This is a genomic window from Rothia nasimurium (assembly GCF_928382285.1).
Taxonomy (GTDB): domain Bacteria; phylum Actinomycetota; class Actinomycetes; order Actinomycetales; family Micrococcaceae; genus Rothia; species Rothia nasimurium_E.
On sequence record NZ_CAKMSS010000002.1, the window covers coordinates 115,343 to 172,160 of the forward strand.

A 56,818-nucleotide genomic window follows, 5' to 3' on the forward strand; every position below is an offset into this window, starting at 1 on the left:
GGTGATACCTAGAAGGTAGCTGCGGCGGTCAATAGTGTTACGGGTGCGGAAAACATGCCCGTGCGCTTCGAGTCGCGCAAGGGTCTTGCCCATGGTCTGGGCCTGCACACCCACAAGGGAGGCAACTTTCACCTGTGAAATCATGCCTTCGCGGGCAATGACGCCAAGAGCTGTTACGCCAGCATGGGTAAGCCCAAGTGACTTCAGCTGATCATTCCAGCTGTATTCCAGCATGCGCGCTGCAGTTGAGAGGAGTCGATTAATCGACCAATTACGAATTTCTGGCATAGCACCATTATAAGCATACTCAGCACTTATATGCCTAGACATGACAGGTGCTTGACATAATCAACTGTACACTGAGTAATTGTTGAACAACCCTGTTTTTCCGCTAAAAATCAGGGTTCCTTGCCCCTGATAAGCTGGTAGCAAGGCCGCAGCCCGGTAGGCTGCACCCCTTTTCTGTTCACCATGTGAAAGGACGCCCGTGGAACGACTTACTCCGGGAACCCCCGCACCCCAGTTCACCCTGCCCGCTGCAGGAGGTGGCACCGTCTCCCTGGCCGACTACGCAGGGCAGAAGGTCATCGTCTACTTCTACCCCAAGGCATCTACCCCCGGCTGCACCGCACAGGCCTGCGATTTTAGAGACAACCTGGCCTCGCTTACCTCGCACGGCTACGCCGTCCTGGGTATCTCGCCCGACAGCGTCAAGGCCCTCGATACTTTCACCGAGAACCAGGAGCTTACCTTCCCCCTGCTCTCCGATGAAGACCACGCGGTTGCGGAAGCCTACGGGGCATGGGGCGAAAAGAAAAACTACGGCAAGACCTATGTGGGCCTGATCCGCTCCACCCTCGTCATCGACGAGAAGGGAATGATTGAGGTCGCCCAGTACAACGTCCGGGCCAAGGGGCATGTTGCAAAGCTGCGCCGAGATCTAGGCATCGACGCCTAACCGCGACGGCCGTATTTAGCAAAACCTCTCAAGGTGTTGTAGCATAGACACTGTTGTGCTGACAGCACCGCATGCGCGAGTGGTGAAATTGGCAGACACGCAGGATTTAGGTTCCTGTGCCTTACGGCGTGAGGGTTCAAGTCCCTCCTCGCGCACACTGACGAAACACCCGTTCAGCCCGGTTTATCCACGGTTGGACGGGTTTTTTGATAACCAGAACCTGGCGGCCACAGCCTAGGCCAACGAGCCTCAGAACGAAGGGGATTCTCTTATGGCAGCACCAGCCCTCACCCGTCGCACCCTGCTTCACTACGGTTCCCTGCTGACCGCCGGCCTAGCCCTTTCCGCCTGTTCAACCTCCACCGAGGCCATCCCCGCGGCGTCCGCCTCCGCCACCGAGAGCGCAGGCCCCACCTTCCGTTTTGCCCAGGGCGCCCAGGTACTCACCCTTGACCCGGCAGCTACCTACCGGGTAGAAAGCCACCGCATCAGCGCCCAGATTCTAGAACCCCTGGTGCGGGCCGACGTCAACACCGGCGAGCCTGCCCCCTCTCTTGCCAAGAGCTGGGAGATTAGCGAGGATGGCCTCACCTACACCTTCACTCTGGTTGAGAACGCTACCTTTAGCGACGGCAGCCAGCTGACAGCGGATAGCGTCCTTGCCAACATCGAGCGCTGGTCTCGCCTGGGGAAGGCTCCGCTGACCCGAATGACCCAGCCCTTCCACCAGCTCTTTGGAACAGCCCAGGCAACCGATGGCAGCCAGCTAGGCTCCCTGGTCAGCAGCTGGTCAGCCCCCAGCGATACAAGCATTACCATTGTGCTAACCCGTCCCTCCCGCAGCTTCCTCAAGGCACTCACCCAGCCGGCCTACGGGCTGGTCTTACCCAGCACTATCGGGGCGGACGGCTACCTCACCGGCTCCCCCGTAGGCACCGGTGCCTTTACGCTGAGCTCCTGGGATGGCAGCACTGCCGTCCTCACCCGCAATAGCTCCTACCGGGGCCAGGCCCCCGACCTTGGCATCATCGAATTCCTCACTATCCCCGATGCCGAAAAGCGCTACTACAACCTGCTCGAAGGCAGCATCGATGCCTACGACCAGGTGGCCCTCAAGGACTACGTCCCCCTGGCCCTGGACGGGTATGCGGTGCAGTCCCGCGACCCCTACGCAATTGCCTATATCGGTATTAACCTCTCCCACCCGGCCTTCGACGACGCCCGGGTGCGCCAGGCCCTGGCCCGCGCCATCGACAGGGCCGCTATCGTCGAGGCCTACTACCCCCAGGGCACCAATACCGCGCCCGACTTCGTCCCCGCCCTCTTCCAGATGAAGAAAGAGGACATGGCGCAGGTCTATACCTATAACCTCACCCGCGCCCAGGAACTCCTGCGCGCCAGCACCTACGCCAACCAGGCCATTGATTTCTACTACCCGGTCAATCTCTCCCTGCCTTCCCTACCCTCGCCCGAAGGTATCTACTCGCTGATTTCGGCAAACCTGGTTGAGGCAGGCTTCAACATCGTGCCCAAACCCTACCGCTGGTCAGACGCCGGTACCGAGGACGTACCTACCGCCCACCCCGACTACGGGCTAGAACTGACCGGCTTTATCGGGGCCTTCCGCGACCCCACCGCCTTTCTGGGGCATGTGCTCACCCCGGCGGCGTCCGCCCCCACCACCATCAGCCAAGCCAGCCCGAGCGCCAGTGCCAGCGCCAGCCCCTCCCCCACCTCCACGGCAGCAGCCAACGAACCGACCAAGGCTACTGCCAACTACGCCAGTATCCGCCAGGCTATCGACGAGGCTGATACCCGCACCGATATCGCCGAATGGCGGGAAGCCTACAAGGACATTAATAACCAGGTAGCCAACCTGCTATCTGCAATTCCTCTGGCCTACCCTGTCTCGGGCGTTACCCAGGGCCAGAGGGTACGCACCTACACGGTGAGCGCCACCTGCATCGATGATTTCTCCACCGTGCACATCGACGACTAGCCCACCGCGGGCGTCCGCAAAAGTGCGTCAAAGAACCGTACGTGTTAGGTACGTCGCCCTATCTGTACTACGCTAAAGATGAGAACGGGGCCGAGCGGCTCCACCCCAGCCGGTGTCCAGCGTCGGGCACCACAGTCTTAGAGTGACGGAGTGTCAATCACGTGGCAAACGAAGTACAGACCGATGTCGTCCTAGTGGGCGGCGGTATTATGAGCGCAACCCTGGGCGTCCTACTCAAGGAAGTAGAGCCCACCTGGAATATCACCCTGCTGGAGCGTCTGGATCAGGTAGGCCAGGAGTCATCTAACCCCTGGAACAACGCTGGTACCGGCCACTCAGCGCTCTGCGAACTCAACTACGCCCCGGCAGGCCCCGACGGCACCGTAGACCCGGCCAAGGCACTGGGTATCAACGAGCAGTTCCAGGTTTCCCGCCAGCTCTGGGCCTCCCTGGTTGAAGAGGGCAAGATCAAGGACGCCAGCTTCATCAACCCCGTGCCCCACATGTCCCTGGTCTTCGGTGAAGACCACGTGCGCTACCTGGGCAAGCGTTTTGAGGCCTTCGAGAACCAGAAGCTCTTTGAGCGCATGAAGTTCTCGACCGACTTTGACCAGATTCGCCAGTGGGCCCCCCTGGCCGTTGAGGGCCGCGACCCCAACCAGAAGATTGCCGCCACCTGGTCACCCGAGGGTACCGACGTAGACTTCGGCAACCTCACCCAGCAGATGGTGGACTACCTGGTAGAGCAGGGCGTCACCGTCCAGTACGGCCAGCAGGTCACCAACCTCGAGCAGCAGAGCGACGGCAGCTGGCTGGTCAAGGTCAAGAATCGCCTCAACTCCGAGCACAGCCTGACCATTCGCGCTAAATTCGTCTTCCTGGGTGCCGGTGGCGGTGCCCTCAACCTGCTGCAGAAGTCAGGTATTAAGGAAGGCAAGGGCTTTGGTGGCTTCCCCGTCTCGGGCCTCTTCTTCCGCAACACCAACGAAGAAACCGCTCTCAAGCACAATGCCAAGGTCTACGGCCAGGCTTCGGTGGGTGCCCCGCCCATGTCTGTGCCCCACCTCGATACCCGCTACGTGAACGGCAAGCGTTCCCTGCTCTTTGGCCCCTACGCTGGTTTTAAGACCAACTTCCTCAAGCAGGGCTCCCTGCTCGATATGCCCCTCTCCCTGCGCCCGGACAACCTGCTCCCCATGATTCGTGCGGGCCTAGACAACGTGGATCTCACCAAGTACCTCATCGGTGAACTCCTCAAGAACCGCGACGAGCGCGTAGCCTCACTGCGCGAGTACTACCCCACCGCGGTAGCAGATGAGTGGGAGCTCATCACCGCCGGTCAGCGCGTACAGGTTATTAAGAAGGACGCCAAGAAGGGCGGCGTGCTGCAGTTCGGCACCGAACTCATTGCATCGGGCGACGGCTCCATCGCGGCCCTGCTCGGTGCCTCCCCCGGCGCCTCAACCGCCGCCCCCATCATGCTGACCCTGCTGGCCCGTTGCTTCCCCTCCAAGATGAACCAGTGGGAGCCCCGCATCAAGGAACTGGTACCCGGCTACGGCGTCAAGCTCAACGACAACCACGACCTGGCTGACGAGCTCTTTGCCCACACCGCCAAGGTGCTGGGTATCGATAACTAGCCCACCGGCGTCCGCCCACTACCGTGTGGGCTACCCTGTCTCATAGCTGCCCCGGCATCATGCGCCGGGGCAGCTACTGTTTTATCACGAAGCAGACGATCAGCCAGCTCAAAGGTTTATCATGCTACTGATAAGATGTTTACTGATTAAATCACCGCATGCCCAAAGGACGACACTATGGCTCTCAAAGAACAAACCATTAGCCGGGCGGTTACAGAGGAGGCCCACAAAGAGGCTCCCAAGCCCGCCAAGCTCTCAGATATGAGCGGCTCTAGCTGGAAGTACATCTTCAAGCGCGCCCTGAGCGAATTCACCAACGACGGCTGCACCGATCTGGCCGCCGCCCTGACCTACTTCACGGTGCTCTCTATCTTCCCAGGCCTACTGGCTGTGGTCTCCCTGCTGGGTGTCTTTGGGCAGGGCCAGCAGACCACCAACGCGATTCTCAACTTCCTTGAAGACTACGCCCCGGCTGAAATGCTGACCCTGCTGGAAGAGCCCATCACCCAGCTCACCAGCTCAAACGCCGCAGGTCTGGCCCTGGTCACCGGTGTGGTCGGCGCCCTCTGGACTGCCTCAGGCTATATCGGCGCCTTTGGCCGTGCCATGAACAAGATCTATGGTGTAGTAGAGGGTCGCCCCATCTGGAAGCTGCGCCCCTTCAACCTGCTGGTCACCGCCGCCATGGTACTGATTGTTGTTGCCATGATGCTGGTACTGCTTTCCTCTGAAGACGTGCTGACCACCCTGCAGAACGCCGTGCCCGCTATCGAACTCGGAGGCTTCATCGGCGTATGGATGTGGCTGCGCTACCCCATCATGCTGGTTCTGGCCGTTGTGCTCATTAGCCTGCTCTACTTCGCCACCCCCAACGTCAAGCAGCCCAAGTTCCGCTTCCTCACCCCCGGCGCCGCTATTGCCCTGGTCGTGATGGCTATTGCAGGTCTAGTCTTCACCTTCTACGTCTCAAACTTCGGCTCCTACAATGCCACCTACGGCCTGATCGGTGGCGTTATCGTGATGCTGCTGTTCATCTGGATCATGAACAATGTGCTGCTGCTCGGCGCCCAGATTGACGCTGAGATTCAGCGCGGCCGCGAGCTTCAGGCAGGCATCAAGGCCGAGGACGAGCTTCAGCTGCCCCCTCGCGATGACACCATGGCGATCAAGCAGCAGGAGAAGAAGGAAAACCTCATCGAAGAGGGCCGCAAGATTCGCCTGGCCCATAACGGTGTTGATTTCCAGCAGATGGCCGAGAAGCAGGAGAAGAAGGACTCCGAGTAGGCCCTATGTGCGAGCCCTGTCTTTCGGTCGAGATTTACTGTGCCCCCGTTGCTGGGGCGGACGCTCCGCCCCGGCTTCTTGAGGGCCAGCAGGTGGTGGCGGTGCACGGTTTTGCTTCCACCCCCGAGGTGACCTGGGAACGGACCGGTTGGGTTCGGCAGTTCCAGCGAGCAGGGGCAGATGTCCATCTGGTCACCCTGCCCTACCACCGGCTCGAAGAAGCAGGGCACGAAGGGGCAGGAAAGTCTAGCGGGCAGATAGCCGTCACCTGGCAGCAAGAAGGGCTAGTGGCCTCCCTGGGCACGGCCCTTGGCCAGGCTCTGGCAGATATAGATACACCGGTCCATCTGCTGGGCTATTCCCTGGGCGCCCGCATCTGCTGGCAGGTAGCGCTCAGCTCCCCGCACCTGGTACAGAGCCTGACGCTCGGAGGCCTGCCCCTAGCAACCCACCTCGATGAGGTGCAGTCCTATCTATCGGCGCCTTCCTCCGCCCCCCGCGCCTGCCTGCCAGAGGGACTCCAGGCTGTCCTCGACGCCAGCCCCCTGCCCCGCGCTGCGCTGACCGCTTTTACAGCCCAGCCGGTTGAGCCTTTCACACCGAACAAACTACCTACCTGCCCCACCCTCCTCTTTGCAGGCAGCGACGACACCCTAGCCACCGGGCTCCCTGCCCTTGCCGCGGCCCTGCCGCACCCGGCGTCCGCCTATCTGGAGCTAGCTGGCCGCGACCATATTAGTGCCCTGACCAGCGGGCAAGCCCGCCGGGCGTCCGCTGACTTCATGACCCGTCATGCGGTCTCACGAGCTGGCAGCGAGCCGGACCACACGGTAGCGTAGAGGGTAGCAGCAGGTAGCTACCTGCCGATATTTTTCCCCTCCCGCTATCGAAGGAGCCCCATGCACAAGGTCAAGGCCGTCGTCTCTCTGGCCAAGGATCAGCCCGTTGAAGTTGTTACCATCAATGTGCCCAACCCCATCAAGGGCGAGGCCCTAGTGAAGGTGCTCACCTGCGGTGTCTGCCAGACCGACCATCACTACGTCCAGGGCGGGGTCGGCAACGACTACCCCTACCTGCTGGGTCACGAGTCAGCCGGCATCGTCGAGGCGGTGGGCGAGGGCGTCACCAACGTTGCCCCCGGCGACCTGGTCATTCTCAACTGGCGGGCTGTCTGCGGCGAGTGCCGAGCCTGTAAGAAGGGCAAGCCCCAGTACTGCTTCGCCACCCATAACGCCACCCAGAAGATGACCCTGGAAGATGGCACCGAGCTCTCCCCCGCTCTGGGTATCGGCTCCTTTGCCGAGAAGACCCTGGTAGCAGCCGGCCAGTGCACCAAGATTGATGCTGACCTGACCGAAGACCAGTACGCCGCTATCGGTCTGCTGGGCTGCGGCGTCACCGCCGGTCTGGGCGCTGTGCTCAACACCGGCGAGGTAGCCCGCGGCGAGTCAGTTGCCGTCATCGGCTGTGGCGGCGTAGGTACCGCCGCTGTTGCCGGCGCAAAGCTGGGCGGGGCAACCACCATCATCGCCGTTGATATCGACGATGAGAAGCTAGCCCGAGCCAAGGAGCACGGCGCCACCCACGTCATCAACTCTAAAAATCAGGACCCGGTAGCCGCTATCAAGGAGCTCACCGACGGCTTCGGTGCCGACCTGGTCATTGACGCTGTGGGCGTTGAAGCAACCTTCAAGCAGGCCTTTGAGGCCCGCGACCTGGCCGGACGCGTCGTGCTGGTGGGCGTGCCCGCCCCCGGCACCACCTGGCAGGCTCCCCTCGATGAGGTCTTCGGGCGCGGCGGCTCCATCAAGTCAGCCTGGTACGGCGACACCCTGCCCTCCCGCGACTTCCCCATGTTCGTGCAGCACTACCAGCTGGGCAACCTCGACCTGGACGGCTTCGTCTCAGAACGCATCAGCCTTGACCAGGTCAACGAGGCTTTCGAAACCATGAAGACCGGTAAGGTGCTTCGCTCGGTCGTTGAGCTCTAGGAGTTATCACCATGACAGAACGCATTGAACGAGTTGTCACTTCCGGCACCTTCTCCCTGGACGGGGGAACCTGGGACGTCGATAACAACGTCTGGATTATCGGCAACGACACTTCCGTGGTCATCATTGACCCCGCCCACGACGTCGATAAGATTTCAGCCAAGGTTGCAGGGCGCACCGTTGAGAAAATCCTGCTGACCCACGCCCACGACGACCACATCCGCTCAGCCAAGGAAGCCGCCGACCGCTTCGATGCCCCGGTCTACCTCAACCCGGCAGACCGTCCGCTCTGGGAGATGGTCTACCCCTCCTGGGACTTCGACGAAGACCTGGCAGAGGGCGATACCATTACCGTCGGCTCCACCGAGCTGAACGTCCTGGCAACCCCGGGCCACTCCCCCGGCTCCGTCTGTTTCTACGCCCCCACCCTCTCCTGGGAGAACTCAGAGGGCGTGCTCTTCTCGGGCGATACCCTGTTCAACGGAGGGCCCGGTGCCACCGGCCGCTCTTTCTCCAGCTTCGAGACCATCATCGAGTCAATCTCAACCAAGCTCTTGACCCTGCCCGAATCCACCGCTGTGCTCACCGGCCACGGGGACTCCACCGGCATCGGCCTAGAAGCCCCCGAACTCGAAAACTGGATCAAGCGCGGCCACTAGCCGCGAGGGCGTCCGCTCTCTCAACCTATACCAAGGGGCCCTACCGTCAGCTGACGGTAGGGCCCCTTGTGCTTGGAGTGATGAGAGGACGCACTAGGGCAGCAGGGCTAGGCGCTCCTCGTAGGTGCGACGCCACAAGAACCCGTAGAGATGCCCCAGGCAGAAGTAGATCGCAGCGGCGATGAGAGGAATAATCAGGGCCACCTGGTAGCTGTAGGAGCCACTCAAATCGGCTGCCCACACGAACCCCACCGCAATACCGCCCAGGGAACAGGCCTGCAGGGTAGAAAGAGCCAGGTCCAGGTTTTTACGCACCGAGAGGCTGGTGGCCACCGAGTCCATGGTGACCAGGCAAATACCGTAGGCAAGACCCACGCTGATCAGAGGAATCACCATACCCATAGCAGAGGTGGGCAGAGACAGGGTCATGGCAGTGAGGGTCAGGCCCACCCCGCTCACCAGCCAGGCCCCCCACCCGAACATGGGCAGGCGCTCAAAGAGCACAAACAGGGCAGAGATAACCGCGCACAGACCGAGTAGGGCAATGAGGAAGCCGGTGACGCCTATCTGGTCGGTTGAAATGGCGTAGGCCACGATAGCTGCCTGGGTAGCGCCCAGGGATAGGCCCAAGCAGATGGTGCCTAGCTGGGGTATCCAGAGCAGGGAGCGGCTTACACCGCGCAGGGGCTTGCGGCGGTTGCCCCCGCTGACATCTCGGGTCTCAACCGGCAGGTTTTCCGGGCGCCACAGTAGCATGAGCAGGCCCAGCACATCGAGCACAATCACCGCGAAGAGGGCCGACTGGGCCGTCAAAAAGACCGTGGTCATACCGGCAATAACGGCACCGGCCGGTAGGGCGATGACGTCGAACATGGTTTCAAGCGAAATGGACGCGTTGAGCTTACGGCGGTCCTTGGTGGTGAGGTACTCGGCGCTCCAGTAGCTTCGCATCACTGCCCCCAGCGGCACGGTGGTCACTCCCGTCACCGCGCAGGCTGCGAGGAACCGGCCAATAGACCCGCTACTGGTCTCAGCAAAGTGCAGGGACTCCAGCATCAGCCACATCAGGGCCAGAATATTGAGCACTGTAACGGCAAAGAATATTCTTCGCTGGCCCCAGCGCTCAGAAATCGACCGATAGACCGGCACCATGAGAGCCGCACTCAGTCCCACCGTACCGGCGGCGTACCCGCCGAGGGTGGCCTCATTATTCTGCACGGCCAGCATCATCATCACCGCCAGCATCACCATAGCCGCGGGCAGGCGCATGAGCAGGGAGAAGAAGAGGAAGCGCCGGCCGTGGGCCAGCAGCAGGTCGCGAATACGGGTGCGGGCATACTCGGTTGAAATGCGCAGGCGGGCGACACTTTCGCTCACGTTATTCCGCAGGTCGGAGCCACTGGGCCACTGGCGGTCGCGCCGGTAGCCCAGCCCCGTGCGGGGAGAAGAGCTACGATTCTTGGGGTTACGGTGGGGGCTCACGCTGCTCCTGCATCTGCGACCAGGGATGAGCCCTGGGGCGAGCTTGTAAGGACGATGTGCTTGTTAATGCGGTTCTTCATCTCGGCTACATGCGAGATAAGGCCGATGACTCTCCCCCGCTCGCGCAGGGAGTCGATGGTGGTCATGACCTCTTCGAGGGTTTCATCGTCAAGAGAGCCGAAGCCTTCGTCAACGAAGAGGGTATCGATATCGATACCGCCGTTAGCCTGCTGCACGACGTCGGCAAGGCCCAGCGCCAGGGCCAGGGATGCCATGAAGGTTTCACCGCCCGAGAGGCTTTCGGGGCGGCGGCTGGCGTTGTGCCAGGCATCAAAGATATCGATGGCCAGGCCGGATTTCTTGTTGCGTCCCTCTGCCCGGTCGGTGTGTTCCAGACGGTAGCGGCCGTGGGTCATTTTTTCGAGGTGCTCGCTGGCTGCCTCGGCGACCTCGGCGAGCTGGTAGGCCAGCACGTAGGACGTCAGCGTCATGTGCAGGCGGTTATCGCTGCCGGGGGCCGCTGTGGCGGTCGCTGCGAGTTCATGTTTGAGGTGGGCGTCTTCGAGTAGCAGGCGGCTCTTTTCTAGGGTTGCTTCGAGTAGGCTCAGCACCTCGTGCAGCTCCTCGCGGGCACCTGTCAGGCGGGTGGTATGGCTAATGAAGCTATCGCGCTGGGCGCTGAGCTGGGCGATAGCTGCCTTGAGCTGGGCTAGCTGTTCGGGGGCAGGGGGTTGGCCGCCGTCCGCCTGGAGCTGGGCGATGGCTGCCAGGGCGGGGCTAGTGAGCTGGGCTGTGACTGCCAGGGTACGGTCGCGGTGGGTGGTGATCTGCTGCTCTAGCTGGCCGACCTGGGCCTTGGTGAGTAGCTGGGCTTTTACCTGCTGGGCGTCCTTGAGCTGGGCCTCTTGTAGGGCTTTGTTTAGTTCTTCCTGGGCGGACGCCTGGGCTTGGGCCTGCCGCTCCCGATCGGCGTAGGCGGCGAGCAAGGTGGGCAGCTGCCTGGTCAGCCGGTTGAGGGTGGCGATACGGCCGGCGAAGCCGGGGCCCTGTCGGTGGGGGGCCAGCTCGGCTTCAAGACTTTCTCGCTGGCCGGTGAGCTGCTGCAGTTTGGCTTCTTCGCTCGTGTGCTGGCGTTCGGCTTCGGCCAGGTCTGCCCGGCTGGTCTCAAGAGTTTCTTCGGCGGTTGCGATGCGCTGGGCGAGGGCCTTGCGGTGGGCGACCTCAGCCTGGGCCTGGCTGAGGCTCTCCTGGGCAGAGGTCAGGGCTGCCCGGGCTTCTTCGGGTTCGGGGGTGCCCAACTCTACCAACTGGTCGAGGGTGCTCTGGGCTGCGCTCAGGGCGGCGAGCGCCTGCTGGGCTTTTGCTTCTGCCGCGTCGCGCTGGTGCTTGGCGCGGGTGAGGGCTTCTTCGGTGACGGGTGGGGTGTCCTGGTCGTAGCTGGCGGGGGCGGGGTGGTCTGTGGAGCCGCAGACGCTACAGGGTTGGCCGTCGGTGAGGGCTTCGGCCAAGATTTGGGCGGCTGAGTCAAAGCGCTGGCGCTGTAGGGTTTCGGCCTGGGCGGACGCCTTTCGTCGGCTTTCTTCGGCCCCTTGGGAGGCCCGCTGGGCGGCTTCTAGACTGGTGCGGGCCTGGGTCAGGCGGTCGGCGGCGGTGACCCGGTCACGGGCCTGGGCCAGCAGGGCGCGGGCGGCTTCTTCGCGGGCGGTAGCCTGCTCGGTTTTCTCGTAGTCCTGGCGCTGCTGGGCGAGGCTCTGCTGAGCTTCTTCCAGGGCCTGGGTGAGCTGGGTGCGGCGGACGATCAGGCCCTTGAGGTTGCTGGTGCTGGCCTGCGCCTGAGCGGCCAGGTTGGCGATGTCTTTTTCTGCCTGCTGGTAGCGGGTGAGCTGGTCGATGTGGGCGCTGGTGAGTTCGCTTAGCTGCTGGCTGGCATCGTCGGTGAGGGGGGTCTCAAGGGCGTCCTGGGCTTGGGTGAGCAGGTTGTATTCGAGGGCGGTTTCGGTGAGGTTTTCCCGGGCGGACGCCAGGAGCCTACGGGTGCTACCCAGGTGGGTTTCTGCCCGCTCTACTGCCTGCTGATAGGCGGTTGCTGCCTGTTCAGCCGCTGTTACCCGAGGCAGAATCTCGGCAGCTACCCGGTGTTCCTCAAGGCGGGTGCGGCTGGCAGCTATCTGGCTCTCCTCGTTTGCCAGGATTTCCTGTTCCTGGGTGAGCTTGAGGAAGGTCTCCCAGTCTTTTTGCAGCTGGGCGGTTTCGGTGTGCTCGTTTGCCAGTGTTTCGAGGTCATGGGCGGTTTTATCCCGCCGCTCTTCTAGACTCTGAATGAGGTCTGCTAGCTGGCTGAGTACCTGGCGCAGGTGGCCGGGCAGGTCCGCTACAGGGGCAGGTTCGGTGTCTTCTGGTGTGGAAGAGCTTTCGGTGCCTTCGTTCTCCTCTTGCCCCAGGGCCCGTTGTGCCTGGTCGGCCCGGGCGGCCTGCTCGGCACGTTCTGCCCGCTGCTCTAGCACCCGCAGATCCTGCTGGGCTGCCTCGGCTGCCGCGGCGGCGTCCTTGGCATATCTGTGGAGCAGGTCCTGTACCTTCTCGAAGTCCTCGGTGCCAAAGAGCTGCTTGAGCAGCTGCTCCCGTTCCCCAGAGGTAGCGACCAGGAAACGCTGGAACTGCCCCTGGGGCAGCAGCATGACCTGGTTAAACTGTTGGGCGTTAAGACCCAGCACAGAGAGCATGAAATCGCCGGCGTCCTTGTGGCGGGTGATGGCCGGGTCTGGTTCCCAGCTGCCGGTGGCGGCATCGAACTTCTCGATCAGGGTCTTGGCCGGCTCGGTAGTGATGCCCTCACCGCGTTTCTTGGGGCGCTCGTAGGCCGGGCTACGGTCGATCCGGTAGCGGTCGGTGCCGATGGTGCAATCCAGCAGCACCCGGGGCTGCACATGGGGGTCAGCAAAACGGGATTTCAGGTCGGTGCGCCCCGATGAGGTGGAGCCGTAAAGGGCGTAGCAGATGGCATCGAGAATAGATGACTTACCCGAGCCAGTAGGGCCGTTGAGCAGGAAGATGCCCTCTCGGTTGAGGTCGTCAAAGTCGATGGTGACGGTTCCCGGGAAGGGGCCGTAGGCGGTCAGTTCTAGTCGGTGAATTCGCATTTAGTCGCTCGCTCCCCTGGTGCGGGCCTGGTCTAGGACGTCGGTGAGATAGGTGGCTTCAGCCTCGTTGAGGGCACGACCGCGCACATGCTCGTAGAAGGACTCGCAGATAGCCTGAACGCTCTGACTCTCGCGGGTGCGGCGGTAGCTGTGCTCTTGGCTTCTCTCAGCGCCTTCGGGGGCGAAGAAAAGTTCCTGGACATGCTCGTAGTGGGCTTTGAGCCTATCGAGGGCAGCGGCTGGGCGCTCAGCGTCGGTCAGGGTAATACTGACAAAAGCCCGGCCGTAGGCCGCCACGGTGCTTTCGGCAAGCACCTCGTCGAGAGTGCCTTTGAGGGTTTTGAGCACAAGGTGGGTCTGCCAGGTATGTTCGTTCACCTCAATAGCGCCGTCAGGGGCTACATCGATGATCCAGGCCCCCTTACGGTGGTTTTGCTCGCTGAAAGAATAGGCCAACAGAGAGCCGGAATACCTGACGGTATCGGCAACCTTCTGCCGCCCGTGCAGATGCCCCAGGGCTGTATAGCTGGCAGCGGCAAAAGTGCTCACCGGCACCTGCTGTACCCCGCCCACCGAGATATCGCGTTCTGACTCTGAAGACTCTGAACCCGTGGCAAAGCAGTGGGCAAGAACCACCGTGGCGGCAACCTGGCGGGTGGCGGCGTCCTCTTCTACCCTCCTCATAGCTTCAGCCAGCACGCTCGCGTGGCTGGCCTCGGTGCCCCAGCGGGCAGCAATCGGGCGCGGCTCTAGGTAGGGTATGCCGTAAAAGGCCACCTCAACGCCCCCGGCGGACAGCAGGACGGGCTGGCCCACCTGGGTTTGCGAGGTCACCAGGTGCACACCCGCAACACTCAGCAAAGAAGAGCCAAAGCCCAGGCGAATAGCCGAGTCATGATTACCACTAGTTGCTACCACCTGCGCCCCGGCCTGCACCAGGCGGGTCAGGGTACGGTCAAAAAGTTGCACGGTCTCGGTGCGGGGCTGGGCCTGATCATAGACGTCCCCGCTGATCAGCACCACGTCAATACCCTGTTCCTGAACCAGGTTCACCAGCTCATCGAGCAGCTGCTCGGCATAGGAGTGCAGGGAGGTACCGTGAAAGGTGCGGCCCAGGTGCCAGTCTGAGGTGTGCAAGATACGCATACCACCAGTTTAGTGGTCCCGCTCTTACCCCGCTTTAGAATAGGGAGCATGACTTCTGTTTTTCCTGCCCCCGATGCCCTCTCCCCCGCCTACCGGTCGGCCCTGCGTGGCTCCCTGCTGGGTACCGCCCTGGGGGATGCCCTGGGCTACCCCCTAGAGACCAGCACCGCAGACCAGATTACTGAGCGCTGGGGTGGGCGTACAGGAGCCGACCTTATCGCGGCTATCGCCCGGGAACCCCTGCTGGTTTCAGACGACACCCAGCTCACCCTGGCAACCCTCGACGGGCTCACCGAGGTACTGGAGTGGAACAACGAGGGCCAGGCAGCCGACGAGCTGGCCTGCATCTGGCTAGCCTACCTGCGCTGGTACACCGGCACCGGCCACCCGGTACCCGAGACCGCCCCCTATTCTCTCCCCCGCCCCCTCGATGCGCTTCAGGTGATGCGCCAGCAGCGGGGCCCGGGCAAGGCCACCCTGGCAGCCCTTGCCACAGGGGAAATGCAGTTTATCTCTAAGAACATCAACCCGCAGGCCCTGGGCACCGGGGCGCTCATGCGCTCTGCCCCCTTCGGTTACCTGCCGGTGGCCGATGACGCTACCGTCATCAAGCTATCCGCCCACGCCGCGGCCCTCACCCACGGCCACCCCGAGGCCATCATCTCGGCGAGCGCCTACGCCCTGCTCATTCGCTATCTGCTGGGTAGCACCAGCCAGGGTACCGCGCAGGCTCCCCGCCCCGGTGTGCTTGAAGCATGCACCCAGCAGGTGCTGAACTGGCTGGGCACGGTGGAGCAAAGCCAGGCCCTACCCGGCGATGCCGCGCTCACCCGCACGGCGCTGGGCACCGCCGTCCGCCTGGCTCAGCAAGAAGCGCAGGTGGCGGACGCCTGCCCCCACTTCGGCGAACTCCTGGTGGCCCCCGATGTGCTCGGCTACGCCCTCTTCCTAGCCCTGCGGGCAGAGGCGGACGTCGCTACAGGGAAGCTGAACCAGCAGCAGGCAGTGAGGGAGGCCCTGGGGGCGGCAATTGCTGTCACCGGCGATTCAGATTCAATCGGGGCTCTGGTCGGCTCCCTGCTCGGAGCACTCTGGGGCGACGATACTTTCCCGGCAGACCTCGCCCCTGCTACCGACGCCGCAGAAGCCCTGAACCTGGTTGAGGTAGCCTGGTTCAAGCAGCTTGGGGTGTAGGTAAGGGCAGGCAGGCTCGCAGCGAAACTGCTGGCTGCGGGGCTGGCGTGAATCGCTTGTGAGCGCTAGCGAACCAGCGAGAGGGTCGGCAGTGAGCGTGAGCCTGCCTGCCCTTCTTTCGCTAGGGTTCCTAAGCTGCAAGCACCTCTGTGCGGTGGTCCAGGTACCATTCGTCAGCGCGTTCCACGGCCAGGCGTTGGATAGCTCCACCCATGCCGTTGCGCATGGTGTAGGCCAGGGACTGCAGCGGTAGCAGGCGGGCCACTATTTTGGCGCGTTCCAGCTGGGTATCGTCCAGTGCCTTGGCCAGGGAGTCCCAGCCGTAGAAGTTACCCAGGGCGGCGTGGTCAACGGCTGCGTCCCCTACAGAGGCGTGGTCCCAGTCAATAACGCCAACCAGTTTGTCGCCGTTCCAAAGAATATTGTGGCCGGCTAGATCGCCGTGGACGAGAACCGGTGAGGCAGGTTCCAGTTCCAGTACCCGGTCTATGGCTGCGTGGGCTATCTTCTGGGCGCCGGTGAGCAGCTGGGGTACGACCTGCTCGCGCAGGAGCTCCTCCCAGTTATCGCGCCCGCCCCAGTGCTCGTGCACCATGTCGAGGTAGGGCCCGTAGCCGCTGAAATCTACCGAGTGGATAGCTTTGACCAGGGTGGCAAGCTGCTTGGGTGGGGCCGAGCCCTGCAGGCGAGGCTCCCCCTTAATCCAGGTTAGCCCTACAGCGGTGAAGCCGTTCCGGGTGATAACCCGGGTGATGGGTCGGGGTACCGCAAAGGGAAGGTCCTGGGGTAGCCGCCGCAGAATCTCGGTGCGGCGGGCTACCAGGTGCCCGGTCTGCTGGGTTTTGGCGATACGCACACTCAGCTCCGCCCCCATGTTGACGATGATGTGGGCAGAGCCGGTGGTCCGGATGTCCCAGCGGTCGCGGGGAATGTTCAAACCGGCTTGCTCCATCACCGCCGTGACCACGGGAAGAGCCTTCATCTGTTCAATGAGTGTAAGGTGCGCTGCCATAGGGTACCTCGTACAGGATTGTTACTGGGCCAGGGCGGCCTGTAGGTGGGGAAGAAGCTTGGCTAGGGCCTGGCTCCGGTGGCTGATGGCATTCTTGACATCGGCGGGCACCTGGGCGCAGGAGAGGCCAGCGTATTCGCCGGTGAAACCGTCGGCTGCCAGGATCGGGTCATAGCCGAACCCGCCCTCACCGCGGGGCTCGCGCAGCAGGGTTCCGGCAAGCTCCCCCTCTTCCACGGCCTCTATACCTTCGGGGGTAACCATCGAGGCTGCGCAGACGAAGCGGGCGCGGCGGTGTTCATCGGCGATGTCTGAAAGCTGCGCTAAGAGCAGGTTGAGGTTGGCTTCATCGTCTCCGTGCTGGCCGGCCCAGCGGGCGCTGAAAATTCCGGGGGCACCGCCCAGCACGTCGACCGACAGGCCAGAATCATCGGCAATAGCAATCAGGCCGGTAGCCGCAGCTACCGCGCGGGCTTTCAGGAGGGAGTTCTGGGCAAAGGTAACGCCGTCTTCAACCACGTCGGGGGCACCTGCTGCACCAGCGTCGATCACCTCGGTGTCAACGTCCAGCCCCTCGATAGCGCCGCGCAGCATCTCGCGGAACTCGCGCAGTTTCCCCTGGTTGTGGGTGGCAAGAACGATTTTGGCGGGCATTAGTCCTCCAGGGCTTCGCGCTGGATCTGGGCTAGCTGCGCGGTGCCGTGCAGGGCTAAGTCGAGCAGGGAGTTCAGTTCGTCGCGGTCGAAGGGGGCGCCCTCTGCGGTTCCCTGAACCTCAACGAATTTGCCTTCGCCGGTGACGACCACGTTCATATCGGTCTCGGCGCGCACGTCTTCTTCGTAGGGCAGATCAAGCATGGGAGTGCCGTCGATGATGCCCACAGAAATTGCGGCAACAGAGCCGGTGAGGGGCTTAGCCTTGGCCGGGATAATGCCCTGGGTCTGGGCCCACTTGATGGCGTCGGCCAGGGCGATGTAGGCGCCGGTGATAGCGGCGGTGCGGGTGCCGCCGTCCGCCTGGAGCACATCGCAGTCGAGCACGATGGTGTTCTCGCCCAGCTCGGCGGTGTCGATGACGGCGCGCAGGGAGCGGCCAATCAGTCGAGAAATTTCGTGGGTGCGGCCGCCAATCTTGCCCTTGACCGATTCACGGGAGTTACGGGTGTTGGTAGCGCGTGGCAGCATGGCGTATTCTGCGGTGACCCAGCCGGTGCCCTGGCCCTTGAGCCAGCGGGGCACGCCCTCGGTCAGTGAGGCGGTGCAGAGCACCCGGGTGTTGCCGAATTCGATGAGGGCCGAACCTTCGGCGTTCTTTGACCAGCCGCGGGTGACGGTGATGGGGCGGAGCTGGTCGGGGGTGCGGCCGTCGCCGCGCAGGGTGGGTGCTGCCATGTTTTCTGTCATGGTTTCAGCCTAGCGTCTGTTGCCCGGGGCGCACAAAAACACGGGCGCTTTTCTGCACCCGTGTTGTCTGCGTTGGCTACTTGTGGGCAGGGGCGGTAGCTAGCTCCCCTGGTGGCGGCTAATGACGTTGAGGGTGGTGGTCTGCGGGTTGCTGGCGTATTCCTCGGGGCTACGGCGGGGGTTGACCCGGTAGGTTGCCGAGGCCTCAGCCACCGATATCGGCCCGTCAAAAACGCTCTTGGCTTCGGCCAGAGCAACAGCGGGGTCGTTCCAGATGGGCAGGTGGGTGAGCAGCAGGTTGCGGACGCCTGCCTCGGCTGCCGCTTCACCGGCACGTTTGCCGGTCAGGTGGATGCCGCGCAGGGCGTCGTCGCGGCCCTCCTGGTAGGCCGCTTCGCAGAGGAAAAGGTCTGCCTCGCGGGCTGCTTCAATCAAGCCGATGCAGGAGTCGGTGTCGCCGGAGTAGGTGAGCACGGTCTTGCCTTCACCGGTTTCGCACTCGATGCGCAGGGCGTAGGGCTCCTTGGTGGGGTGTACGACTACGTGCGGGGTCACTGTGAAGGGGCCGATTTTGACCTCGGCGTGGTTGGTCCACTCGTGGAACTCAAACTCGGTGTGCATGCCCGGTTCGATGGGCAGGCCGTGGGTGTTGACCAGGTACTGGTGAATATCGCTGGGCCCGTAGAGGGGAATGGGTCCCTTAGACCAGCCGTTGGGGTTCCACTTGACCGCTACGTGCAGCCCTGAGAGATCGATGCAGTGATCGGGGTGCAGGTGAGAAATCAGGATGGCGTCGATATCTTCGAGGTTGATGTGGGACTGAAGGGTGCCTAGGGCGCCATTGCCCATATCAACGATAATGCGCCAGGTCTTTCCCAGGTCATCAATGGTCGAGACCATGTAGCAGCTGGCCGCTGCGTTGGGCCCGGGGAAAGAACCGGTACAGCCTATGACGGTCAATCGCATCAGTGGCCTTCCTTCTTCTGTGTGTGTCTGTGGGTTAGGGAGTGTCTGTGATGATGGTAATGCGCGGGGTGGTAACAGTCTGGGCGATGAGTTCAGGGGGAACGACGGCTAGGGAGCCGGTGGGGAATCGTTCTGCCACCGAGTTGGTGTGGCGCACCTTGGCGACCTCGGGGCCCAGGAAGCGGCGAGCTAAGTGCTCGAAGGTTTCGGTTTCGCCGGTGGCCAGGAATTCGTGGGAGGGCGGCAGGACGGCAGGGCGCTCTAGGCCAGCTCGCAGCAGGGCCTTATAGACGTCCTTAGCCGACTCTTCCGAGGACGACACGAGGGTAACGTCGTCCCCCATGATGTAGGAGATGACGCCGGTAAGCAGGGGGTAGTGGGTGCAGCCCAGCACCAGGGTATCGACCCCGGCATCCTTGAGCGGAGCCAGGTATTCTTCGGCGGTCTGGAGCAGTTCGGGGCCGCTGGTGATGCCCTTTTCCACGAACTCTACGAAGCGGGGGCAGGCCACGGAGTAGATTTCTAGGTCGCTCATGACCGAGAAGGTATCTTCATAGGCTCGGGAGGTCACCGTAGCTTCAGTGGCAATGACGCCGATTTTGCGGTTACGGGTTGCCGCCACCGCTCTGCGGGCGGCAGGCTGGATGACCTCAACCACCTGAATACCGTACTTGCGGGTGTAGCGCTCGCGGGCGTCCCTCAACACAGCAGCCGAAGCTGTGTTGCAGGCAATCACCAGGAGCTTGACCCCGGAGTCCACCAGCTCATCCATGATGCGCAGGGCGTGGGCCCGCACCTGGGCGATGGTCAGTGGCCCGTAGGGGCCGTGGGCGGTGTCCCCCACGTAAATAACCGACTCGTGCGGCAGCTGGTCCATAATGGCGCGGGCAACGGTCAGGCCACCCACTCCCGAATCGAACACGCCGATGGGGGCGCTTGGCGTGGGTTCGGCAAGCACCTGGCTACCCCAGGGGGTGACGAGTTTCGGGTTGGTTTCGCTCATTACACACCTGACATTAGCTAAAGGTTGAAGAAAACTGTAGGGCGCCCATCGCAGCGACCGGCTTTTGAGTGGACTATCACGCCCCGGCGCCCGCGCGGGGCGTCATAATCGGTCACGAAAGCGCTAGAGCGGAGCGGACGGCCCTGCCCCGGCCTCGTCCAGGCCCAGCAGCAGGCTCTGCATCAGGCTTTCTTGCAGCCAGGTGACAAAGTTGTAGAGCAGGGCCATGTAGTCCTCGGTGCTCTCTACGCTGCCCCAGTCGGTATGTTCGCCAATACGGTCGGCGTCCTCAGCGCTGTTAATCCCTAAGCGGGTGCCCAGGGTCAGGCGCACGTCGTTGAGGGCAGCGGCCCAGCTATTGGCCCGCTCGGTATCCAGCCGCACAACCCCGGCCTGCAGGTCCATGGATGCCTGGGTGAGGTGTTCGATTTTGGCCCGGCGTAGGGAAAGGTCGGTGAAGCGGCGGTATTCGTCGGCAACTTCCGGGTCGTCGCTCGCCACCGGCAGCATGCGGGCAACAGCGGGGTCACTGGGAACGCTGGCGGTCTCAGAAATCCCCACCAGGGCCGCCAGGGGGTCGGCGTTGGGGTCTTCTTCCGGCTCCAGTGCCAGGGCGACGTCCTCAAACAGGCGGGTGAGCACCTGTACCTCTTCAGGGGTGAAGCGGGCAGTAATGCCACGGGAGGTTGGGGTAAAGGGTTCAGCCATAAGACTATGCACCTGCCTGCTCGATGGTTGCCCACAGGCCCCAGGTGTGCAGGGCGGTGGTGTGCCTCTCGGCTTCTTCTTTGGAGCCACTAAAGACGGCGGCTTTACCTTCGGTATGGACCTGCATCATGAGCTGGTGGGCCTTTTCGGTGCTGTAGCCAAACTGGGTACGCAGCACGTAGGTCACAAAACTCATGAGGTTCACCGGGTCATCCCAGACAATCACAGCCCAGGGCAGGTTGAGCTGGGTGTTCACATCTAGGGCGAGATCAAGTTCAAGATCTGCCAGAGTGTCGGTGGCTGAAGCAGCCGAGGGCATAAGGCCTACTCCTTAGGTCAGTTGTACCTTATCTATCATAGAGCTCTTCCATCTCTCTTGCCCCAGTTCGTTCACTGTGGGAGCAAGCAAAGCTGAGGGGCAGGGCTGGGCTTAGGCACAGACAAAAGGATAAAGTTATACCCGTGAATCAAAAAACTTCCCTCCTGACCGATCATTACGAGCTGACCATGGTTCAGGCTGCCCTGGCTTCGGGTGCCGCCCACCGCCGTACCGTCTTTGAGGTTTTCACCCGCAGGCTTTCGGGCGGACGCCGCTACGGCGTCTTGGCAGGCACCGGCAGGTTGCTTGAGGGGCTAGAGAACTTCCGCTTTGATACCGAAGAGCTGGAGTTTTTGGCCTCCCGTAAGGTGGTCAATGAGCAGACCCTGGATTACCTTGCTAACTTCCGTTTTTCCGGTTCTATCCGGGGCTATGCTGAGGGCGAGGTTTTCTTCCCCCACTCCCCCGTCTTGCAGGTTGAGGCGTCCTTCGCAGAGGCCTGCCTGTTAGAGACCTTTATTCTCTCTATCCTTAACTTTGACTCTGCCGTCGCTACCGCTGCCTCCCGTATGACGGTTGCCGCGGGCAAGCGCCCCTGCCTTGAGATGGGCTCCCGCCGGGCCCACGAGCAGGCTGCTGTCTCTGCCGCCCGCGCCGCCGTCATTGCCGGCTTTACCGCCACCTCGAACCTTGAGGCCGGTCGCCGTTACGGGCTCCACACCGTCGGCACCAGCGCCCACGCCTTCACCCTGCTGCACGACTCTGAGCGCCAGGCTTTTGAAGCCCAGCTAGCCTCTCTGGGGGTGGGCACTACCCTGCTGGTCGACACCTACGATGTTGAAAAGGCAGTAAACCTGGCCGTTGAGCTGGCAGGAAAGGAGCTGGGCGCCGTCCGCCTGGATTCTGGTGACCTGGTTGCCCAGGCCCAGAAAGTGCGCGAGCAGCTCGATGCCTTGGGCAACACCGGCACCAAAATTACCGTGACCAGTGACCTGGACGAGTACGCCATCGCGTCCTTAGCAGCTGCCCCCGTCAACTCCTACGGGGTGGGCACCAAGCTGGTCACCGGCTCCGGTGTTCCTACCTCTTCCATGGTGTATAAGGTGGTTCTGCGCGAGAACTCCCAGGGAGTAATGGAGCCTGTCGCTAAGGCGTCCTCGGGTAAGGCATCTGTGGGCGGCAAGAAAACCGCCGTCCGCCGTCTTGATACCACCGGTACCGCCACAGCCGAAGTGGTGGGGCTTGATATTGAGGCTCCGGCTGACTCCAACGACCGCCCCCTCATGGTAGACCTGGTGGTCGACGGGCAGATTCAGCCCGGCTTTACCGGGGCTGAGGGCGTGCGCCGAGCTGCCGAGCGTCATGCCCGTTCCCTCACGGAGCTGCCGGTGGCCGCTACCCGTCTCTCCCCCGGCGACCCGGTCATTCCCACAGAATTTGTCTCTTAAGAAGAAGGATCACACGATGTCAAAAGCACTCATTATTGTTGATGTTCAGAACGACTTTTGCGAGGGCGGCTCGCTCGCTACCGAGCGTGGTGCAGAGGTTGCGGCCCTTATTAGCGAGTATGTAGAGAACCACCACGGCGACTACGAGGCGATTGTCGCCACCCAGGACTGGCACGTTGACCCCGGTACCCACTTTTCTGAGAACCCCGATTTCAAGGACTCCTGGCCGGTGCACTGCAAGGCTGAGAGCCACGGTGCCGAGCTGCACGAGGATCTCGATACCGACTACATCGAGGCCTACTTCCGCAAGGGCGAGTTTGAGGCCGCCTACTCGGGTTTTGAGGGTCTGCTGGCTCCCGAGGATTCTGTGATGACCGGCGAGCGCGAGGCCGGTGCCCCGGCTCAGGACGATACCCCCAAGGTGTCGCTGGATGACTGGTTGGCTGAGCGTGATATTACCGATGTTGATGTGGTGGGTATTGCCACCGATTTTTGTGTGAAGGCTACTGCGCTGGATGCGGTGGATGCGGGCTACGAGACCCGTGTGCTGCTTGATTTGACGGCCCCGGTTGATGAGGACGCCCTCGATGAGGTGAGCGATGAGCTTGAGGACGCCGGGGTAACGGTCACCGAGGTGCTGTAGCCCAGGAAATTTGATGTTCTAGTGGCTGTGCTTGTGGTGCCAGCAGGCTGGCTCGGGGCTGGGTCTACGGCGACTGGTGGTTGTGGTGCTAGCAGGCTGGCTCGGGGCTTGCTCTACGGGGCCGGTGGTTGTGGTGCTAGCAGGCTGGCTCGGGGCTGGCGTTTAAGGGTGCCTGCTGGCACCACAACCACCGGTCTCAATCGTCCTCCGGCAGTCTACCTACTTACGCCCCACGAACCAGTCCTGTAGCTTGTCCAGGCGGGCCTGGAGCTGTTCTGCTGAGGCCTGGGCGACGGCGGGCCCGCCGCAGATTCGGCGTAGTTCATTGTGGATAGAGCCGTGGGGTTTGCCGGTGCGGGCTGCCCAGGCGGCAACATTTTTAGCCAGCTTGTTGCGCAGGTCTTTGAGCTGGCGGTGGTCGACGACCTGGGGGGCGGCGGACGCCGGTCGGCGGGAGGCATGGTCTTTTTGGCGGGCGCGGAGCAGGGTGCCTACCTGGTCGGCGTCGAGTAGGCCGGGGATGCCGAGGAAGTCTTGTTCTTCGTCGGAACCGATTTCAAGACCGCCGGAGGCGAATTCGGCACCGTCGAAGAGGACGCCGTGGAAGGAGGCCTGGGAGCCAATGGCTTCAAATTTGCCGCGGGTGAGCTGGTCGCTAGCGACTTCTTCTTTGTTGGCTTCTTCGATGAGGTGGTCGTCTAGGCCTTCGTTGAGGGGGTCTACTACTTCATCATTTGCCCCCTTGCGGTCGAGGGCGTGGTCGCGTTCGGTTTCCATTTCGTTGGCCAGCATCATGAGCTGGGGTACGGAGGGCAGGAAGACCGAGGCAGTTTCGCCGCGTTTGCGCGAGCGCACGAAGCGGCCGATAGCCTGGGCGAAGAAGAGGGGGGTGGAGGTTGAGGTGGCGTAGACGCCGACGGCTAGGCGGGGGACGTCCACGCCTTCGGATACCATGCGCACGGCTACCATCCAGCGGGAAAGACCTGCGGAGAACTCTTCGATGTTGTTGGAGGCTTCTTTGTCGTCGGAGAGAATGAGGGCGGGTTTTTCGCCGGTAATTTTTTGGAGCTGTTTGGCGTAGGCCCGGGCGTCGGCGTGGTCCGTTGCGATGACCAGGCCACCGGCGTCGGGGACGGTACGGCGCACTTCGGTCAGGCGTTTGTCGGCGGCGGCCAGCACGGTGGGGATCCATTCGCCGTCGGGGTTGAGGGCAGTACGCCAGGCCTGGGCGGTGACGTCCTTGGTAAAGCCCTCCCCTAGGTTGGCGGCCATTTCTTCGCCAGCGGAGGTGCGCCAGCGCATCTGACCCGAGTATGCCATGAAGATGACAGGGCGCACGACGTGGTCTTTGAGGGCGGGGCCGTAGCCGTAGGAGTAGTCGGATTTTGAGCGGCGGATGCCGTCGGCGTCCTCTTCGTATTGGACGAAGGGGATGGCTGCGGTGTCAGAACGGAAGGGGGTACCGGTCAGGGCTAGGCGGCGGGTGGCCGGTTCGAAGGCTTCGCGCAGGCCGTCGCCCCAGGAGAGGGAGTCACCGGCGTGATGGATTTCGTCCATGATGACCAGGGTGCGGCCGTTTTCGGTGCGGGCCCGGTGCAGCATGGGCTTATTGGCGACCTGGGCGTAGGTGAGGGCGACGCCCTGGTAGCCGCGGCCCATAGTGCCGTCTGAGTTTTTGAAGTTGGGGTCGATGGAGATTCCGACGCGGGCTGCGGCGTCAGCCCACTGGCGTTTGAGGTGGTCAGTGGGGGCGACCACGGTCATGCGGTTGATGGTGCCGCGGTTGAAGAGTTCCTTGGCGACGGTGAGGGCGAAGGTGGTTTTACCTGCGCCGGGGGTTGCCACGGCCATGAAGTCGCGGGGGTTCTCGGTGAAGTACTTGGTCATGGCTTCGGCCTGCCAGGCGCGGAGCTTAGGCGCGGTTCCCCAGGCGGCGCGGTCGGGGTAGGCCGGTGGCAGGGGCGGGTTGGAACCTTCGCCGAAGAGTGGTAGCTGGCTGTCGTTCATCTCGTATCTTCCCTTCCCTCTGTGGCTGCCCTCAAGGTTTTTGGGCACCACAAAAGTTTAGCCCCATTCGGGAGGGAATGGGGCTATGAGTCATCTCTCGATGAGTCTGGTTGACTAGGCTACCGGCAGGGCAGGCAGCAGGTTGGTCAGGGTCTGACCGGCGAGGTTGATGGTTTCAGTTCGGCCGTCGGTGGCGTTGATAACGATGGCGCCCGAGACTACGGTCAGAACGACCTCGAAGTCGGCTTCGGGGTTGTCCCCGTAGTAGACCGGGGCCTGGCTGAGAAGTAGCTGGGCCAGGGTTGAGGTGCTTGAGCCGTCGGAGGTGAGGGTGATGGTCTCATTAGTGGTGTAGGTGACGCTCACGGTCTGCTGCTGGCCGTTGGTTGTCTGCGCTCCGTAGGTTGCGGTCATCTCTGCGCTGTTGACGCCGGTGGCGGTTACGGCGCTGCCGCCGCTCTGCTTGACCAGGTGGCGGGTTTCGCCGTCACGCGCGCTGTCGATGGGTAAGGGGTCCCAGCCGTCGGGGAAGGTGACCACGTAGTCCAGGCGGAAGGAGGCTCCCGCGGCGAGGATGGCGGTGCCCGCTACGGGTGCTCCGGTGGTGTCTTCGGGGCTGGAGAACCAGAGGCCGGTGCCGCCGTAGGTGCCGGAGTTGAAGCCGCCCAGGCTACCGCCGGGGGTGAAGGTGCCCTCGCCGTTGGCAACCAGGCCGGTTGCCCCGTCCGCAATGAGGCCGGTGGAGTCGTCGAACTGCACGTCGCCGCTGGTGTTGCTGGTGCCGCCGAAGGTTGAGGCTACGCCGACGTTGGTGTTGTAGCCGGCGCTGGCGTCCTCAATAGCGACTTGGGAGAAGAGCCCCCAGCGTACAGTCAGGGTGGGAGACAAGGTGCTGCTACTCGCGGAGTAAGCGGGTACGGCAGTTGAGGCCGCGACAATGGGCGCCGCCCAGAGGCCGGCTGTGGCCAGGGTGCGGCGCGAGGTTTGGGGAGAGGTCATGTAGATGTGTTTCCTGAGTGGTGGTTCTGAAGAACGGGAGTAATGTTTGCTCTTTAGTTCTCGTCGTTACCGGGGGCTAGGCCCTCGTAGATTTCCTTGCACTCGGGGCAGACGGGGAATTTTTCGGGGTCGCGGCCGGGGGTCCACTTTTTACCGCAGAGGGCGCGCACGGGCTTGCCGGTGAGGGCGGATTCCATGATTTTTTCTTTGCGCACGTAGTGGGCGAAGCGTTCGTGGTCGCCGGGTTCGACGTTCTGGACTTCTTCGCGTTCCAGCAGGGCGGTTCCGCCGGAGTGGGCGGTTTCGGGGAAGGGGTCTTCGATGCCGGGAATTGATGACATGCCGGGTCTCCTTGGAGTTAGAGCGGTTGGTCTTGTTTACCAGTGTAGTGCCCCCGTCAAGACGGCGCCCGGCTCCTGCCGTGGGGCAGGGGCCGGACGCCGCTGGTGGGGTTGCCTGTTTCTAGCAGGTTGAGGGGCGGGCTAGCTGTAGCGGGCTACTCGCTGGTACATGTCTGCTACGTGCCGTTCGTAGTTTTTCGCTCCGGCGCGGACGCCCAGGTAGAAGGCTGCTACCCCAATCAGGGCAGTGACGGCGGCGCCCAGCCAGAACCAGAGCATGCTATCGGTAATAGCCGTGGCCCCCATACCGATGAGGGACGGCAGGGAGAGAGCCATAGGGATAAAGATGAAAAGGCCCCGTGCCATGGTCTTAGCCATACCGTCTGGCTGTTCCGGGGTCTTCCAGGGGCTGGTTCCCGGTGGTACCACGGGTGCGTTGAAGACGGTGTCGAGGTAGTTGGCCATGCCGTTGGCGATAAAGTAGGTTCCCAGGGAGCTCACCAGCAGAGGAAGGGCCCAGGCAGCATGACCGGTTAGGAAGGCAAAAGCCAGGGTGCCCAGCACAATCATGGGCAGGTAGAGCATCATCATGCCGTAGGCCCGCCCCAGCCTGTCATCGATACCACGCAGGGGTGAGAGGGCGTGCAGGGAGAAGGCCGAGCCTTCAAAAGAAGCCAGGGCAGACTGGGAGTAGCCTGCCATCGCCGGTATAAAGGCAACCGCCATGACAAAGGCCATGGGGTTCGTCATCTCTTCCTCTACCCCGTTCGCTGAGACGATAAAGCTCCCCGAGATAAAGACCATCAAGATATACATGAGCGGCATCATGAGCACGTTGAGGTTGGCCCGGGAATCCCGGAGCATCATGTCGAAGGTACGGGCGGCGATAGCCCCGCGCACGGTGGCTGGAAAGCGCCCGAGAAGCCCCAGGTTACCCTGGGCCAGGGTTTTGCTTTCGTCCTGCACCCCGGTGGATTCTCCCACGCTGGCCATGGTTTTAGCCGCAAAGAACTGCCAGATGAACCAGGCCATGCCACAGTAGACCAGGGTGAGCGCGGTGAGGGCTAGAGCGATGCCGTAGCGACCGGCTCCTACCTGCGGGGCAATAGCCCAGGCTGAAGCTACAGGAGTCCACTGCAGGTAGCCGAGAACCTGCCGGAGCTGCTCGGTGTTGCTGGTAATGCCCGTGATAGTCGCCAGCATCAGGGGCCCGGCAAAGATCAGGGCCGCAAAGGCAAGAAGGGTGAGGGCGTTACTCACTGAGCGTCGCGAGCGGACGGGTATAGAGGCTACCGCGGTCAGGCGTCCGCCCAAAATGGCAAGGGCAAGGCCCAGTAAACCTGCCGGGATGAAAGCCAGGGTAGCTGCTAGCGAGTAGAAGTTGGAGGTTATCAGAGCCAGGACGGCTAGTACCGTCAGCGCACCGGGCACCCCAATCAGAGCCCCCAGGGCTTGGCCGCCCATGAGCTGGCGGACGGTAATGGGGTAGGGTGCGAGGCGCTCCGGGTCTAGGGTGGGGTCGGCACCGGCTGCGACCAGGGGTATCAGCCACCAGGCCAGGGTCAGCAGGCTACCTGCCAGCCCCAGAATCAGCAGGGAATCGGTGGGGTTTTGCAGGGTGAAACCTATACCGGCCACGCCCGCCAGGGCGCCGAGCCCGTAGAGCAGGCCAAAGACCAGACCCACGATAGCCCAGGCATTCCCGTTACGGAAGATAGCGAGGAAGTGGTCGAACTTGAGTTTTAGGAGGACTGCAACCATGAGATTCCCTCCGATACAACGCGTCCGCCCACCAGTTCAACAAACCGTTCTTCCAGCGATGCGCCGCCGCGCACCTGTTCCACGGTGCCAGAGGCCAAAATACGGCCGGCGTTCATAATGGCAACGTGGTCGCACAGGCGCTGGACCAGGTCCATGACGTGGGAGGAGATAATAACGGTGCCGCCGCCTGCCACATAGGCCTTGAGAATATCCTGGATGTTCGAGGCAGAGACCGGGTCAACCGCTTCGAAGGGCTCATCGAGCACCAGCAGGGAGGGGGCGTGAATCATGGCGCAGGCCAGGGCTATTTTCTTGGTCATACCTGCTGAGTAGTCGGCGACCTTGCGGCCGGCGGCCCCGGTCAGGTCCATAGCCGTGAGCAGGTCACGGGTTCGCTCAGCCACGGTTGCCTTATCGAGCCCGTGTAGACGGCCAGCGTAGGTGAGGAGCTGCTCGCCGGTGAGCTTGTCGAAGAGGCGGACGCCGTCGGGCAACACACCCACCCGGCGTTTAGCTTCTAGGGGGTTGGCCCAGACGTCCAGACCGCCCACCAGTACCTGCCCGGCGGTGGGCTTGAGCAGGCCCGTTGCCATGGAGAGGGTGGTGGTCTTACCTGCGCCGTTGCGCCCTACCAGCCCGTAGAAGGAGCCTCGGGGCACGGTGAGGTTGACTCCGTCTACCGCAGCCTGTTGGCCAAAGACCTTCACCAGGTTGGTGATCTCCAGGGCTGCGCTGCCCCTGCTGGCCTCTGCCACTTCAGCTTCTACCGGCGCTGAAACCGGCTCAGTCAAGCCGCTGCTGGGTGCCTCTTCAGGCCGGTTGCGGGTTTGGTCGTAAGGTTTATTCTGCGGGGGAAGGTTCTCGTGTGCCATATCTCCACTGTAGCCAGCATCACGGGCTTTTCCCTCCCCCGCTAGGGTGATTCCTTAAAAAAGAGCCATCATCAGGGCTGAGCGGGCCTTTGTGACGCGGGGGTCGGCTGAGCCTACAACCTCGAAAAGTTCCAGTAGGCGTTCGCGTACCGTGGTTTTGGTCTCCGCGTCCACAGCCTTGAAGAGGGCGATAAGACGGTTGAAGGCATCTTCCACGTGTCCACCCGCTACGTCTAAGTCGGCGACGTTGAGCTGGGCCTGCACATCGCTAGCATCGGCGGCAGCTTTTTGGCGTTCTTCCGCCAGGTTTAAAGTAGAGACGCGGTGAAGCAGGTGCACCTGGGCTAGGCCGATTTTAGCGTCCGTATCGCCCGGGTTCTCGTTGAGCGCGCGTGTATAGGCGGCTTCCGCTCCCTGGTAATCGCCCCGATCTAGAGCCTCAATAGCTTCCCTATGCAGGGGCGGTAGGGGCTTCTCGGCCTCTGACAATACCGGTTCGAACCCACCGGGTAGGCCCTGCTGAGCGGCGAGCTGCAGCACCTGGCCCAGCACCTCGGTCAGGGCCTGGGGCTCAACGGGACCGTTAAAGAGCGGGGCCGGGCGGCCAGCAAGCACAGCCACGGCCGCAGGCACACCCTGAATCTGGAAGGCCTGCCCGATCTCGGGGGTCTTGGTAATATCAACGGCAGCCAGCAGTAGGTTGCCACCGGCAGAGTTCACCAGGGCCTCTACCTGCTCCAGCATCTGAACCGACGCCGGCGAGTGAGGTGCCCACAGGGCAAAAATCACGGCGCCCCGGTTGGACTCCTGCACCAGCTGCTGGAACTGGGCTACATCGGTCACATCGAGTCGCCAGCTGGCAGCGGAGCTCTCCTCAGCAGGCTCAGCGCTGGAAACTGCCGACCCCGCAGCCCCCAGGTCCAGGGCGTTTCGTACCGAAGCGGGTAGGTTCTGATCGTCAATCCCGGCCATTGGCCTTCCTTTCACAGCGACAAATATCTCTACTGTCTATGGTGCCAAAGCTCAGCCGGTAAGCGGGCACCCCTGCCCTAGTTCTAGCCCAGGGCAGAATCACGATAAGGTTGGACACAGTAACTACACCCCTACCCGAGTAGCCAGCATGCCCTCATCTTTTTCTCCCTCCCGACTCCTGCGGTCTCTCGCCTCCCGCACCAGCCGCGCACAGGCGTCCGCGCAACCAGATTCCCCGGCCAACACCGAAGAAAGCGGCACCAGGCAGTCGCAGAACAACAAGTTCGCGCTACCGGCTATCCCCGGTGCCCGGCCCCGCCACCGCCTCCAGGTGCCCGAAGAACCGGCCCACCTCAAAGAGAATAAGGACGGCGCCGCCCCCGCTCCCCCAGAAACCCACGCCCTAGCCCCCGGCAAGGGACGCTACATCAGCAACCCAATCTACTTTGGTTTCATGCTGGCTGTAGGTGTGGGGCTTACCTGGATGGGCATGTACTTTGTCCTCAACATTGGTGCCCTAGCAGGCTGGCTCACCGGTGCAGTCTTTATCGGCCTGGGGCTAGACCCAGCCGTGCGAAAACTAGAGAAGTGGGGCCTGCCACGCGGAGCAGGCGTCACCCTTGTTTTCCTTCTCTTCGCACTGGCAGCTACTGCCCTCATTTTTTGGATCATTCCCCTCATCGCCCGACAGGCGGTTTCCTTTATCACGGGCTTCCCCCAGCAGTTTGAGAACTTCCTCAACTCAGACTTTTTCTCGGGTCTGGACCGGCAGTATCACATCCGTTCAGCGGTAGATGCTGAGGTGGAAAAATTCTTTGCACAGCTCACCTCCGATACGTCAGTGGTCAGCGGATTTCTTAACTCCCTCATGAATGCAGGCTCCACTCTGGCAGAGGTCACCACAGGCACCATCATCGTGCTCTTCCTCTCCATCTACGTGCTCGCCTCCCTACCCACTATTAAGGCCTGGTTCATCCGCCTGGCCCCTGCCTCTAAGCGTGAACGAGTCGGCTACCTCACCGAAAAAATCACCAGCTCCGTAGGCCAGTACGTCATGGGCCAGGCTCTCGTTGCTATCTGTAACGCCACCTGCGCCGCCATCATCATGCTGATCGTGGGCGTACCCTTCGCCCAGCTGCTCATGCTCTTCGTCCTGCTCCTGGCCTTCATTCCCCTGGTCGGTGGCGTCAGCGCCGCCGTCCTGGTCTCGGTTGTCTCGCTCATCGACAGCTGGCAGACCGCCCTCTTCTTCCTTATCCCCTACCTGATTTACCTGCAAATTGAGGCCTACTTCATCTCCCCCCGCATCATGAGCAGGGCTGTGGCAGTACCCGGTGCTGTAGCCATTATCGCAGTGGTAGCCGGCGGCTCTCTTTGGGGTGTGCTCGGTGCCCTCATCGCCATTCCCGTGGCGGCGTCCCTGCTGATACTAGTCAACGAGGTACTCGTGCCCCGCCAGGACCAGCTCTAACGACCCATCCGCTTTCCTTGACCCGGTAGCGCCCTGCCTTTGAGCAGTGGCCGCTACCGGGTTTTTCTACGCTTCTAACGCCCTAGTTCTGGTGCAATCCGCCGGGTTCTACCAGAATCTACGGGTTGCCCAGCACCGCTCGTGCCAATGGCGGCGTTCCTCGATAGCCCGCTGGGCACCAAACATGTGGTCCTGCTGCCAGACCACTAGGTGCGCCACCCCGGGCTGGATAGGCCGCTTACATTCGGGGCACTTATAGGTTTTCAGTGCATTGATAGAGGGGATGTACTGCACATACCAGTCCCCGTCTTGGGCCCGCTCCACTCGCGGGGCAGGGTCAAGGATACGGGAAATATCGCGCCCAGCGGGGCGGGCTTTCTGCCACTTGCTGGGGGCGGCCCCGGAGTTAGAGTTGGGGCGGCGGGGCTTAGATGAAGAACGACGAGGCATTCCCCTATTCTTGCACGGGCCGCTGTGCCCACCCAAGCCACCTGTTAGAGTGGTACGGTGCGTTTAGTAATAGCTGATTGTTCCGTAGACTACATGGGCCGTCTCAATGCCCATCTGCCCCGCGCTACCCGCCTGCTCATGATCAAAAATGACGGCTCTGTGCTGATTCACTCCGATGGTGGCTCCTATAAGCCTCTGAACTGGATGAGCCCACCCTGCCGCCTGCATATTTCCCCTCGTGAAGAGTTCGAGGGAACATCCATAGCAGAGGAGCTTGACCCCGATGTGAGCGAGCTTTGGACGGTTCAGGCCGCCAAGACCGACGACAAGCTAGTTATTCGCGTCTTTGGCACTCACGGGGAACTGAGTCACGACCTGGGCATTGACCCGGGGCTTATTAAGGACGGAGTTGAGGCCGACCTCCAGCGTCTTTTGGCCGAGCAGATTGAACTACTGGGTGCTGGCTACCGCCTGGTGCGCCGTGAGTATCCCACAGCTATCGGTCCGGTTGATATTTTGGCCAAGGACGCCGGTGGTGTCTCTGTGGCTGTTGAGCTCAAGCGCGTAGGGGATATTGACGGCGTAGAACAGCTCACCCGTTACCTAGAGCTCCTCAACCGCGATCCCCTGCTTGCTCCGGTTCAGGGTGTCTTTGCAGCCCAGCGCATCAAGCCCCAGGCTCGCACTCTGGCAGAAGACCGCGGCATCCGCTGCGTCTCTCTCGACTACGATGCTATGCGCGGAGTGGACGACGTAGAATCCCGTCTATTCTAAACAGCTCCTTCTTTCTTGAAACAAGATATTAGTTCATAACAAGGACGCCGCCCTCCCCCAGGTCTGGGGAAGGGCGGCGTTTTGGTGTAGAGCAGCAGAGATTAGATCTGTGCGTGCTTCGCTGCGATGGTGACTCGATCGTTTGAGACGGTCAAGAAACCTTCGTGCAGGCGGGTGGTCTTCTTCTCGCCGTTGGTTGCCTCAATCAGAAGCTCACCGTCTTCAGCAAGAAGGGCCATGGTGGGGATGTGACCGGGCATGATGCCCAGGTCGCCATCGACGGTGCGTGCGCGCACGTACTTGGCTTCGCCAACCCACACGATTCGTTCACGGGAAACGACTTCAACTTTCAGTGCCATGATTACTTGGCTCCAGACTGTGCCTTGATTTCCTCGTAACGGCGCATGACGTCGTCCATACCACCGATGTTGTAGAAGGCCTGCTCGGGGATGTGGTCAACATCGCCGCGGCAGATCATCTGGAAGGATTCGATGGTGTCCTTGATCGGCACGGTTGAACCCTCGACACCGGTGAACTGCTTTGCAGTGTAGGTGTTCTGTGAGAGGAACTGCTCGATGCGGCGGGCACGTGAAACAACGACCTTCTGCTCTTCAGAGAGTTCGTCAACACCGAGGATGGCGATGATGTCCTGAAGTTCCTTGTTTTCCTGCAGGATAGCCTTGACCTGGATTGCGGTGTCGTAGTGCTCCTGACCGATGTACTGGGGGTCCAGGATTCGGGAGGTGGAGGACAGGGGATCAATCGCGGGGTACAGACCACGTGAAGCAATCTCACGGGAGAGCTCGGTGGTTGCATCCAGGTGGGCGAAGGTGGTTGCAGGTGCGGGGTCGGTGTAGTCATCCGCAGGAACGTAAATTGCCTGCATGGAGGTGATGGAGTGACCACGGGTTGAGGTAATGCGCTCCTGCAGCAGACCCATTTCGTCGGCCAGGTTGGGCTGGTAGCCCACAGCGGACGGCATGCGGCCGAGCAGGGTTGAAACCTCAGAACCTGCCTGGGTGAAGCGGAAGATGTTGTCGATGAAGAGCAGAACGTCCTGGTTCTGAACGTCACGGAAGTATTCCGCCATGGTCAGGCCGGTCAGCGCAACGCGCAGACGGGTTCCCGGCGGTTCGTCCATCTGGCCGAACACGAGAGCGGTGTCCTTCAGAACGCCAGCTTCTTCCATTTCAACCCAGAGGTCGTTACCTTCACGGGTACGCTCGCCGACGCCGGTGAATACTGAGGTACCACCGAAGTTACGGGCAACGCGGGTAATCATTTCCTGGATCAGAACGGTCTTACCAACGCCTGCACCACCGAAGAGACCGATCTTACCGCCCTTGATGTAGGGGGTCAGAAGGTCGATGGACTTGATGCCGGTTTCCAGCATCTCGGTCGAACCTTCGAGGTCTGCGAAGCCGGGGGCTGCGCGGTGGATGGGCCAGTAGGTGTCGGCCTTGATTTCGTCGTTGGAGACGTCGAGGGCGTCACCGAGGACGTTGAAGATGTGGCCCTTGACGCCGCCGCCTACGGGGACGGAGATAGGAGCGCCGGTATCAACTACAGCCTGGCCGCGGACGAGGCCGTCAGTCTGCTGCAGGGAGATTGCGCGTACCAGTGAGTCACCGAGGTGCTGGGCAGTCTCGAAGGTGATCTTACGGGTGGTGCCGTTGAGGGTCAGATCAGCGGTCAGCGCGTTGTAGATGTCAGGTACCTGGCCGGCAGGGAACTCAACGTCAACGACAGGGCCGATAACGCGAGCAATGCGACCGGTTGCGCCCTGAGCCGGCGCGGTAGCCGATTCGTTCAGAGTGGCAGTCATTGTTCTCACTTACCTATGTAGAGAGTGGAAAGTTGTCTGGTGGATTAGGAGGCGAGTGCGTCGGCGCCGCCAACAATTTCGCTGAGCTCCTGAGTAATTTCTGCCTGGCGAGCATTGTTCATCAGGCGGGTGTACTTCTTGATGAGCTCGTCAGCGTTATCACCTGCGGACTTCATCGCGCGCTGGCGGGACGCCAGTTCGGAGGCCGCTGCTTCTAGCAGGCACGCATAGATGCGGGAGGCGATGTAGCGGGGTAGCAACTCGTCGAGAACTTCCTGGGGGCTGGGCTCGAATTCAAAGACTGAGTTCTGCTGGAACTGGTCGTCTTCGAGACGTTCGCCGGGCAGGATTTCTTCACCGAGTTCGCGTGCGTCAGCTACCTCGATGGGGAGCAGGCGCAGGACGCGGGTTTCCTGGCTGACCATGGAAACGAATTCGGTGTAGATGATGTGGAGGTCATCGACGTCGCCGTTTTCGTAGGCTGCCAGGATGGCGTCGCGTGCTGCAACGGCCATCTCGACGTTGGGGTTGTCGGTGTTGCCTTCCCAAGCCTGCTCGTATTCACGTTCGCGGAAGTCAAAGTAGGACTTTGCCTTGCGACCGATGAGGTAGAGCTTGACTTCACGTCCCTCACCGCGGAGCTTCTCAATAAGACCCTCGGTTTTTTTGAGGACGGATGAGGAGTATGAACCCGCAAGGCCGCGGTCGCTGGTGAGGACGAGAACTGCGGAGCGACCGGTCTTAGCCTTTGAGCGTGCATTAAGCAGGGGGTGCTCAATGTGGTGCTGGGTCGCAATGGCAGTGACGGCCTTAGTCAGCGCATTTGCGTAGGGGCTAGCGGCCTCTGCGCTCTTACGTGCCTTGTTAATGCGTGAGGTTGCGATCATCTCCATCGCCTTGAAGATCTTCTTCATAGACGATGTTGAAGTAATCTTTTGGCGGTAAACCCTAATCTGGGCTCCCATAGAGATTCCTTTCACTCCTAGGGTGAGGGCCCCTCCCCCAGGTTCTGTTGGAGGGGCGTCTCACGTGCTAGGAAAATCGCTAACCGATGGTTTCCTGTGATACTTCGCTGTCTGACAGGGGCTGGTGCTCTTCGTGGCCTGCCTCAACGAGGTGGCTGGTGCCTTCGGAGCGGAAACCCTGCTTGAAGTCAACGATGGCAGTCTTGAGAGCTGCTACGGTTTCGTCTTCGAGCTTGCCTGATGCTGCGATGTCCTGCAGTACTGAGGTGGAGCGGCGCAGGTGGTCGAGGAACTCTGATTCGAAACGCAGAACGTCTGAAACTTCGAGGTCATCGAGGTAGCCGTTGGTGCCTGCCCAGATTGAAACAACCTGGTCCTCAACTGCGTAAGGGGTGTACTGGGGCTGACGCAGCAGCTCGGTGAGGCGAGCACCGCGGGTCAGCTGGGCCTTTGAGGCTTCGTCCAGGTCGGAAGCGAACATTGCGAAGGCTTCCATGGCGCGGTACTGAGCAAGGTCGAGCTTGAGGGTACCGGAGACCTTCTTCATAGCCTTGGTCTGTGCTGCACCACCAACACGGGAGACGGAGATACCTACGTCGACCGCAGGGCGCTGGTTAGCGTTGAAGAGGTCTGACTGCAGGAAGATCTGGCCGTCGGTGATGGAGATGACGTTGGTGGGGATGAAGGCTGAAACGTCGTTTGCCTTGGTTTCAATGATCGGGAAGCCGGTCATTGAACCTGCACCCAGCTCGTCGGAGAGCTTTGCACAGCGCTCGAGCAGGCGGGAGTGGAGGTAGAAGACGTCGCCGGGGTATGCTTCGCGGCCCGGAGGACGACGCAGCAGCAGTGATACCGCGCGGTAGGCTTCTGCCTGCTTTGAGAGGTCATCGAAGATGATGAGGACGTGTTTGCCGCCGTACATCCAGTGCTGGCCGATGGCGCTACCGGTGTAGGGGGCCAGGTACTTGAAGCCTGCTGCGTCAGATGCGGGGGAAGCCACGATGGTGGTGTATTCCAGTGCGCCCTGCTGCTTGAGGGTTTCGCGTACTGCTGCGATGGTTGATGCCTTCTGACCGATAGCAACGTAGACACAGCGAACCTGCTTGTTGGGGTCGCCGGTGGCCCAGTTGTCCTTCTGGTTCAGGATGGTATCAACCGCGATAGCGGTCTTACCGGTCTGGCGGTCACCAATGATCAGCTGGCGCTGGCCACGGCCAATCGGAATCATGGCGTCGATTGCCTTGAGACCGGTCTGGAGGGGCTCGTGAACTGACTTACGCTGGGTAACGCCGGGAGCCTGAAGTTCGAGGGCGCGGCGGCCTTCGGCTTCAATGTCGCCCAGGTCGTCGATGGGGTTACCCAGGGGGTCAACTACGCGGCCCAGGTAGGCGTCGCCTACGGGTACTGAGAGAACCTCGCCGGTACGGTGAACTTCCTGGCCTTCTTCAATGCCGGTGAAGTCACCGAGGATGATGACACCGATGTCACGAGTGTCGAGGTTCTGTGCCAGGCCAAGGGTGCCGTCTTCGAAGCGAAGCAGCTCGTTAGCCATTACTGAGGGAAGGCCCTCAACGCGTGCGATGCCGTCGGATGCTGATGCAACACGACCCACCTCTACGCGCTCTGCATTGCCGGGTTCGTAAGACGCTGCGAATTCGTTCAGCGCGTTACGGACATCATCGGCGTTGATGGTCAAATCGGCCATCTTATGTCCCTGCTCTCCTAATTTGTTGGTGTGCCTGCCGACTGGCGGCAGGCCCACCGAAACTTGTGTGACGTGCTCGGGCTGGGCCTTTAGGCTTGCCCGATGTCGTCTGTGTATCTTCTAAATCACCGTCGAGGTCTCGACTGTGTAAATCGCCTATGCGAAAGCGCGGCTGAGTTCTGACAGTCGGGTGGACAGCGAGCCATCGATGACTTCGTCCCCTACCTGCACGCGCAGACCGCCCAGAAGTGCGGGGTCTACGGTGATGTCGAGCTTCAGCTCCTTGCCGTAGGTCTTGTTGAGTGACCCCTGCAGCTTTGCAATCTGCTCTGCAGTCAGCGCGGTTGCTGAGGTAACTCGTGCGATCCAACGGTTTTGACGCTTGACGATGATTTCTACGAACTCGTTAGCCAGACGGGCTGCGGTGGTTCCGCGGGCCGCAGTGGCAACTCGTTCTAGCAGAAGCTTGCCTTCAGCGGTGGCTACACGGCCACCGAGGCTGACAGCCAGCTTCTTGAGTGCTTCCTTGCTTGCCCTGGTATCGGCAAGAGCAGCCTGTGCTTCTGCTGAGGCATCAACGGTGTTGATGAAGGTCAGCAGTTCGTTGACGGTCTGCTCCAGTGCATCGATACCTCCGCGCTGTTCAGCAGAAAGCGCTACTGAGGTAACAGCGGTTGTTTCGAGGGCATCAGCCAGATCGCGTTCTTCACTCCAGCGGGCTTCTGCTGCTGCAGAAACGATAGCCAGAGCGGCGTCGGAAATCTTGCCGCCCAGAACGGAGCGGGCGATGCCTGCTCGCTGCGCTGCTTCGCGGGAAGGATCGGTTAGACCTCGCCGGAACCCGCCGTTGCTGTCGATAGCGTCGACAACAGCGAAGAGCTCTTCTGCGAGGTGGGTCGGGTTATCGGTAGGCTGGGCCACCAGAACCTGTTCCACCTTGTTCAGTGATTCAGTCGATACTGCTGACATTAGCGGGCTGCACCTGCCTGCTGCTGCACGTCAAGGTCAGCAAGAAAACGATCGACTACACGTGCGGATCGCTCATCATCGTTGAGGGATTCGCCCACAATCTTGCCAGCCAGTGAGGTTGCCAGAGCGCCAACTTCGGTACGAAGTGATGCTGCGGCAGCTGCACGTTCTGCCTCGATGGTCTTCTGGGCGTTTTCGGTGATGCGAGCGGCCTCAGCGTTTGCGCGCTCCTTAGCTTCTGCCACGATGGCGTCGCCTTCGGCGCGTGCTTCTTCGCGAATCTTCTGAGCTTCCAGACGAGCGCTTTCGAGCTGCTGGCCGTACTCTTCGCGTGCTGCCGCGGCCTCTGCCTGAGCCTTTTCAGCCTTGGCTAGACCACCCTCAATTGCTTCTTTACGGTCCTGGTAAATCTTTTCGAATGCCGGGACAACGTACTTGGTGACGATGAAGAGGAGGAGCAGGAACCCGATGGCGGTAATGGCGATTTCCCAGACATTGGGGATCAGAGGGTTCGCGCCCTCTGCTGCTGCCATTAAGTGAGACATAGGGGGTTTTCCTGTTCTATAGTTTGGTCAATCTTTCGGCGGGGCCAAAAATTACTTGATAAACGCAAGAACCAGGCCGAGAACTGCCAGTGCTTCAACCAGTGCGAAGCCCAGGAAGAGCATGGGCTGCAGGGTGCGCTGTGACTCGGGCTGACGGGCAACAGAGGTCATGTAGGCTGCGAAGATCAGACCTACGCCGATGCCACCGCCGATAGCTGACAGACCGTAACCAACTGCGGTAAGTGAACCGGTGAGTTCCATGATGTTTGTTTCCTTTCACAGTGCCCCTTGCGGTTTGTGTGTTGTGTAAGGGGCAGAGTTTTGATGTGGACACTCCCCGCTAAAGCGGGTTGCTTTTCTCGTCCGCCGGTGGGCCCGACGGAGAAAACCTATATTTTTAGTGGCCTTCTGAGACCGAGCCCTGCAGGTAGACCGCAAGGAGCAGGGTGAAGACGTAGGCCTGGATAACCTGAATCATGAGTTCCAGGAAGTAGAGGAAGAGACCCAGGGCGCCTGAACCGACCGAGGCGATAGCAGCGATGCCGCCTGCTTCAACAATCAGGTACTGAGTAAGGGATGCTGCAACCATAATCGCCAGGTGGCCACCGAACATGGTAGCGAAGAGACGCAGGGCGTGGGTTGCGGGGCGGATGAGCATGTTTGACATGAACTCAATCGGAATCAAGATGATGTAAACAGGCCAAGGAACGCCGGAGGGCATGGTCATGTCCTTGAAGAACTTCCCCAGGCCCTTGCGCTTGATACCAACACCAACCCAGGTCAGGTAGGCGATACCTGCCAGGGCGTAGGCAGAACCTACGTGAGACATGGTGGGCAACTGGACAACGGGAATTGAACCGTAGAGGTTGTTGACCAGGATGAAGAAGAAGGCGGTGAAGAGCAGGGGAACGAAAGGCTTGTAGTGGTGGGCGCCAATCAGTTCCTTGCCCAGGCTGTTACGGACCAGGCCGTACCCCATTTCGCCCACGAACTGGGTGCGTGAGGGAACCATGGCACGCTTGCGGGCAGCGAAAAGGAAGAAGCCAGCAACGATGACCACCGACAGGATGACCAGAAGCATCTGCTTGCTGAACTCAAAATCACCGATCGTGAAGATGGCAGGCAGGTGCATATCATCGATAGTGGGCGGAACGTAGCCCTGCTGCTCTCCCGCTGCGACAACTAGCCCGTTTGAAATCAAGGCAAGTCCTTTCATTGCTTCGTGTTGGCCGCTGGCTCCAGCAACCTCAGAGGTTTAAAGAATCAAAAGTATGTGTGTGCCAACCGGTTTCAGTTGGTCTTATTTACGCTGCTGCATGTGGATAAATACCAGGTAGATACCACCAAAGGCGCCAACGAATCCGCCTACCCAAGCAATCCAGGTTGTACCTAGTAAGTGGTCCAGACCATAGCCTACCAAACTCCAGATACCAATGCCTATCATGACGTACAGAAGTGTCATAAAGGCCCCGGCTGTTCCGCCACCGGCAACCAGGTCGCCGGCAGAGCGTAACTGCTTATCTTGCTTGTACCACTTATCGTCGGTGTTGCCCACGGGTGTATGCTCCTTTGCCTAGTTTCATCCTACCGAATCGAAATAGAGGATTCTCTGTTTCGAGATAATTTTCGTTTCAATGACAAGCTGGGCCACCAGTGCCAGGACGGCTCCGGTGAGAAGCCAGCCGTTACGAAAATCCTGCGGTATAGGGGCGAACACTAAGAGGCCGGTGAAAACCATAATCTTGAACGGATACATGGCCGCTAGAGCCGCTGCCGCCGCTTTCATCGACTTCTTCTCAGCCGGTATCACAACCATGATTCCGACCGCGAAACTGAGATAAACCAGGGCAAGCCCCGTAAGGAACCCACCCGCAGCCGGTTTACCTGCGATAAGTACACCAACTATCGTACCGACTAGGGCCAAGATAGCCAAAGCCAGCGAGACAGACCGGAAGATTTTTAACCAGGGCATCTCATTGATGCCCAGCGGCTTAGGCCCCATTTTTCTGACGCACCTTCCCGAGCAAGGTCGGCAAAAAGATGTAAAGGGCCAAGATAAGCACAACTAACAGGGCAGACCAAACAGCGTTCTGGGTTTCAAAGGGCAGGGCCATCACTGTCACAGCGGTCACCACAAAAGTAGTAAGCGTCACAAGGGCCGCGCTACCCAGGTGGCTGAAACCGACGTCCGTCAACCGCTGATAGGCATGGGTGCGATGGGGTTTGTACCACTGTTCACCCCGCACGATTCGGCGCAGTAGTGTGGTCCCGGTATCTGCCAGGTAGACCAGCAGGGGGGCAAGAATATATTCCACGTAAACCCCCGAAAGGAAAGCCCCTACCGCCATAGAAGCGATAGCTCCCCCCAGGAAGTAGGAACCGGCATCCCCCAGGAAAACGTTCTTACCGGTACGCACGTTCCAGGGCAGGAAGGCCAGGTAGGCCGCAGCCACAGCCGCTCCCCCGGCAAGTAGCCAGGGCATTTGGTTGACCCAGCCCGCGTAGGCATAAGCCCCACCCACGGCAAAGCCGTGAAGACCCGAGATGCCGTTAATGCCGTCCATAAAGTTCACCACGTTGATGTAGGCGGCAATCGCGAAGACACCCAGGGGAATCCAGAAGATGGAGGTCCCCAGCATCAGGGTCATTCCTAGGGTGACGATAGCGCCGATGAGTAGCTGGGCAGCAAAGCGAACCTTGATAGAGACCCCGCGGTAGTCCTCCATCCAGCCCAGGGCGCCCGATGCCACCATGCCAAAGAGCACGAAGAGGGCGATAGACCGATCGGTAAAAATCTGTCCGTCGATGAGGGCAACCAGGTAGGCCAGCACCGCTGCAAGTGCGGTTGCCAGCCCCATGCCTCGGAAGACCGGGGAGCTGTGGGAAGACCGTGCGGTGGGGATGTCGACCAGGTTCCAGCGGTGTAGGAGCGGACGCACGGCGAAGGGTAAGAGCAGACCGGCGACCAGGCCGACAACGGTGGGCACCAGAAGCAGAGCCAGAAGTTCTGAGGTAGTCATTAGGCCTCCTGCCCCCGGTGCTCGGTGCGCTCGTACCCGCGGTGGCTACGGTAGTTTTCAAGCCAGCGGGCGTAGTCAAGGTCAGCGGGGTCAAGCCTGGGAGCTTGAGCCCTCATGATATTTTCGTTCTCTTCGCTGCGCTGGTGTACCTCGTCCTGACCAAAAAGCACCTCGTCGCGCTTTTCGCCCGCACGCAGGCCAATAACCTCGATAGCCACGTCGAAGCGCTCATAGAGGCTGCGCATATGTTCGGCCACCTTGAGAATCTTGACCGGCTCGCCCATATCGAGCACCATTACCTCGCCGCTGCGTCCGATTGCCCCGGCCAGCATGACCAGCAGGCAGGCGTCCGGAATCAGCATGAAGTAGCGGGTGGCGTTCCGGTCGGTCACGGTCAGGGGGCCGCCGTCCAGGATCTGCTTGGTAAAGAGGGGCTTAATAGAACCGCGAGAGCCAAAAACATTGCCGAAGCGCACCGAGACATAGGTACGCCCGGTCTGCTCGCCGTACCAGCTCGTCAGCATTTCCGCGCTGCGCTTGGACTGCCCCAGGGCAGTAGTGGGGTCGGCAGCCTTATCGGTCGAGATATTCACAAAAACCTGAACATCAACCTGAGCTGAAGCCTTAAGTACGTTTGCGGTACCCAGAGTATTAGTTTTATAGGCTTCCTTGGGGTAAGCCTCAAGAGCAGAGACATGCTTAAGAGCGGCAGCATGAAATACAACCTCAGGCTGACGTTCAGCAAAGACCGCCTCTAATGCCTCAGCATCCCGTACGTCCGCCAGAATCACGCTGGGGTCGTCCAGACTTGATAGGCCGGTCAGAGAATACCGGGTATCCATAAGCAGGGACTCATCACGGTCGAGCATCATAAGCTCAGCCGGCTGATAGGCACTAATCTGGCGGCAGAGCTCAGAGCCAATCGACCCGCCTGCACCGGTCACGAGCACCCGTCGACCCTGCACATAGCTACGAATGAGGTCATGGTCAATCTTGTAGTCAATTGTGCCGCGAATCTTCTCAAGAAGCTCGCGCTCATTATTCTCTTCACTGCGTCGGCGACCGTGACCAATATCGGGAACAGCAGAGTTGATGCGTATGGTTTCTACACCCATCTCTTTCATACTCTGAGCGATGCGGACCAAACGCCGTTCAGGAATCTCTTCACCAATAGCAATGAGCACCTTCTCAGCCTGGTGATGTTTTACCAGGGCCGCCAAATCAGCGCTGGTTCCCTCAACCTTAACCGAATGAATACGGGCGTTACGCACCGAACGGTCATCGTCAACAATCGCGACCGGCAGGTACTTGGCCTTAGGGTCGGTCATCAAGGTTGACACCAGGTTGCGGCCCAGAAAACCTGCACCGTAAACAATCACCCGCTGCACATCTTTACCGCTGGGGCGGTTGGTCTTTTCCTCATAGATTCGCTTGCTATAGCGGAAGCCCATCATCAGCAAAACAGCGATGGGGAAGGCAATCAGCACCACCGAGCGGGGTACCCCAAAGGCTCGGGACGATACCATCAGCAGTATCTGCATAATGATGGTGTTAGCTAATATCAGGGGGTAGAGCTTGCTGCCCTCTTGCAGGGTGCCGTAGCTGTGGACTCCGCGGTAGAGACCCATCATCAGGCCACCACCGATTTGCAGGGCGACCATCACCAGGGCAACCATGGTGAGCCCGCCTGCATCGATCTGGCTCAGATCCATGCCGTAGCGCAAAACAAAGGCAGCGGGTAGGGCTATCAGCCAGGCTAGGGAGTCTAGCCCCATCTGCACGTACTTCCACCAGGTTTTCCGCTCGGTGCTCGAGGTCAGAATGGGGATAGAGGTGGTCTGCGGGGACGCTTCTTTAGACATTGCTGCCCTTCTCTTTCTTCCCCTGCGGGGTTCGTCCGGTCATGGCCCTAAAGGCCCGGGTGCGCAGTTCTTCTGGTGCTAGGCGGTAGACACCGCGTATGGCTAGGTTCTGGGCGAAGCGGAGAGGGCTCAGCACTCCCCCGGTATAGAGCCTGCGCTGGACCTGGAGGTCCTTGCGCAGGGCTTCTAGCCCACCACGTCGGGTGTAAGCTGTGGCGACCCGGTAGCTCACCAGGGGCTGGCTCAGGTTGCCCAGGACGAACCCGGCTCGACTCATGCGGGCCCAGAGCCAGTAGTCTTCGGCTCCCGGAACCTCCACGTAGCTGCCAACGGCCTCTACAGCGCTCTTGCGGAAGACCACGGTGGGGTGCAGCATGGGGTTGCGCTTCGGTAGCATCTCTCGGATAGCTCTCGCCCCGGTCACGGCCTTCCGTTCGGCCTCGGGGCGGGCGGGGTCGTCCGTAAATTCGTACATGGCGCTACCCAGCACGTCGTGCTGGCCGGCGGCAAGCAGGGGAACCTGCTGGGCAAAACGGTCAGGAGCAGAAACATCGTCTGAGTCTGCTCGGGCCACAATATCGTAGTCGCAGTAGGTGAGCCCCTCGTGCAGGGCGGCAGCTAGCCCGTGGTTCTCGGCAAGGCGCACCACGGTCACCGGCAGGGAACTCTGCTCTTCAAAATCAGCGATGACCTGAGAAAGCTCAGCGCTCACGGGGCCATCCTGCACCAGCACCAGCTGGTTGGGGCGCAGGGTTTGGCCCTCGGTATTCGAGGCTAGGGCCAGGCGCAGGTGCTCGGGCTGATCCCCGGCATAAACGCTCATCAAGACAGAGAACTTGGGGTCGCTCCCGTAGTTTGCTTTGATACGCTGGGCCAGCTGGGGGGTTTCAAGCTGGTAGACGCCGTCCAGCACCTCGCTGTTGGAGCGATAGCCGGCGGCGGCGTCCTGAAGCCCCTTGAGGAAGTAGCCGGTGTAGGTCTTCTTCTCATCGGTGCGCAGCAGGGTGCTAACCCACAGGCGGGCTGTTGAGCCGCCGTAGAGCAGCTTTTCCAGCGGGGTTAGGGTGCGACGGGCACAAAAAACCCAGAGCTTATTGCGTACATCGTTGTAGAAGCGGGGGCCGGGTTTGGCGTCTGTGGTGCCAAAGGTTTTGGTGTGGTGGCGGGCTACCGACCGCTCGGTAGCAATACCGTTGCTGTGGTGAATCAGGCGGGTGGTGTATTCGAAGTCGTCGTTCCAGATAAAGAAGTCTGCCAGGGGCAGGTCGGTGGCCCGCATGGCGGCAGCGTCCATCAGGATTGACACAAAGGACGCCGAGCGGATGGGCCGGGCACCCACAGCGGCTGCCCGCGCGGTACGGTCAGGGCCCGCAGCGAACATGGTACGCATGGTGTTCATGGGGTGGTCCTGGCCGTTGGTCCACACCACTTTAGAGGCCACGACGGCCGGGCGCTCTGCCCGCACCGGGGAATAGTCAGCCCAGGCCCGGTAGGCCTCAGAGAGGGTGTTCTCGGTAGGTTCAGTGTCGTCGTCCATGGCCCAGACCAGGTCTGCTGCATGGCGGTTTAGGGCCCGGTCGATGCCCACAGTGAAGCCGCCTGCGCCGCCCACGTTCTGCGGTAGGTGCACTATGTCGGTAGCCAGTGAACTCCGATAGCTGCCCAGGTACTCTTCGGTACTGTCGGTAGAAGCATTATTGACGATGATGACCGTATCGGGAGTCAGCTCCCCCGCCTCTATCCCGGCTAGGGTCTGTTCAAGCAGCTCACGGCGGTTATAGGTCACCACTACAGCAACAATGCGCTCCTGGGGGCGCACCTGGGGTGTCGGGGCAGATACCATGGGCAAACAGGTCCTTTCGTGGGGTGAGGCCACCTGCAAAGGCGTGTTTACCCCGATTTCAGGGCACAAAGCACGCAACTCTATCTAAGTTTAGCGAACTCACCTGTGGATTATCCCAGCGCAGGCGGCCAGAAGCCCAAACCTTAGCCCTTTGTGGCCTGCCCTACGTGTTTTTTGCTCCGGCCTATGTCACCCTAGGGGGTAGGGGCACAGACGGCCCACCGGTAACCACCGTACGGACGGAGTAAAGGCATGGCTCAGGCCACATGGAAAGTAATTGGGGCAAGCGGGTTTGTGGGTTCATCGATTGTAGCCCGGCTAGCTGCCGAAGGCGTCCAGGTCGATGCGGTTGAGGCTCCCCGCCTACTCACGCGCACAGCCGAAGCCAACCAGCTCATTCGCGAAGCCCGGCAGCTAGACGGCATTATCGACACTCTCGCTGAATCTTTTGCCGGGTGCGAGGTTGTCATCAACGCTTCGGGCCTGGCTGCCCCTGACCAGGAAGACTTAGCTCCCCTGCTAGGTGCTAATGCCCTGTTGCCTGCGGTCATTGCAATTGCTGCCCAGCGCACCGGCGTCAGCAGGGTAATCCACCTGAGCTCTGCTGCTGTCTTAGGGCCGGTCCCTGTGCTCAGTGCAGAGGCAGAACCCCAGCCGTTCTCTGCCTACTCTTTCTCGAAGGCCCTGGGCGAAGAAGTACTTCTGGCCCTGCGGGCTTTTATCGAAGAAACAGCTGCTCAGGGGCAGGCTCCCGGCTCTGAAGCGTCGGAATTCCCGGCGGCTCCTTCTCACTCCCCCGTCGCTGTAGCCGGGGATCACGCGGTTGATATCTGCATTATCCGGGCCACGAGTGTGCAGGGCCGTGTCCGCCGCACCACCGAGGCTTTCGCAAAAATTGCGTCCTCCCCACTGGCGTCCGTCGCAGGACGCACCCCGCGGCGCACCCCGGTCTCCTCCAACTACGCCCTGGCAGAATTCGTCTACCGGGTAGCCAGTTTCACCGGCCCTCTGCCCGCCATCGTAATGCAGCCCTGGGAAGGGGCAACCACCGAGTCCGTCCTTATTGACGCAGGACGCCGCCGCCCCTTACACCTACCGGCCCCCCTCTGCCGGGCTCTGGTAGCCACCGGCTACAGGGTCTCTGAGCTCCTGGGCGACCGTCTGACCGGGCCCGTCCGCCGGGTTGAGGTGATGTGGTTCGGTCAGGATATTGACGATTCATGGGCTCAAAAAAATGGCCTGGTGCCCCAAGCACGGGTGAGCGAGGTGCTTCGCACCGCCCACAGCGCACTGGGCACCAGGCAGGACCGCAAGTTTGAAAACTAGACGGTAGGAGTGCCTTCTTTGCCCTCACCATCCGCTTCGGTCAGCGGTTCGGCGGGGGCTTCTTTCTGGGTGCCGAACACCAGCGAACGGGCATCAGCTACCGGGTAGGGCTTGGTGTTGTCTTGTACCACGCGGGTCTCGGGGGCATGAGCGCTGGCGGTACGGCGCTGGTCAATGGCTGCGGTGCCGCTAGCACCGCCTACCAGACCCGCAGCGAGCGAACCAGCTACAGGAGCGGCGGCCTGGCGGGAGGCAGCCTCAACCTCTTCTGTCTCAGGCTCATCCACCTGGCGGGGAGAAAACTCGGTATCTTCCATTGCCTCTGAGCTTGCTACCAGAGCTGACTCGGCTTCGCGGCGGGCCTTCTCCTGGGCCTCAAATTCGGCGCGGGTTAGCACACCGGGCACGGCCTCGCGCAGGCGCTCTACTGAAATTGCACCCTCACGCACAACAACCAGACGGTCAGAGGTACAGTCAACGATGGTCGAAGGCAGGGCGTCCTTGGCTTCAAAGCCCTCAGGACGGTTCTCGGGGCGGGGCCCACCGTCAAAGATAACGGCCACGTCATCGCCCAGCTGGGCCATGGCTTCCTGAGCAGTCGTAGCTGCCGGGCGCCCGGTCTTGTTGGCTGAAGAAACAGCCAGGGGGCCCAGGTTTTTCAGAAGCTCAATAGCTACAGGGTCGTTAGGCACGCGCAGGGCAACGGTTCCCTGGGTCTCGCCCAGGTCCCAGTTCAGGGAGGGCTGAGAATAGAAAATCAGGGTGAGAGCACCGGGCCAGAACTCGGTAGCCAGGGCGCGGGCGTCCTCGGAAATCTCGTCGGCCAACCCCGGTAGCACAGACTGGTCGTAAATGAGTACCGGCGGGGGCATCTGCCGGGTGCGCCCCTTAGCGGCAAGCAGGTTCCCAACGCCCTCAACGGAGAAGGCGTCGGTGGCGATACCGTACACGGTGTCGGTAGGAATCACGATGGTCTTGGCTGCACCGATTGCCGAGTTGGCGGTCGCAATAGCGTCGCCCAGGGTCGTGGGGTCGGTTGCACTAACAATGGTTGCTTTCACGCTCATTATTCTTTCACATTCTTAGGTGCCTGGCAGCGGTTTGTAGCCCGAGGTGTGACGGGGTTTACCCGCTAAATCATCAATAGATTCGATGCGTTCAAAACCGGCTTTAGCAAGAGCCTGACGCATCAGTTCCTGCTGGGTTTCGGCGTGCTCCATAATCAGGTAGCCACCGGGAGCAAGAAGAGCATAGGCTCGGGCTGCGATGGCGGTAGGTAACTCCATGCCGTCCTCTCCCCCGCCGTAGAGGGCCAGGGCCGGGTCGTGATCGCGAACCTCTGGATCTTTGGGAATTGCCCCGGCAGGGATATAGGGCGGGTTTGAAGCCACCAGGGTCATGGTTCCCTCGTAGCCGGGCAGGGCCGTGCGGGCATCGCCCGCTACCAGTTCCACCCCGGCTGGGCCCAGGTTACGCTCGGCCCAGGCGGCAGCTTCGGTCGAGAGTTCAACGGCGAGGACGCGCGGGGTCGGCACCTGCTCATCTGCGGCTAGCTCGGTAGCAAGGGCAGCTGCAATAGCACCTGACCCGGTACACAGATCAACCACCAGGGGCTGAGCGGGCAGGGCCCCAGCCATGCCCCGGTAGGCGGTGAGGGCGTGCTCCACCAGTAGCTCGGTCTCGGGTCGAGGCACAAAAACCCCCGGCCCCACCGACAGGGTCAGGCCACGGAAATGGGCCTGGCCGGTCAGGTGTTGGAGGGGCAGTCGCTCACCGCGCAGAGTCACCAGACGGGCAAAGCCCTCAGGTACCGGATGCCCCAGCAGGGCCAGGGACTGAACGCGACCCCGCGATACCGGCTCACCGGTGTCCTTCTCCAGCAGGTAAGCGGCAAGAAGCTGCGCATCAGCCGCAGCCGAGTCGATACCGGCTGCGCCAAGATAGAGCGCAGCCCGGCGAAGGGCTGAATCAAGCTCTTCGCCGGGCTCCAGGCTAAAATCAGCCACGCTTATTTGTCTTCCTGACCGAGCTTCTCAAGGCGGGCAGCCTCGTCCATCTCGATAGCGGACTGCACAACAGCCTCAAGGTCGCCGTTGAGCACAGCGTCCAGGTTGTAGGCCTTGTAGCCGGTGCGGTGGTCGGCAATACGGTTTTCGGGGAAGTTGTAGGTGCGGATACGCTCTGAACGGTCCATGGTGCGCACCTGGGAGTGGCGCTTCTCGGCATTCTCGGCGTCAATCTGCTCCTGCTGCCAGGCAAGCAGGCGGGCACGGAGCACGCGCATAGCAGCTTCACGGTTCTGAATCTGTGACTTCTCATTCTGCATAGCAACCACGATGCCGGTGGGCAGGTGGGTAATACGCACAGCAGAGTCGGTGGTGTTCACCGACTGACCGCCGGGGCCAGAAGAACGGTAGACGTCAATCTTCAGGTCGTTCTGGTTGATCTCGATTTCCTCGGGCTCATCGACCTCGGGGAAGACCAGCACACCGGCCGCTGAGGTGTGGATACGGCCCTGGGACTCGGTCGCCGGAACACGCTGCACGCGGTGCACGCCACCCTCGTACTTGAGGTGGGCCCAGACGCCCTCAGCGGGGTCATTCGAGGTGCCCTTGATAGCTACCTGGGCGTCCTTGTAGCCGCCCACGTCGGTGGTCTGGGAGGAAATCATTTCGGTCTTCCAGCCCTTAGACTCGGCGTAGCGGGTGTACATGCGCAGCAGGTCAGCGGCAAAGAGGGAAGCCTCGTCGCCGCCTTCGCCACCCTTGACTTCGAGAATGACGTTGCGGCCGTCGTCCGGATCACGGGGAATCAGCAGACGGCGCAGCTTCTCTTCAGCCTCGGGCAGCTGGGCTTCAAGCTCCTTGACCTCGTCAGCAAAGTCGGGGTCTTCGGCAGCCATCTCGCGGGCAGCTTCGATGTCGTCGCGCAGGGTGTTGATGCGGTTGTAGGCTTCAACGATGCCGTTGAGCTCTGAGTAGCGGCGGCCCAGCTTACGGGCCTTGCCCTGGTCAGCGTGGACGGCGGGGTCAGCCAGCTGCTTCTGGAGGTCTGCGTGCTCGTCGAGCAGACCCTGGATAGATTCAATCACGGTGATGTCCTTTCCTTATTCGCCGTGGCCCAGGCCGCTCTTAGCAACGGTGAGCAGGAATTCGACGTTGGACTGGGTCTCGCGTAGCTTGGAGAGCAGAACAGACAGGGACTGTTCCTGGTCCATGCCGGCCAGCACGCGGCGCAGGCGCCACATGATCTTGACCTCGTCGGGTGAGAGCAGGGCCTCTTCGCGGCGGGTTGAGGACGCGTTGAGGTCGATGGCGGGGAAGATACGCTTGTCTGCCAGCTGGCGGGAAAGGCGCAGTTCCATGTTGCCGGTGCCCTTGAATTCTTCGAAGATAACCTCGTCCATCTTGGAGCCGGTCTCAACCAGAGCGGTAGCCAGGATGGTCAGTGAACCGCCCTCTTCAATGTTGCGGGCAGCACCGAAGAACTTCTTGGGCGGGTAGAGGGCAGCTGCATCTACACCACCGGAGAGGATGCGGCCTGAGGCGGGCGCTGCCAGGTTGTAGGCACGGCCCAGGCGGGTCATGGAGTCCAGCAGGACGACGACGTCGCGGCCCTGCTCCACCAGACGCTTGGCACGCTCGATGGCGAGCTCGGCAACGGTGGTGTGGTCATCTGCCGGGCGGTCAAAGGTTGAGGCGATGACCTCACCGTTGACGGTGCGCTGCATATCGGTGACTTCTTCGGGGCGCTCGTCCACCAGAACCATCATGAGGTGAACCTCGGGGTTATTGGTAGTAATCGCGTTAGCAATAGACTGCAGCATCAGGGTCTTACCGGCCTTGGGAGGCGCCACAATCAGACCACGCTGACCCTTGCCGATGGGGGCAATCAGGTCGATAACGCGGGTGCCGAGCTTCTTGGGGTCGGTCTCCAGGCGCAGGCGCTCCTTGGGGTAGAGCGGGGTGAGCTTGTTAAACTCGCGACGGCCCTTGGACTCTTCGGGAGTCAGACCGTTGATGGAGGTTAGCTGTACCAGGGCATTGAACTTCTGGCGGTTGTTGTTATCGCCTTCGCGGGGCGCGCGGATGGTACCGACCACAGCATCGCCCTTGCGCAGGCCGTAACGCTTGACCTGGGCCAGGGAAACGTAAACGTCGTTGGTGCCGGGCAGGTAGCCGGAGGTACGCACGAAAGCGTAGTTATCGAGGACGTCGAGCACACCGGCGACGGGAATCAGTACGTCGTCTTCGCTGATCTCGGGCTCGTAGTCGTCGCGGCGGTTGTTACGGCGTTCGCGGCGCTCTGCCTGACGGTCGCGGCGGTTCTTGCGGTTGTTACGGCGGTCTTCGTCGGGGCCGTTGTTGTTCTGGCGGTCGTTCTTGCCGCCGCGGTCGCGGTTCTCGCGATCCTGCTTATCGCCGCGGTCCTGACGGTTATCGCGGTCGTTGCGGTCACGACGGTTCTTGCGCTCAAAACGCTCGTTCTTCTCGCCGTTCTCAGCGGTAGTGTCGTTCTGCTCGGCAGAATCAACGTTCTCACCCTCGTTCTTGCGGCGACGGTCGGTACGGGTGCGCTTGGCACCCTCTTCGCCCTCGTTCTGCTCGTTGCGGGCAGCCTTCTGGGACTCCAGGCCGTCAAGGGCAGCTTCAACCGCCTCAAGGGCAGAGGTATCGGGCTTGGTTTCATTCTGGGCCTCAGCAGCTACGGTTGAGCTGGTGGCGCGACGGTTACCGCGACGCTTGGTAGCGGGCTTCTCAGAAGTAGCTTCAGCAGGTGCGTCAGCGGCTTCGGCGGCGTCCTGCCCCTTGGGCTGCTCTGCTTCGGCAGCCTTTTCAGCTGCGGTCTTGCGGGTGCGGGTGCGCTTAGGCTTCTCTGCCTCAGGCTGAGCCTCGGCGGGAGCTTCTGCTTCGGCAGCCTTCTCGGCTGCGGTCTTGCGGGTACGGGTGCGCTTAGGCTTCTCTGCCTGATCTGCGGTTTCAGCAGGACGGTCGGCTACAGCTGAGCCACGCTGGTGGGCTGAAATAGCCTCAACCAGGTCTGATTTACGCATGCGGCGGGCGCCGGTAATACCTAGCTGGGAAGCCAGGGACTGGAGCTGAGCGAGTTTGAGGGTGCTCAGACTGGGGGACTTCTGCTCAGCCGCTGCTGCGGCCTCCGTACCTGCGGTCAGGTCGGTGTTTTCTGCCACGAAGATTCCTTCTCTCGAAATGTCGTTGATTTCGCGGGTTGTTCTGGCGCAACAGATGCGCCATGCCCAGAGCGGGCGAGTGATAGTTTCAGGGGTCAGGTGACGCTGTCGCTGGGAAAGCGAGAGTATCAGGTGACCCGGGTTCGGGTACCCGGCTGCACCAAACGGTAGCTGACGGGATACCCGGCAAGGGAACGCCCCCACTAGTTCAGTGAAAGACGTAAATGAACGGTTGAACCTGCTGAGGCTTCTACAGACCTGGCAAACCGTGGGATGAGGCCAACACAGGCGAGCCCGGGCACAAATAGTGCTGGAGCGCGCTAGGCGGTTTCCTCATAAGTAAGCATAACACCTTTAGTGTCGATATCGATATCGAGCACCCGCCAGCTTACAGCCCGACTCTCGTGCTGATTAGGCTCGCTCTCGGTGGCGAAGGCCTCAATGGCTTCGCGAACTCGGGCGCGCTCGTCCGCCCCGTTGGCCAGGGCCATGACGGTGGGGCCTGCCCCCGAGATCACCGCGGCAAAACCCTTGCCGCGCAGGTACTTAACCAGGGCCGCTGAGGGCTTCATGGCAACGGCGCGGTAGGACTGGTGCAGCAGGTCGCTGGTTGCGGGCAGTAGGTAGTCGGGGTAGGACGCCAGTGCCTGGGTCAGCAGGGCCGCACGGCCGGAGTTGGCGGCGGCTTCCCGGTGGGGAACAGTCTCGGGAATGAGGCCGCGGGCTACCTTGGTCGGCACCTCGTAGTCAGGAATTGCGATGACCGGCAGTACGTTCTCGTGGGCCGGTACGGGCAGGGAGTGCCAGCCCGAGTCGTCCCCGTAGGAAATCACAACGTGGCCGTAGAGGGAGGGGGCCACATTGTCGGGGTGGCCTTCCATGCCCGAACAAATCTGTAGTACGGCCTCGTCATCAAGCTGGAGCTCGGCGGGGAGCAGGCCGTTCGCTGCGGTCACGCCGGCCACGATGGCCGAAGCGGAGGAGCCCATGCCGCGAGAGTGCGGAATACGGTTGTGGGCCTGAATATGCAGGGAGGGCAGTTCGAAGAGCCCGATGGCCTTCCAGGCAGCCATCATGGCCTTGACGACCAGGTGGCTGGCATCCCGAGGCACCTCATCTGCACCTTCACCGGTCAGATCAAAAGTCAGCTCCCCTACCCCCGGCACACGGGTAACCACCAGGTCATCGTAGTGGGCCAAAGCCAGCCCCAGGGAGTCGTAGCCGGGGCCCAGGTTAGCTGATGAGGCCGGGACCTTGACGGTCACGCGCGCGCCAACGGGGATTACATCGGGCTGGACGAAGGGCTCGTCTGAGCCGTCGATCATGGGAAGTGACATAAGAATCGGTGTTTAGCCTTCTACACGGATAACGGAGGTGATGTCGCGGACGGTATCGAGGGCGTCCACCACGGCCATGGTCTTGCGCAGGTTAGCGTCGGTGGCCCGGTGGGTGACGATACGGATGGAGGCGCTGGTGCCATCGCCGGTACCCTTAGCCTGGCGCATGGTCTCAATTGAGACACCGTGCTCGGCAAAGATACGGGCAATGTTGGCCAGAACACCCAGCTTGTCTTCCACGACGATGCCCACAGAGTAGCGGGAGACAACGTCGTTCATGGGGGTTGCCACCAGGTTAGCGTGGGAGGACTCGGGGATGCCGGGGCCACCGAGCACCAGGCGGCGAGAGAGGGAAACGAAGTCACCCAGTACCGCGGAGGCAGTGGGAGCGCCACCTGCGCCGGGGCCGTAGAACATAAGCTCACCGGCGTTTTCAGCCTGCACGAAGACAGCGTTGAAAGCACCGTGGACGGACGCCAGCGGGTGGGTGCGGGGCACCAGGGTGGGGTTCACGCGGATGTTGACGCCCTCGCCGTCCTTTTCGCAGACCGCCAGGAGCTTGATGACGTAGCCGTCGGCAGCGGCTGCCGCCACGTCGTCGGCGGTGATGGAGGTAATGCCCTCGCAGTGAACGTCGTCGATGGTGAAGTCAGAGTGGAAGGCCAGGGAGGCAACGATTGCGGCCTTCGAGGCGGCGTCGTGACCCTCGATATCGGCAGTGGGGTCAGCTTCGGCGTAGCCCAGGCGCTGGGCCTCGGCCAGGGCGTCGGTGAACTGGGCGCCGGTGGTGTCCATCTGGTCCAGGATGTAGTTGGTGGTGCCGTTCATGATACCCAGCACGCGGGTGATCTGGTCACCGGCCAGAGAGTCGCGCAGGGGGCGCAGGATGGGGATAGCACCGGCAACCGCAGCCTCGTAGGAGAGCTGTGCCCCGCTCTTAGCTGCGGCAGCAGCCAGTTCTACACCGTGCTTAGCCAGCAGGGCCTTGTTACCCGATACCACCGACTTGCCGGCGGTCAGGGCGCGCAGGATGCGGGTTCGGGCAGGCTCGATACCGCCGGTCAGTTCAATCACCACATCGGCGGCGTCAATCAGTGCCTCAGCATCGGTGGTGTAGAGCTCGGGTGCAGCCTCATAGTGGCGCTTGGCTGAGGTATCGCGCACGGCAATACCGATGAGCTCAACCGGCGCACCAATGCGGTCTTGCAGGGAGTCGGCGTCTTCGGTGAGCATGCGAGCTACCTGTGAGCCGACGTTACCGGCGCCCAGTAGCGCTACTTTGATGGTGGTGTTGCCCAAGAGCGTCTCCTGACGTAGATGGGAAATAGGTTCAGGGGTACGCTCACCATGCTAGCGGGTAAGACAGCGTAACCCAGAGTATGAACTTTATTTTCTCACGGAGTGGTTGATGGCAGGACGCCGCCCCACCACTCCCTGCCCGCAGGCAGGGAGGCTGGCAGGCGGCGTCCTGATGAAGAACCCTAGACTAGACCCAGGTCTCGGGCCAGCATGTCCTCTTCGGTTTCGCGGCGGATAATAGCGCGCGGTTCCTTTCCCTCCGCTGTAGCGATGACCGGCGGGCGGGTCAGGTAGTTGTAGTTCGAGGCCATAACGTGGTTGTAGGCGCCGGTGGCCGGAACAGCCAGGATGTCGCCCGCTGCCAGGTCGGCAGGTAGGTAACAGTAGCGAATCACGATATCGCCGGATTCGCAGTGCTTACCCACCACGCGGGAGAGAATCTGTTCCCCTGCCGGGGCACGGTTAGCCAGGGTTACGGCGTAGTCGGACTCATAAAGCACCGGGCGGGGGTTATCGCTCATACCGCCGTCGACCGAGACGTAGCGCCGCACGCGGGTGTCCCCGTTCTCGTCCTCAATCGCCACATCCTTGATGGTACCGACCGTGTAAAGGGTAATACCCGAAGGGCCCGAGATGGAGCGGCCCGGCTCAAAGGAGAGGTGGGGAATGGCCATGCCCACATTGGCACAGGTCTTAGAGACCATGTCGGCCAGCTCGGTGGCGATATCGGCTGAACCGCGCGGGGTGTCCTGCTCGGTGTAGCCGATACCGTAGCCGCCGCCCAGGTCAATCTCGGGCAGCACCACGCCAAAACGCTCGTTGAGCTGCTGCATGTAGGTCAGCACCTTCTCAGCGGCCTTACCGAAGCCCTCGGCCTCAAAAATCTGGGAGCCGATATGGCAGTGCAAACCGCGCAGGTCAATGTGCTCACTGGCCAGGGCCAGAGCGGCAGCCACGGTAGCGTAGGCATCATCTGCGGCAATTCCCAGCTCGGTCAGCTCTTCAAGCGACAGACCTGCCAGCGGCGCGGTACCCGCTGCCAGAGACTGACCAAACTTCTGATCCTCGTGGGCGGTAGCAATGAAATCGTGGGTCGAGGCATGGACGCCGGGGGTCACGCGGAGCATGACCGGGGCGGTGACGCCCAGCTCGGCTGCCACCTGCGCAATCAGCTGCACCTCGGGCACCGAGTCGGCCACCAGGCGTCCTACCCCGTAGCGCAGGGCACGGGCAATCTCGCCCGCCGACTTGTTGTTACCGTGCAGGGCGATTTTCGCACCGGGCACCCCGGCGCGCATAGCGATAGCCAGCTCACCGCCGCTGGCGGTATCGAGGCACAGGCCCTCTTCCTCAGCCCACTTGGCCACGGCGGTCGCCAGGAAGGACTTACCGGCGTAGTAGACCGAGACCTCAGCCCCGTGCTTCTCAAAAGCCGTCTCGAAGGCGGAACGGAATTCAGAGGCGCGGGCGCGGAAGGTAGTCTCAGAAAAGACGTACTCGGGGGTGCCAAAGTCGGCAACCAGGCGGCTGACGGGGGTGCCGTCCACCTCAAGTTCGCCGCTTGCAGAGCGGGTGAAGGAGGACATCCAGATGACCGGGTCGAGGTCGGCCGGGGCGGACGGGTAGGTCAGCCAGTCGGGCTTGAACAGTGCGGCTTCTGCGCCCATTTACATCTTCTCCGGTGCGCTCACGCCCAGCAGGCCCAGGCCGTTGGCCAGAACCTGACGGGTTGCGTTGTTGAGGAGCAGGCGGGTGCGGTGCAGGTCGGTGACCTCTTCGTCGCCCTTGGGGGCAACATGGGAGACCCCGTACCAGCGGTGGTAGGCACCGGCCAGGGTTTCCAGGTAGCGGGCCACGCGGTGGGGCTCGCGGAAATCAGCGGCCTCCTTGACGGCACCGGCGAACTGGCCCAGGGCAGCCAGCAGGGCTGAGTCTGCCTCTGAGTTCAGCAGGGAGGTATCGACGGAGTCGGTGGTGACGCCGGCAGCCTCAGCGTTGCGGGCAATAGCGCAGGTGCGGGCGTGGGCGTACTGCACGTAGAAAACCGGGTTCTCGTTGGACTGCTTAGTCAGCAAATCCAGGTCGATATCGATGTTGGAGTCAACCGAGTAGCGGGTCAGGGAGTAACGGGCTGCATCCACACCCACGATTTCAACCAGGTCTTCCAGGGTCACGACGGTACCGGCGCGTTTAGACATACGCACGGGCTTACCGTCCTTGACCAGGTTAACCATCTGGCCGATCATGACCTCAACCATGTTGGGGTCATCACCCAGGGCAGCGGCAGCG

The 56,818-nt window shown here is 61.5% G+C and carries 52 protein-coding genes and 1 tRNA gene (2 of these 53 cut by a window edge); 14 read left to right on the forward strand and 39 right to left on the reverse strand.

What is annotated here, in order from left to right:
- Nucleotides 1-288 carry the start of a MarR family winged helix-turn-helix transcriptional regulator gene (locus L6758_RS03420; RefSeq protein ID WP_237198552.1) on the reverse strand. 327 nt of this gene lie to the left of the window's left edge, so the window shows 288 of its 615 coding nt (coding positions 1-288); its start codon is at nt 286-288; its stop codon lies off the left edge, out of view.
- A gap of 199 nt (nt 289-487) precedes the next feature.
- Here L6758_RS03420 and bcp point away from each other — a divergent pair, with 199 nt between their 5' ends.
- The 8 genes from bcp (at nt 488) to L6758_RS03460 (ending at nt 8,531) form a co-directional block, all read left to right on the forward strand.
- Nucleotides 488-958, forward strand: a complete 471-nt coding sequence (bcp, locus tag L6758_RS03425; RefSeq protein WP_237204499.1) for a thioredoxin-dependent thiol peroxidase — start codon at nt 488-490, stop codon at nt 956-958.
- Between the two features lie 73 nt (nt 959-1,031).
- Nucleotides 1,032-1,113: transfer RNA gene (locus L6758_RS03430), tRNA-Leu, on the forward strand.
- 116 nt (nt 1,114-1,229) lie between these two features.
- Nucleotides 1,230-2,957, forward strand: a complete 1,728-nt coding sequence (locus L6758_RS03435) for an ABC transporter substrate-binding protein (protein ID WP_237204500.1) — start codon at nt 1,230-1,232, stop codon at nt 2,955-2,957.
- Between the two features lie 161 nt (nt 2,958-3,118).
- The gene (locus L6758_RS03440) at nt 3,119-4,597 is read left to right on the forward strand and encodes a malate:quinone oxidoreductase (RefSeq protein ID WP_272878555.1); all 1,479 of its coding nucleotides are present in this window, start codon (nt 3,119-3,121) and stop codon (nt 4,595-4,597) included.
- A gap of 177 nt (nt 4,598-4,774) precedes the next feature.
- A complete protein-coding gene (locus tag L6758_RS03445) occupies nt 4,775-5,881 on the forward strand; it encodes a YihY/virulence factor BrkB family protein (RefSeq protein WP_237204501.1) in 1,107 nt (368 codons plus the stop codon).
- A gap of 5 nt (nt 5,882-5,886) precedes the next feature.
- Nucleotides 5,887-6,720 (forward strand): alpha/beta fold hydrolase, encoded by an 834-nt coding sequence (locus L6758_RS03450; RefSeq protein ID WP_237204502.1) that lies wholly within the window; start codon nt 5,887-5,889, stop codon nt 6,718-6,720.
- Nucleotides 6,721-6,780: 60 nt separating this feature from the next.
- Nucleotides 6,781-7,872: an S-(hydroxymethyl)mycothiol dehydrogenase gene (locus L6758_RS03455; RefSeq protein ID WP_237198547.1), complete on the forward strand. Its 1,092-nt coding sequence runs from the start codon at nt 6,781-6,783 to the stop codon at nt 7,870-7,872.
- Between the two features lie 11 nt (nt 7,873-7,883).
- The gene (locus tag L6758_RS03460) at nt 7,884-8,531 is read left to right on the forward strand and encodes an MBL fold metallo-hydrolase (protein ID WP_237204503.1); all 648 of its coding nucleotides are present in this window, start codon (nt 7,884-7,886) and stop codon (nt 8,529-8,531) included.
- A gap of 93 nt (nt 8,532-8,624) precedes the next feature.
- Here the strand turns inward: L6758_RS03460 and L6758_RS03465 are convergent, their stop codons facing one another.
- The 3 genes from L6758_RS03465 to L6758_RS03475 are packed head-to-tail and all read right to left on the reverse strand — an operon-like array spanning nt 8,625 to nt 14,299.
- Entirely contained in the window at nt 8,625-10,013 is a 1,389-nt protein-coding gene (locus tag L6758_RS03465; protein WP_237204504.1) for an MFS transporter, read from the reverse strand.
- Nucleotides 10,010-13,153: an AAA family ATPase gene (locus L6758_RS03470; protein ID WP_237204505.1), complete on the reverse strand. Its 3,144-nt coding sequence runs from the start codon at nt 13,151-13,153 to the stop codon at nt 10,010-10,012. The genes L6758_RS03465 and L6758_RS03470 overlap by 4 nt, the downstream gene beginning before the upstream one ends.
- A complete protein-coding gene (locus L6758_RS03475) occupies nt 13,154-14,299 on the reverse strand; it encodes an exonuclease SbcCD subunit D (protein ID WP_237204506.1) in 1,146 nt (381 codons plus the stop codon).
- A gap of 48 nt (nt 14,300-14,347) precedes the next feature.
- Here L6758_RS03475 and L6758_RS03480 point away from each other — a divergent pair, with 48 nt between their 5' ends.
- Nucleotides 14,348-15,493, forward strand: a complete 1,146-nt coding sequence (locus L6758_RS03480) for an ADP-ribosylglycohydrolase family protein (protein ID WP_237204507.1) — start codon at nt 14,348-14,350, stop codon at nt 15,491-15,493.
- A 130-nt stretch (nt 15,494-15,623) separates the two neighbouring features.
- Here L6758_RS03480 and L6758_RS03485 read toward each other — a convergent pair whose 3' ends face one another.
- The 7 genes from L6758_RS03485 to clpS all read right to left on the reverse strand — a co-directional run bounded on the left by L6758_RS03485 (nt 15,624) and on the right by clpS (nt 20,904).
- Nucleotides 15,624-16,505: a phosphotransferase gene (locus L6758_RS03485; RefSeq protein WP_237204508.1), complete on the reverse strand. Its 882-nt coding sequence runs from the start codon at nt 16,503-16,505 to the stop codon at nt 15,624-15,626.
- A 21-nt stretch (nt 16,506-16,526) separates the two neighbouring features.
- Nucleotides 16,527-17,159 (reverse strand): RdgB/HAM1 family non-canonical purine NTP pyrophosphatase, encoded by a 633-nt coding sequence (gene rdgB, locus L6758_RS03490; RefSeq protein WP_237204509.1) that lies wholly within the window; start codon nt 17,157-17,159, stop codon nt 16,527-16,529.
- Nucleotides 17,159-17,908, reverse strand: a complete 750-nt coding sequence (gene rph, locus L6758_RS03495; RefSeq protein WP_272878731.1) for a ribonuclease PH — start codon at nt 17,906-17,908, stop codon at nt 17,159-17,161. The genes rdgB and rph overlap by 1 nt, the downstream gene beginning before the upstream one ends.
- Before the next feature lie 99 nt (nt 17,909-18,007).
- Nucleotides 18,008-18,874, reverse strand: a complete 867-nt coding sequence (locus L6758_RS03500) for an MBL fold metallo-hydrolase (protein ID WP_237204510.1) — start codon at nt 18,872-18,874, stop codon at nt 18,008-18,010.
- 34 nt (nt 18,875-18,908) lie between these two features.
- Nucleotides 18,909-19,877, reverse strand: a complete 969-nt coding sequence (gene murI / locus L6758_RS03505; RefSeq protein WP_237204511.1) for a glutamate racemase — start codon at nt 19,875-19,877, stop codon at nt 18,909-18,911.
- A gap of 123 nt (nt 19,878-20,000) precedes the next feature.
- Nucleotides 20,001-20,585 (reverse strand): DUF2017 domain-containing protein, encoded by a 585-nt coding sequence (locus L6758_RS03510; protein WP_237204512.1) that lies wholly within the window; start codon nt 20,583-20,585, stop codon nt 20,001-20,003.
- Between the two features lie 4 nt (nt 20,586-20,589).
- Complete coding sequence (gene clpS, locus L6758_RS03515) at nt 20,590-20,904, reverse strand: ATP-dependent Clp protease adapter ClpS (RefSeq protein WP_237204513.1); 315 nt, start codon at nt 20,902-20,904, stop codon at nt 20,590-20,592.
- A 137-nt stretch (nt 20,905-21,041) separates the two neighbouring features.
- Between clpS and L6758_RS03520 the strand changes: the two genes are divergently transcribed.
- Nucleotides 21,042-22,352, forward strand: a complete 1,311-nt coding sequence (locus tag L6758_RS03520; RefSeq protein ID WP_272878732.1) for a nicotinate phosphoribosyltransferase — start codon at nt 21,042-21,044, stop codon at nt 22,350-22,352.
- 16 nt (nt 22,353-22,368) lie between these two features.
- Nucleotides 22,369-22,995 carry an isochorismatase family protein gene (locus tag L6758_RS03525; RefSeq protein WP_237199971.1) on the forward strand — a complete coding sequence of 209 codons (627 nt, stop codon included), beginning with the start codon at nt 22,369-22,371 and terminating at the stop codon, nt 22,993-22,995.
- 219 nt (nt 22,996-23,214) lie between these two features.
- On the opposite strand, the gene L6758_RS03530 is transcribed toward L6758_RS03525, so the two are convergent.
- The 6 genes from L6758_RS03530 to L6758_RS03555 form a co-directional block, all read right to left on the reverse strand.
- A complete protein-coding gene (locus L6758_RS03530; protein ID WP_237204514.1) occupies nt 23,215-25,002 on the reverse strand; it encodes a DEAD/DEAH box helicase in 1,788 nt (595 codons plus the stop codon).
- A 114-nt stretch (nt 25,003-25,116) separates the two neighbouring features.
- Complete coding sequence (locus L6758_RS03535; protein WP_237204515.1) at nt 25,117-26,001, reverse strand: hypothetical protein; 885 nt, start codon at nt 25,999-26,001, stop codon at nt 25,117-25,119.
- 53 nt (nt 26,002-26,054) lie between these two features.
- A complete protein-coding gene (locus tag L6758_RS03540) occupies nt 26,055-26,342 on the reverse strand; it encodes a DUF3039 domain-containing protein (RefSeq protein ID WP_185174469.1) in 288 nt (95 codons plus the stop codon).
- Between the two features lie 141 nt (nt 26,343-26,483).
- The gene (locus tag L6758_RS03545; protein ID WP_237204516.1) at nt 26,484-28,103 is read right to left on the reverse strand and encodes a hypothetical protein; all 1,620 of its coding nucleotides are present in this window, start codon (nt 28,101-28,103) and stop codon (nt 26,484-26,486) included.
- Entirely contained in the window at nt 28,085-28,975 is an 891-nt protein-coding gene (locus L6758_RS03550; RefSeq protein ID WP_237204517.1) for an ABC transporter ATP-binding protein, read from the reverse strand. The genes L6758_RS03545 and L6758_RS03550 overlap by 19 nt, the downstream gene beginning before the upstream one ends.
- Nucleotides 28,976-29,029: 54 nt before the next feature.
- Complete coding sequence (locus L6758_RS03555; protein WP_237204518.1) at nt 29,030-29,947, reverse strand: co-chaperone YbbN; 918 nt, start codon at nt 29,945-29,947, stop codon at nt 29,030-29,032.
- A 148-nt stretch (nt 29,948-30,095) separates the two neighbouring features.
- Here L6758_RS03555 and L6758_RS03560 point away from each other — a divergent pair, with 148 nt between their 5' ends.
- Nucleotides 30,096-31,418 carry an AI-2E family transporter gene (locus L6758_RS03560; RefSeq protein WP_237204519.1) on the forward strand — a complete coding sequence of 441 codons (1,323 nt, stop codon included), beginning with the start codon at nt 30,096-30,098 and terminating at the stop codon, nt 31,416-31,418.
- Nucleotides 31,419-31,526: 108 nt separating this feature from the next.
- Here the strand turns inward: L6758_RS03560 and L6758_RS03565 are convergent, their stop codons facing one another.
- Nucleotides 31,527-31,868, reverse strand: a complete 342-nt coding sequence (locus tag L6758_RS03565; RefSeq protein ID WP_237194299.1) for an ATP/GTP-binding protein — start codon at nt 31,866-31,868, stop codon at nt 31,527-31,529.
- 57 nt (nt 31,869-31,925) lie between these two features.
- Here L6758_RS03565 and nucS point away from each other — a divergent pair, with 57 nt between their 5' ends.
- On the forward strand, nt 31,926-32,642 hold the full coding sequence (gene nucS / locus L6758_RS03570; RefSeq protein ID WP_237204520.1) for an endonuclease NucS: 717 nt from the start codon (nt 31,926-31,928) through the stop codon (nt 32,640-32,642).
- A 101-nt stretch (nt 32,643-32,743) separates the two neighbouring features.
- Here nucS and L6758_RS03575 read toward each other — a convergent pair whose 3' ends face one another.
- The 13 genes from L6758_RS03575 to L6758_RS03635 form a co-directional block, all read right to left on the reverse strand.
- Nucleotides 32,744-33,001 (reverse strand): F0F1 ATP synthase subunit epsilon, encoded by a 258-nt coding sequence (locus tag L6758_RS03575; protein ID WP_237204521.1) that lies wholly within the window; start codon nt 32,999-33,001, stop codon nt 32,744-32,746.
- Nucleotides 33,002-33,003: 2 nt separating this feature from the next.
- Nucleotides 33,004-34,467: a F0F1 ATP synthase subunit beta gene (gene atpD, locus L6758_RS03580; protein WP_237204522.1), complete on the reverse strand. Its 1,464-nt coding sequence runs from the start codon at nt 34,465-34,467 to the stop codon at nt 33,004-33,006.
- 44 nt (nt 34,468-34,511) lie between these two features.
- On the reverse strand, nt 34,512-35,432 hold the full coding sequence (locus L6758_RS03585; RefSeq protein ID WP_237199509.1) for a F0F1 ATP synthase subunit gamma: 921 nt from the start codon (nt 35,430-35,432) through the stop codon (nt 34,512-34,514).
- 79 nt (nt 35,433-35,511) lie between these two features.
- Complete coding sequence (gene atpA / locus L6758_RS03590; RefSeq protein ID WP_237185867.1) at nt 35,512-37,137, reverse strand: F0F1 ATP synthase subunit alpha; 1,626 nt, start codon at nt 37,135-37,137, stop codon at nt 35,512-35,514.
- Between the two features lie 156 nt (nt 37,138-37,293).
- Entirely contained in the window at nt 37,294-38,106 is an 813-nt protein-coding gene (locus tag L6758_RS03595) for a F0F1 ATP synthase subunit delta (RefSeq protein ID WP_237204523.1), read from the reverse strand.
- On the reverse strand, nt 38,106-38,651 hold the full coding sequence (locus L6758_RS03600) for a F0F1 ATP synthase subunit B (protein ID WP_237204524.1): 546 nt from the start codon (nt 38,649-38,651) through the stop codon (nt 38,106-38,108). The genes L6758_RS03595 and L6758_RS03600 overlap by 1 nt, the downstream gene beginning before the upstream one ends.
- 51 nt (nt 38,652-38,702) lie before the next feature.
- Nucleotides 38,703-38,912, reverse strand: a complete 210-nt coding sequence (gene atpE, locus L6758_RS03605) for an ATP synthase F0 subunit C (RefSeq protein ID WP_135011536.1) — start codon at nt 38,910-38,912, stop codon at nt 38,703-38,705.
- Between the two features lie 136 nt (nt 38,913-39,048).
- Nucleotides 39,049-39,852 carry a F0F1 ATP synthase subunit A gene (gene atpB, locus L6758_RS03610; protein ID WP_237209107.1) on the reverse strand — a complete coding sequence of 268 codons (804 nt, stop codon included), beginning with the start codon at nt 39,850-39,852 and terminating at the stop codon, nt 39,049-39,051.
- Between the two features lie 99 nt (nt 39,853-39,951).
- Nucleotides 39,952-40,206, reverse strand: a complete 255-nt coding sequence (locus L6758_RS03615) for a hypothetical protein (protein ID WP_185174458.1) — start codon at nt 40,204-40,206, stop codon at nt 39,952-39,954.
- A 24-nt stretch (nt 40,207-40,230) separates the two neighbouring features.
- Nucleotides 40,231-40,653, reverse strand: a complete 423-nt coding sequence (locus L6758_RS03620; protein ID WP_185174457.1) for a hypothetical protein — start codon at nt 40,651-40,653, stop codon at nt 40,231-40,233.
- A complete protein-coding gene (locus tag L6758_RS03625; protein WP_237204526.1) occupies nt 40,643-41,671 on the reverse strand; it encodes an MraY family glycosyltransferase in 1,029 nt (342 codons plus the stop codon). Before L6758_RS03625 ends, L6758_RS03620 begins: the two co-directional genes overlap by 11 nt.
- Nucleotides 41,671-43,533 (reverse strand): nucleoside-diphosphate sugar epimerase/dehydratase, encoded by a 1,863-nt coding sequence (locus L6758_RS03630; protein ID WP_237204527.1) that lies wholly within the window; start codon nt 43,531-43,533, stop codon nt 41,671-41,673. Before L6758_RS03630 ends, L6758_RS03625 begins: the two co-directional genes overlap by 1 nt.
- Entirely contained in the window at nt 43,526-45,376 is a 1,851-nt protein-coding gene (locus L6758_RS03635; protein ID WP_237204528.1) for a glycosyltransferase, read from the reverse strand. The genes L6758_RS03630 and L6758_RS03635 overlap by 8 nt, the downstream gene beginning before the upstream one ends.
- 252 nt (nt 45,377-45,628) lie before the next feature.
- Between L6758_RS03635 and L6758_RS03640 the strand changes: the two genes are divergently transcribed.
- Nucleotides 45,629-46,702, forward strand: a complete 1,074-nt coding sequence (locus L6758_RS03640; RefSeq protein ID WP_237204529.1) for an NAD-dependent epimerase/dehydratase family protein — start codon at nt 45,629-45,631, stop codon at nt 46,700-46,702.
- Here L6758_RS03640 and L6758_RS03645 read toward each other — a convergent pair.
- The 8 genes from L6758_RS03645 to argS all read right to left on the reverse strand — a co-directional run.
- Nucleotides 46,699-47,769 (reverse strand): L-threonylcarbamoyladenylate synthase, encoded by a 1,071-nt coding sequence (locus tag L6758_RS03645; protein ID WP_237204530.1) that lies wholly within the window; start codon nt 47,767-47,769, stop codon nt 46,699-46,701. The genes L6758_RS03640 and L6758_RS03645 overlap by 4 nt on opposite strands.
- 15 nt (nt 47,770-47,784) lie before the next feature.
- Nucleotides 47,785-48,708, reverse strand: coding sequence for a peptide chain release factor N(5)-glutamine methyltransferase (gene prmC / locus L6758_RS03650; RefSeq protein WP_237204531.1), 924 nt, complete (start codon nt 48,706-48,708; stop codon nt 47,785-47,787).
- Nucleotides 48,709-48,710: 2 nt separating this feature from the next.
- Complete coding sequence (gene prfA / locus L6758_RS03655) at nt 48,711-49,793, reverse strand: peptide chain release factor 1 (RefSeq protein ID WP_237204532.1); 1,083 nt, start codon at nt 49,791-49,793, stop codon at nt 48,711-48,713.
- A 15-nt stretch (nt 49,794-49,808) separates the two neighbouring features.
- Nucleotides 49,809-51,893: a transcription termination factor Rho gene (gene rho, locus L6758_RS03660; protein WP_237204533.1), complete on the reverse strand. Its 2,085-nt coding sequence runs from the start codon at nt 51,891-51,893 to the stop codon at nt 49,809-49,811.
- Between the two features lie 320 nt (nt 51,894-52,213).
- Nucleotides 52,214-53,230 (reverse strand): homoserine kinase, encoded by a 1,017-nt coding sequence (thrB, locus tag L6758_RS03665; RefSeq protein ID WP_237204534.1) that lies wholly within the window; start codon nt 53,228-53,230, stop codon nt 52,214-52,216.
- A gap of 12 nt (nt 53,231-53,242) precedes the next feature.
- Nucleotides 53,243-54,529, reverse strand: coding sequence for a homoserine dehydrogenase (locus L6758_RS03670; protein WP_272878557.1), 1,287 nt, complete (start codon nt 54,527-54,529; stop codon nt 53,243-53,245).
- A 182-nt stretch (nt 54,530-54,711) separates the two neighbouring features.
- Nucleotides 54,712-56,196, reverse strand: coding sequence for a diaminopimelate decarboxylase (gene lysA, locus L6758_RS03675; RefSeq protein ID WP_237204535.1), 1,485 nt, complete (start codon nt 56,194-56,196; stop codon nt 54,712-54,714).
- A protein-coding gene (gene argS, locus L6758_RS03680) for an arginine--tRNA ligase (RefSeq protein WP_237204536.1) crosses the window boundary here: on the reverse strand, nt 56,197-56,818 show its end. It continues 1,040 nt past the right edge of the window; the window shows 622 of its 1,662 coding nt (coding positions 1,041-1,662); the start codon falls outside the window, past its right edge; the stop codon is at nt 56,197-56,199.

What these genes read in the sequence shown, in the direction of transcription:
- L6758_RS03435 (WP_237204500.1), top strand. Translation starts at nt 1,230, where the DNA reads ATGGCAGCACCAGCCCTCACCCGTCGCACCCTGCTTCACTACGGTTCC.
- L6758_RS03445 (WP_237204501.1), top strand. Translation starts at nt 4,775, where the DNA reads ATGGCTCTCAAAGAACAAACCATTAGCCGGGCGGTTACAGAGGAGGCC.
- L6758_RS03450 (WP_237204502.1), top strand. Translation starts at nt 5,887, where the DNA reads ATGTGCGAGCCCTGTCTTTCGGTCGAGATTTACTGTGCCCCCGTTGCT.
- L6758_RS03455 (WP_237198547.1), top strand. Translation starts at nt 6,781, where the DNA reads ATGCACAAGGTCAAGGCCGTCGTCTCTCTGGCCAAGGATCAGCCCGTT.
- L6758_RS03460 (WP_237204503.1), top strand. Translation starts at nt 7,884, where the DNA reads ATGACAGAACGCATTGAACGAGTTGTCACTTCCGGCACCTTCTCCCTG.
- L6758_RS03470 (WP_237204505.1), bottom strand. Translation starts at nt 13,153, where the DNA reads ATGCGAATTCACCGACTAGAACTGACCGCCTACGGCCCCTTCCCGGGA.
- L6758_RS03475 (WP_237204506.1), bottom strand. Translation starts at nt 14,299, where the DNA reads ATGCGTATCTTGCACACCTCAGACTGGCACCTGGGCCGCACCTTTCAC.
- L6758_RS03480 (WP_237204507.1), top strand. Translation starts at nt 14,348, where the DNA reads ATGACTTCTGTTTTTCCTGCCCCCGATGCCCTCTCCCCCGCCTACCGG.
- L6758_RS03485 (WP_237204508.1), bottom strand. Translation starts at nt 16,505, where the DNA reads ATGGCAGCGCACCTTACACTCATTGAACAGATGAAGGCTCTTCCCGTG.
- rdgB (WP_237204509.1), bottom strand. Translation starts at nt 17,159, where the DNA reads ATGCCCGCCAAAATCGTTCTTGCCACCCACAACCAGGGGAAACTGCGC.
- rph (WP_272878731.1), bottom strand. Translation starts at nt 17,908, where the DNA reads ATGACAGAAAACATGGCAGCACCCACCCTGCGCGGCGACGGCCGCACC.
- L6758_RS03500 (WP_237204510.1), bottom strand. Translation starts at nt 18,874, where the DNA reads ATGCGATTGACCGTCATAGGCTGTACCGGTTCTTTCCCCGGGCCCAAC.
- murI (WP_237204511.1), bottom strand. Translation starts at nt 19,877, where the DNA reads ATGAGCGAAACCAACCCGAAACTCGTCACCCCCTGGGGTAGCCAGGTG.
- L6758_RS03510 (WP_237204512.1), bottom strand. Translation starts at nt 20,585, where the DNA reads ATGGCTGAACCCTTTACCCCAACCTCCCGTGGCATTACTGCCCGCTTC.
- clpS (WP_237204513.1), bottom strand. Translation starts at nt 20,904, where the DNA reads ATGCCCTCGGCTGCTTCAGCCACCGACACTCTGGCAGATCTTGAACTT.
- L6758_RS03525 (WP_237199971.1), top strand. Translation starts at nt 22,369, where the DNA reads ATGTCAAAAGCACTCATTATTGTTGATGTTCAGAACGACTTTTGCGAG.
- L6758_RS03530 (WP_237204514.1), bottom strand. Translation starts at nt 25,002, where the DNA reads ATGAACGACAGCCAGCTACCACTCTTCGGCGAAGGTTCCAACCCGCCC.
- L6758_RS03535 (WP_237204515.1), bottom strand. Translation starts at nt 26,001, where the DNA reads ATGACCTCTCCCCAAACCTCGCGCCGCACCCTGGCCACAGCCGGCCTC.
- L6758_RS03540 (WP_185174469.1), bottom strand. Translation starts at nt 26,342, where the DNA reads ATGTCATCAATTCCCGGCATCGAAGACCCCTTCCCCGAAACCGCCCAC.
- L6758_RS03545 (WP_237204516.1), bottom strand. Translation starts at nt 28,103, where the DNA reads ATGGTTGCAGTCCTCCTAAAACTCAAGTTCGACCACTTCCTCGCTATC.
- L6758_RS03550 (WP_237204517.1), bottom strand. Translation starts at nt 28,975, where the DNA reads ATGGCACACGAGAACCTTCCCCCGCAGAATAAACCTTACGACCAAACC.
- L6758_RS03555 (WP_237204518.1), bottom strand. Translation starts at nt 29,947, where the DNA reads ATGGCCGGGATTGACGATCAGAACCTACCCGCTTCGGTACGAAACGCC.
- L6758_RS03560 (WP_237204519.1), top strand. Translation starts at nt 30,096, where the DNA reads ATGCCCTCATCTTTTTCTCCCTCCCGACTCCTGCGGTCTCTCGCCTCC.
- L6758_RS03565 (WP_237194299.1), bottom strand. Translation starts at nt 31,868, where the DNA reads ATGCCTCGTCGTTCTTCATCTAAGCCCCGCCGCCCCAACTCTAACTCC.
- L6758_RS03575 (WP_237204521.1), bottom strand. Translation starts at nt 33,001, where the DNA reads ATGGCACTGAAAGTTGAAGTCGTTTCCCGTGAACGAATCGTGTGGGTT.
- atpD (WP_237204522.1), bottom strand. Translation starts at nt 34,467, where the DNA reads ATGACTGCCACTCTGAACGAATCGGCTACCGCGCCGGCTCAGGGCGCA.
- L6758_RS03585 (WP_237199509.1), bottom strand. Translation starts at nt 35,432, where the DNA reads ATGGGAGCCCAGATTAGGGTTTACCGCCAAAAGATTACTTCAACATCG.
- atpA (WP_237185867.1), bottom strand. Translation starts at nt 37,137, where the DNA reads ATGGCCGATTTGACCATCAACGCCGATGATGTCCGTAACGCGCTGAAC.
- L6758_RS03595 (WP_237204523.1), bottom strand. Translation starts at nt 38,106, where the DNA reads ATGTCAGCAGTATCGACTGAATCACTGAACAAGGTGGAACAGGTTCTG.
- L6758_RS03600 (WP_237204524.1), bottom strand. Translation starts at nt 38,651, where the DNA reads ATGTCTCACTTAATGGCAGCAGCAGAGGGCGCGAACCCTCTGATCCCC.
- atpE (WP_135011536.1), bottom strand. Translation starts at nt 38,912, where the DNA reads ATGGAACTCACCGGTTCACTTACCGCAGTTGGTTACGGTCTGTCAGCT.
- L6758_RS03620 (WP_185174457.1), bottom strand. Translation starts at nt 40,653, where the DNA reads ATGGGGCCTAAGCCGCTGGGCATCAATGAGATGCCCTGGTTAAAAATC.
- L6758_RS03625 (WP_237204526.1), bottom strand. Translation starts at nt 41,671, where the DNA reads ATGACTACCTCAGAACTTCTGGCTCTGCTTCTGGTGCCCACCGTTGTC.
- L6758_RS03630 (WP_237204527.1), bottom strand. Translation starts at nt 43,533, where the DNA reads ATGTCTAAAGAAGCGTCCCCGCAGACCACCTCTATCCCCATTCTGACC.
- L6758_RS03635 (WP_237204528.1), bottom strand. Translation starts at nt 45,376, where the DNA reads ATGGTATCTGCCCCGACACCCCAGGTGCGCCCCCAGGAGCGCATTGTT.
- L6758_RS03640 (WP_237204529.1), top strand. Translation starts at nt 45,629, where the DNA reads ATGGCTCAGGCCACATGGAAAGTAATTGGGGCAAGCGGGTTTGTGGGT.
- L6758_RS03645 (WP_237204530.1), bottom strand. Translation starts at nt 47,769, where the DNA reads ATGAGCGTGAAAGCAACCATTGTTAGTGCAACCGACCCCACGACCCTG.
- thrB (WP_237204534.1), bottom strand. Translation starts at nt 53,230, where the DNA reads ATGTCACTTCCCATGATCGACGGCTCAGACGAGCCCTTCGTCCAGCCC.
- lysA (WP_237204535.1), bottom strand. Translation starts at nt 56,196, where the DNA reads ATGGGCGCAGAAGCCGCACTGTTCAAGCCCGACTGGCTGACCTACCCG.